This is a genomic window from Pseudomonas tructae (assembly GCF_004214895.1).
GTDB lineage: Bacteria > Pseudomonadota > Gammaproteobacteria > Pseudomonadales > Pseudomonadaceae > Aquipseudomonas > Aquipseudomonas tructae.
This window is the reverse complement of record NZ_CP035952.1, coordinates 5489170-5544499: the sequence shown is the minus strand read 5'-3', so window position 1 is coordinate 5544499 and position 55330 is coordinate 5489170. Positions and strand designations below refer to the sequence as shown.

Annotated in this window: 54 protein-coding genes (2 of these 54 running past the window's edge); 21 read left to right on the top strand and 33 right to left on the bottom strand. The window is 61.5% G+C overall.

Annotated elements, in window-relative coordinates:
• The 3 genes in view from EXN22_RS25515 to EXN22_RS25505 are tightly spaced (each overlapping or abutting the next) and all read left to right on the top strand, a layout consistent with a single transcriptional unit that may run on beyond the window.
• Positions 1 to 574 carry the 3' portion of a lipopolysaccharide kinase InaA family protein gene (locus EXN22_RS25515; RefSeq protein ID WP_130266627.1) on the top strand. Its footprint begins 161 nt before the window's first position, so only the last 574 of its 735 coding nucleotides appear in the window; its start codon lies off the left edge, out of view; its stop codon occupies positions 572 to 574.
• A complete protein-coding gene (locus EXN22_RS25510; RefSeq protein WP_130266626.1) occupies positions 571 to 1323 on the top strand; it encodes a lipopolysaccharide kinase InaA family protein in 753 nt (250 codons plus the stop codon). Before EXN22_RS25515 ends, EXN22_RS25510 begins: the two co-directional genes overlap by 4 nt.
• Positions 1323 to 2765: a lipopolysaccharide kinase InaA family protein gene (locus EXN22_RS25505; RefSeq protein ID WP_130266625.1), complete on the top strand. Its 1443-nt coding sequence runs from the start codon at positions 1323 to 1325 to the stop codon at positions 2763 to 2765. Before EXN22_RS25510 ends, EXN22_RS25505 begins: the two co-directional genes overlap by 1 nt.
• Positions 2766 to 2834: 69 nt before the next feature.
• Here EXN22_RS25505 and EXN22_RS26265 read toward each other — a convergent pair whose 3' ends face one another.
• From EXN22_RS26265 to EXN22_RS25475, 7 genes are all read right to left on the bottom strand, one after another.
• Positions 2835 to 3008: a hypothetical protein gene (locus EXN22_RS26265; RefSeq protein WP_165392263.1), complete on the bottom strand. Its 174-nt coding sequence runs from the start codon at positions 3006 to 3008 to the stop codon at positions 2835 to 2837.
• On the bottom strand, positions 3005 to 4120 hold the full coding sequence (locus tag EXN22_RS25500) for a PepSY-associated TM helix domain-containing protein (protein ID WP_130266624.1): 1116 nt from the start codon (positions 4118 to 4120) through the stop codon (positions 3005 to 3007). Before EXN22_RS25500 ends, EXN22_RS26265 begins: the two co-directional genes overlap by 4 nt.
• Positions 4120 to 6546, bottom strand: a complete 2427-nt coding sequence (locus EXN22_RS25495) for a TonB-dependent siderophore receptor (RefSeq protein ID WP_130266623.1) — start codon at positions 6544 to 6546, stop codon at positions 4120 to 4122. Before EXN22_RS25495 ends, EXN22_RS25500 begins: the two co-directional genes overlap by 1 nt.
• Before the next feature lie 153 nt (positions 6547 to 6699).
• Positions 6700 to 7665, bottom strand: a complete 966-nt coding sequence (locus EXN22_RS25490; RefSeq protein ID WP_130266622.1) for a FecR family protein — start codon at positions 7663 to 7665, stop codon at positions 6700 to 6702.
• Complete coding sequence (locus EXN22_RS25485; RefSeq protein ID WP_130266621.1) at positions 7662 to 8180, bottom strand: RNA polymerase sigma factor; 519 nt, start codon at positions 8178 to 8180, stop codon at positions 7662 to 7664. The genes EXN22_RS25490 and EXN22_RS25485 overlap by 4 nt, the downstream gene beginning before the upstream one ends.
• Positions 8181 to 8275: 95 nt before the next feature.
• Positions 8276 to 8986, bottom strand: coding sequence for a 3'-5' exonuclease (locus EXN22_RS25480; protein ID WP_130266620.1), 711 nt, complete (start codon positions 8984 to 8986; stop codon positions 8276 to 8278).
• Complete coding sequence (locus EXN22_RS25475) at positions 8983 to 10920, bottom strand: DUF294 nucleotidyltransferase-like domain-containing protein (protein ID WP_130266898.1); 1938 nt, start codon at positions 10918 to 10920, stop codon at positions 8983 to 8985. Before EXN22_RS25475 ends, EXN22_RS25480 begins: the two co-directional genes overlap by 4 nt.
• A 236-nt stretch (positions 10921 to 11156) precedes the next feature.
• Between EXN22_RS25475 and EXN22_RS25470 the strand changes: the two genes are divergently transcribed.
• Complete coding sequence (locus EXN22_RS25470; protein WP_130266619.1) at positions 11157 to 11615, top strand: response regulator; 459 nt, start codon at positions 11157 to 11159, stop codon at positions 11613 to 11615.
• Positions 11616 to 11621: 6 nt separating this feature from the next.
• Here the strand turns inward: EXN22_RS25470 and EXN22_RS25465 are convergent, their stop codons facing one another.
• The 4 genes from EXN22_RS25465 to EXN22_RS25450 all read right to left on the bottom strand — a co-directional run bounded on the left by EXN22_RS25465 (position 11622) and on the right by EXN22_RS25450 (position 16881).
• On the bottom strand, positions 11622 to 12536 hold the full coding sequence (locus EXN22_RS25465; RefSeq protein WP_130266618.1) for an EamA family transporter: 915 nt from the start codon (positions 12534 to 12536) through the stop codon (positions 11622 to 11624).
• Between the two features lie 160 nt (positions 12537 to 12696).
• On the bottom strand, positions 12697 to 13293 hold the full coding sequence (locus EXN22_RS25460; RefSeq protein ID WP_130266617.1) for a c-type cytochrome: 597 nt from the start codon (positions 13291 to 13293) through the stop codon (positions 12697 to 12699).
• Between the two features lie 12 nt (positions 13294 to 13305).
• Positions 13306 to 14526, bottom strand: a complete 1221-nt coding sequence (gene sorA / locus EXN22_RS25455) for a SorA family sulfite dehydrogenase catalytic subunit (protein ID WP_130266616.1) — start codon at positions 14524 to 14526, stop codon at positions 13306 to 13308.
• Between the two features lie 177 nt (positions 14527 to 14703).
• A complete protein-coding gene (locus tag EXN22_RS25450; RefSeq protein ID WP_130266615.1) occupies positions 14704 to 16881 on the bottom strand; it encodes a malate synthase G in 2178 nt (725 codons plus the stop codon).
• Positions 16882 to 17315: 434 nt separating this feature from the next.
• On the opposite strand from EXN22_RS25450, the gene EXN22_RS25445 reads away from it, so the two are divergent.
• A complete protein-coding gene (locus tag EXN22_RS25445; protein ID WP_130266614.1) occupies positions 17316 to 17834 on the top strand; it encodes a glycine cleavage system protein R in 519 nt (172 codons plus the stop codon).
• Between the two features lie 98 nt (positions 17835 to 17932).
• On the opposite strand, the gene rarD is transcribed toward EXN22_RS25445, so the two are convergent.
• The 5 genes from rarD to EXN22_RS25420 form a co-directional block, all read right to left on the bottom strand.
• Positions 17933 to 18820 carry an EamA family transporter RarD gene (gene rarD, locus EXN22_RS25440; protein WP_130266613.1) on the bottom strand — a complete coding sequence of 296 codons (888 nt, stop codon included), beginning with the start codon at positions 18818 to 18820 and terminating at the stop codon, positions 17933 to 17935.
• Between the two features lie 64 nt (positions 18821 to 18884).
• Entirely contained in the window at positions 18885 to 19859 is a 975-nt protein-coding gene (locus tag EXN22_RS25435) for a serine/threonine protein kinase (protein ID WP_130266612.1), read from the bottom strand.
• Between the two features lie 186 nt (positions 19860 to 20045).
• A complete protein-coding gene (locus tag EXN22_RS25430; protein WP_130266611.1) occupies positions 20046 to 21947 on the bottom strand; it encodes a PhoX family protein in 1902 nt (633 codons plus the stop codon).
• A 63-nt stretch (positions 21948 to 22010) separates the two neighbouring features.
• Complete coding sequence (locus EXN22_RS25425; protein ID WP_130266610.1) at positions 22011 to 22775, bottom strand: TOBE domain-containing protein; 765 nt, start codon at positions 22773 to 22775, stop codon at positions 22011 to 22013.
• 58 nt (positions 22776 to 22833) lie between these two features.
• On the bottom strand, positions 22834 to 23571 hold the full coding sequence (locus EXN22_RS25420; protein ID WP_130266609.1) for a ComF family protein: 738 nt from the start codon (positions 23569 to 23571) through the stop codon (positions 22834 to 22836).
• A gap of 89 nt (positions 23572 to 23660) precedes the next feature.
• Here EXN22_RS25420 and bioB point away from each other — a divergent pair, with 89 nt between their 5' ends.
• From bioB to EXN22_RS25375, 9 genes are all read left to right on the top strand, one after another.
• Positions 23661 to 24719, top strand: a complete 1059-nt coding sequence (gene bioB / locus EXN22_RS25415; protein ID WP_130266608.1) for a biotin synthase BioB — start codon at positions 23661 to 23663, stop codon at positions 24717 to 24719.
• A 7-nt stretch (positions 24720 to 24726) separates the two neighbouring features.
• Positions 24727 to 25899, top strand: a complete 1173-nt coding sequence (gene bioF / locus EXN22_RS25410; RefSeq protein ID WP_130266607.1) for an 8-amino-7-oxononanoate synthase — start codon at positions 24727 to 24729, stop codon at positions 25897 to 25899.
• Positions 25892 to 26623, top strand: coding sequence for an alpha/beta fold hydrolase (locus tag EXN22_RS25405; protein WP_130266606.1), 732 nt, complete (start codon positions 25892 to 25894; stop codon positions 26621 to 26623). The genes bioF and EXN22_RS25405 overlap by 8 nt, the downstream gene beginning before the upstream one ends.
• Positions 26616 to 27440 carry a malonyl-ACP O-methyltransferase BioC gene (gene bioC / locus EXN22_RS25400; protein ID WP_130266605.1) on the top strand — a complete coding sequence of 275 codons (825 nt, stop codon included), beginning with the start codon at positions 26616 to 26618 and terminating at the stop codon, positions 27438 to 27440. The genes EXN22_RS25405 and bioC overlap by 8 nt, the downstream gene beginning before the upstream one ends.
• 1 nt (position 27441) lies before the next feature.
• Positions 27442 to 28122, top strand: coding sequence for a dethiobiotin synthase (gene bioD / locus EXN22_RS25395; protein ID WP_130266604.1), 681 nt, complete (start codon positions 27442 to 27444; stop codon positions 28120 to 28122).
• Between the two features lie 107 nt (positions 28123 to 28229).
• Positions 28230 to 28526, top strand: coding sequence for a pyrroloquinoline quinone biosynthesis protein PqqE (locus tag EXN22_RS25390; protein ID WP_130266603.1), 297 nt, complete (start codon positions 28230 to 28232; stop codon positions 28524 to 28526).
• A gap of 268 nt (positions 28527 to 28794) precedes the next feature.
• Positions 28795 to 30600: a phenylacyl-CoA dehydrogenase gene (locus tag EXN22_RS25385; protein ID WP_130266602.1), complete on the top strand. Its 1806-nt coding sequence runs from the start codon at positions 28795 to 28797 to the stop codon at positions 30598 to 30600.
• A gap of 283 nt (positions 30601 to 30883) precedes the next feature.
• Entirely contained in the window at positions 30884 to 32167 is a 1284-nt protein-coding gene (locus tag EXN22_RS25380) for a GGDEF domain-containing protein (RefSeq protein ID WP_130266601.1), read from the top strand.
• 122 nt (positions 32168 to 32289) lie between these two features.
• Complete coding sequence (locus tag EXN22_RS25375) at positions 32290 to 34068, top strand: acyl-CoA dehydrogenase C-terminal domain-containing protein (protein WP_130266600.1); 1779 nt, start codon at positions 32290 to 32292, stop codon at positions 34066 to 34068.
• 229 nt (positions 34069 to 34297) lie between these two features.
• On the opposite strand, the gene EXN22_RS25370 is transcribed toward EXN22_RS25375, so the two are convergent.
• Positions 34298 to 35221 carry a LysR family transcriptional regulator gene (locus EXN22_RS25370; RefSeq protein WP_130266599.1) on the bottom strand — a complete coding sequence of 308 codons (924 nt, stop codon included), beginning with the start codon at positions 35219 to 35221 and terminating at the stop codon, positions 34298 to 34300.
• Positions 35222 to 35323: 102 nt separating this feature from the next.
• On the opposite strand from EXN22_RS25370, the gene EXN22_RS25365 reads away from it, so the two are divergent.
• From EXN22_RS25365 to EXN22_RS25355, 3 genes are all read left to right on the top strand, one after another.
• On the top strand, positions 35324 to 36022 hold the full coding sequence (locus EXN22_RS25365) for an MOSC domain-containing protein (protein ID WP_130266598.1): 699 nt from the start codon (positions 35324 to 35326) through the stop codon (positions 36020 to 36022).
• Positions 36019 to 37299, top strand: coding sequence for an aspartate aminotransferase family protein (locus EXN22_RS25360; protein WP_130266597.1), 1281 nt, complete (start codon positions 36019 to 36021; stop codon positions 37297 to 37299). The genes EXN22_RS25365 and EXN22_RS25360 overlap by 4 nt, the downstream gene beginning before the upstream one ends.
• Before the next feature lie 153 nt (positions 37300 to 37452).
• Positions 37453 to 37611, top strand: coding sequence for a YqaE/Pmp3 family membrane protein (locus tag EXN22_RS25355; RefSeq protein ID WP_041022294.1), 159 nt, complete (start codon positions 37453 to 37455; stop codon positions 37609 to 37611).
• A 6-nt stretch (positions 37612 to 37617) separates the two neighbouring features.
• Here EXN22_RS25355 and EXN22_RS25350 read toward each other — a convergent pair whose 3' ends face one another.
• Positions 37618 to 40029, bottom strand: coding sequence for a TonB-dependent siderophore receptor (locus EXN22_RS25350; protein ID WP_130266596.1), 2412 nt, complete (start codon positions 40027 to 40029; stop codon positions 37618 to 37620).
• Positions 40030 to 40104: 75 nt separating this feature from the next.
• Entirely contained in the window at positions 40105 to 40938 is an 834-nt protein-coding gene (locus EXN22_RS25345; RefSeq protein WP_233281749.1) for a FecR family protein, read from the bottom strand.
• Between EXN22_RS25345 and EXN22_RS26465 the strand changes: the two genes are divergently transcribed.
• The gene (locus tag EXN22_RS26465) at positions 40843 to 41046 is read left to right on the top strand and encodes a hypothetical protein (protein ID WP_233281753.1); all 204 of its coding nucleotides are present in this window, start codon (positions 40843 to 40845) and stop codon (positions 41044 to 41046) included. The two genes, EXN22_RS25345 and EXN22_RS26465, sit on opposite strands and share 96 nt — an antisense overlap.
• On the opposite strand, the gene EXN22_RS25340 is transcribed toward EXN22_RS26465, so the two are convergent.
• From EXN22_RS25340 to panB, 14 genes are all read right to left on the bottom strand, one after another.
• Positions 41037 to 41534, bottom strand: a complete 498-nt coding sequence (locus EXN22_RS25340; protein ID WP_233281670.1) for an RNA polymerase sigma factor — start codon at positions 41532 to 41534, stop codon at positions 41037 to 41039. The two genes, EXN22_RS26465 and EXN22_RS25340, sit on opposite strands and share 10 nt — an antisense overlap.
• 69 nt (positions 41535 to 41603) lie before the next feature.
• The gene (locus EXN22_RS25335) at positions 41604 to 43448 is read right to left on the bottom strand and encodes a S9 family peptidase (RefSeq protein WP_130266593.1); all 1845 of its coding nucleotides are present in this window, start codon (positions 43446 to 43448) and stop codon (positions 41604 to 41606) included.
• Positions 43414 to 44574 carry a pyrroloquinoline quinone biosynthesis protein PqqE gene (gene pqqE, locus EXN22_RS25330; RefSeq protein ID WP_130266592.1) on the bottom strand — a complete coding sequence of 387 codons (1161 nt, stop codon included), beginning with the start codon at positions 44572 to 44574 and terminating at the stop codon, positions 43414 to 43416. The genes EXN22_RS25335 and pqqE overlap by 35 nt, the downstream gene beginning before the upstream one ends.
• Positions 44546 to 44821 carry a pyrroloquinoline quinone biosynthesis peptide chaperone PqqD gene (gene pqqD, locus EXN22_RS25325; RefSeq protein ID WP_130266591.1) on the bottom strand — a complete coding sequence of 92 codons (276 nt, stop codon included), beginning with the start codon at positions 44819 to 44821 and terminating at the stop codon, positions 44546 to 44548. The genes pqqE and pqqD overlap by 29 nt, the downstream gene beginning before the upstream one ends.
• On the bottom strand, positions 44818 to 45573 hold the full coding sequence (gene pqqC / locus EXN22_RS25320; RefSeq protein WP_130266590.1) for a pyrroloquinoline-quinone synthase PqqC: 756 nt from the start codon (positions 45571 to 45573) through the stop codon (positions 44818 to 44820). Before pqqC ends, pqqD begins: the two co-directional genes overlap by 4 nt.
• Before the next feature lie 8 nt (positions 45574 to 45581).
• Complete coding sequence (pqqB, locus tag EXN22_RS25315; protein ID WP_130266589.1) at positions 45582 to 46493, bottom strand: pyrroloquinoline quinone biosynthesis protein PqqB; 912 nt, start codon at positions 46491 to 46493, stop codon at positions 45582 to 45584.
• A gap of 67 nt (positions 46494 to 46560) precedes the next feature.
• Positions 46561 to 46632: a pyrroloquinoline quinone precursor peptide PqqA gene (pqqA, locus tag EXN22_RS25310; protein WP_008365141.1), complete on the bottom strand. Its 72-nt coding sequence runs from the start codon at positions 46630 to 46632 to the stop codon at positions 46561 to 46563.
• A gap of 167 nt (positions 46633 to 46799) precedes the next feature.
• Positions 46800 to 49133, bottom strand: a complete 2334-nt coding sequence (pqqF, locus tag EXN22_RS25305; protein WP_130266588.1) for a pyrroloquinoline quinone biosynthesis protein PqqF — start codon at positions 49131 to 49133, stop codon at positions 46800 to 46802.
• A gap of 38 nt (positions 49134 to 49171) precedes the next feature.
• The gene (locus tag EXN22_RS25300) at positions 49172 to 49969 is read right to left on the bottom strand and encodes a carbon-nitrogen hydrolase family protein (RefSeq protein WP_130266587.1); all 798 of its coding nucleotides are present in this window, start codon (positions 49967 to 49969) and stop codon (positions 49172 to 49174) included.
• 13 nt (positions 49970 to 49982) lie between these two features.
• Positions 49983 to 51665, bottom strand: coding sequence for a flavin monoamine oxidase family protein (locus EXN22_RS25295; RefSeq protein WP_130266586.1), 1683 nt, complete (start codon positions 51663 to 51665; stop codon positions 49983 to 49985).
• 158 nt (positions 51666 to 51823) lie between these two features.
• Positions 51824 to 52138, bottom strand: coding sequence for a helix-turn-helix domain-containing protein (locus tag EXN22_RS25290; RefSeq protein WP_130266585.1), 315 nt, complete (start codon positions 52136 to 52138; stop codon positions 51824 to 51826).
• A 1-nt stretch (position 52139) separates the two neighbouring features.
• On the bottom strand, positions 52140 to 52478 hold the full coding sequence (locus tag EXN22_RS25285) for a toxin (protein WP_130266584.1): 339 nt from the start codon (positions 52476 to 52478) through the stop codon (positions 52140 to 52142).
• Between the two features lie 118 nt (positions 52479 to 52596).
• Complete coding sequence (locus EXN22_RS25280) at positions 52597 to 53058, bottom strand: Lrp/AsnC family transcriptional regulator (RefSeq protein ID WP_130266583.1); 462 nt, start codon at positions 53056 to 53058, stop codon at positions 52597 to 52599.
• Positions 53059 to 53150: 92 nt separating this feature from the next.
• Complete coding sequence (panB, locus tag EXN22_RS25275; RefSeq protein WP_130266582.1) at positions 53151 to 53969, bottom strand: 3-methyl-2-oxobutanoate hydroxymethyltransferase; 819 nt, start codon at positions 53967 to 53969, stop codon at positions 53151 to 53153.
• Positions 53970 to 54053: 84 nt separating this feature from the next.
• On the opposite strand from panB, the gene EXN22_RS25270 reads away from it, so the two are divergent.
• The 3 genes from EXN22_RS25270 to EXN22_RS25260 form a co-directional block, all read left to right on the top strand.
• Positions 54054 to 54851, top strand: a complete 798-nt coding sequence (locus EXN22_RS25270; RefSeq protein ID WP_130266581.1) for an AraC family transcriptional regulator — start codon at positions 54054 to 54056, stop codon at positions 54849 to 54851.
• A gap of 134 nt (positions 54852 to 54985) precedes the next feature.
• Positions 54986 to 55168 (top strand): type II toxin-antitoxin system HicA family toxin, encoded by a 183-nt coding sequence (locus EXN22_RS25265; RefSeq protein ID WP_130266580.1) that lies wholly within the window; start codon positions 54986 to 54988, stop codon positions 55166 to 55168.
• Positions 55169 to 55232: 64 nt separating this feature from the next.
• Positions 55233 to 55330, top strand: partial view of a type II toxin-antitoxin system HicB family antitoxin gene (locus tag EXN22_RS25260; RefSeq protein WP_130266579.1) — the start only. It continues 307 nt past the right edge of the window; only the first 98 of its 405 coding nucleotides appear in the window; the start codon lies at positions 55233 to 55235; its stop codon lies beyond the right edge, outside the window.

Here is a 55330-nt window from a genome sequence, read left to right as displayed (position 1 = left end):
TACCGGCGCCGGCAAAGGCCTGCGCCGCTACCTGGGGCGCCCGCGGATCAAGGCTGAATGGCAGAACCTCAAGCAGTTCGCCAAGTGGGACATTCCCACTGCCGAAGTGGTCGCCTTCGGTCTTGAGCGCAATGGTCTGGCTTTTGGCCGCGGAGCGATGATCACCCGCGAGCTGCCGCGCACTGAAGACCTCTCGGCGCTGGCCGAGCGCAACGATGCGCGCCTGGCCGATCGCGCCTGGGTCGACCACATCAGCCGTCAGCTGGCACGGCACACGCGGATCATGCATGACCACCACTTCACCCATAACGACCTGAAGTGGCGCAATTTGTTGGTGGATGACCAGGCCACGCTATTCTTCATCGACTGCCCGACCGGCGATTTCTGGTGGGGCTTCATGCTGCGCTATCGCATCACCAAAGACCTTGCGTGCCTGGATAAAGTCGCCAAGTACCACTTGTCGAGTACCCAGCGTCTGCGCTTCTACCTGCAGTACCGCGGGCGCGAGCGCCTGAATGCGTCGGACAAGCGCCGCATTCGTCATGTGGTGACGTTTTTCGAGGGACGCGAATGACTGATTTTCTCGCCAGTGTCGATATGGCACTGCTTGAGCGCCATGGCCTCAATGGCTTCGACCAGCTCTGGGCCTTGCAGCTCGATGCGGTGGATGAGCCCAATACCGGCCGTGGCGGCTGGAGCAGCGTTTTTCGCCTGGAGCTTGAAGGCAAGGGCTATTACCTCAAGCGCCAGAGCGACTACCTGACCCGCACTTTGCACCGGCCGTTTGGCGAGCCGACCTTCGCCCGTGAGTTTCGCAATATCAGCCGCTACCAGAAGCTGGGTATCCCGGCTTTGCAGGCTGTGTACTACGGCGAGCGCAAAGTCGAAGGCGAGCGCCGGGCGATCCTCATGACCCGCGCCCTGGATGACTGGAGCGACCTCGACAGCCTGCTGGCGCAGTGGTCGCAGCTGGACATCGGCCAACGCCAGGGCATCCTGCGCGCCTGCGGGCAGCTGGCGCGGACCCTGCACGGGGCAAACCAGGTACATGGCTGCTTCTACCCCAAGCACATCTTTCTGCGCACCCGCAGCGATGGCTGGCAGGCACAACTGATCGACCTGGAGAAAACCCGGCCACTGCTGTTGGGCATGCGCGACCGGCTCAAGGACCTTGAACCGCTGTTGCGCCGGGCGCCGATCTGGAGTGAAGCTGAAGTGCGGGTGATGCTCTCGTCCTATCTGGACCAGTCCACCGACAGTGCATTGGTCGATACCTGGTTGCAGCGCCTGATGCGCCGCCGCCGTGAGAAAGAGGCGCGCTGATGCGATTGTCTGAACTCAAGGATGCCGGGCGTAGCCCGGACCTGCCCCTGAACATCGGCCTGGCCGATGCCGCGGGTAGCGCCGAGCTGCAGTTGCTCAGCCTGTTGCGGGTGCTACCGGGCCAGCGCTACGTTGGCGCCGGGATCTGGCGCGGCAAGCCGGTGCTGGCCAAACTGCTGGTCGGCAACAGCGCCGCCCGGCATTTCCAACGCGAGCTGGAAGGTGCACGGCTGCTGGCCGCGCAAGGCCTGACCACACCGTTGCTGCTGGCCGATGGCTTGCGCGAAGGCGAGGGTGGCTGGCTGCTGTTCGAGTTTCTTGAAGGGGCGGTGAGCCTGGCCGATGCCTGGGCTGAAGTCGAAGCCCTGCCACCGTTGGCCGATGAACAGCACCTGGTACTGGGTGACGCACTGACCGCCGTGGCGCAGATGCATGCCAAGGGCCTGTGGCAGGACGACCTGCACCTGGACAATCTGCTGCGCCACAACGGTCAGCTGTATTTGATCGATGGTGCCGGGATCAAGGCCCAGACCCTTGGCCAGCCGCTGTCGCGTCAGCAAGTGTTGCAGAACCTCGGGGTGCTGTTCGCCCAGTTGCCCAAGCGCCTTGAGCCTTTTATCGAAGAGCTGCTGGTGCATTACCTGCTGGCCAACGCCGAACACGCGCTGCCGCTGGAAACCCTGCAGAAGCAGATCGACAAGGTCCGCAGCTGGCGCCTGAAGGATTATCTCGACAAGGCCGGGCGCGAGTGCACGCTGTTCAGCGTCGAGCGCGGCCCCTCGGGCCTGCGTTCGATCCGCCGCACTGAAGTGGCTGCCATGCTGCCAGTGCTGGAGCAAGCCGACACCCTGATCGACCAGGGGCACCTGTACAAGACCGGTGGTGCGGCCAGTGTGGCGCGGGTTGATATCGATGGCCGGCGGTTGGTGCTCAAACGCTACAACATCAAGAACACCGCTCACTGGTTCAAGCGTTTCTGGCGCCCGAGCCGAGCCTGGCATTCGTGGATCGAAGGGCACCGCCTGGAGTTTCTTGGCATCTCCACGCCCAAGCCGCTGGCGGTGCAAGAACTGCGCTTCATGGGCTTGCGCAGCCGCGCTTACCTGGTCACCGAGTACGCCGATGGCCCGGACCTGCTGGCCTGCTTTGCGCCTTATGTCGACTCTGGCGAAGTGCCTGAGCAGCAGTTGCAGGCCCTGCAGCAACTGCTGGGTCAGTTGATCCACGAGCGCATCAGCCATGGCGACATGAAGGGCCACAACCTGTTCTGGCAGGACGGCCAATGGTCGCTGATTGATCTGGATGCCATGTGCCAGCATGCCACCCAGATGAGCTTTGCCCAGGCCTTTGCCCGCGACCGAGCGCGGCTGCTGCGTAACTGGCCGAGCGGTAGTGCCCTGTACAGGCGGCTGGATGAATGCCTGCCGAAATTGGCTGACTGATACGGCGTCATCGCGGGGCAAGCCCGCTCCTACAGAGATATCTGTGGGAGCGGGCTTGCCCCGCGATTGCTATCTCGCCAGACCGCGCAAACTGTAGAGCGCTGGCAAGCCTAATCCCACCCAGGCCAGCACGTCCCACCCGCCATCGCCCAGCAACGCGGCGAACAGGCCCAGCGCACTGATCAAGCCGATCAGGGTGGGCATGGCGAATACTGCCCACAGGCTCGACGACTTGCGCTTCATGGGTTGGCTCCCGGCGCCGAGGCCCGTCGACGCACCACCCACAAATACACACCGCTCCCCAGCACAATGATGGTCAGCACATCCAGCACGGCCCAGAGAATCTGCATCGGCCGGCCGCCGTAGTCACCGAAATGCAATGGCTGCGACAGGCCCATGGCATCCATGTACCAGGGGCGGTCACCGATAGCGGTGACTTGCAGGTTACTGGCGTCGATCAGCACCGGGGTCAGCAGGTGCGAGGTAAGGTGGCTGCCACCTTTCATGAACACCGCATAATGATGCTCACTGGAAAAGCGCGTGCCGGGGAAGGCGATGAAGTCCGGGACCATGCCCGGCGCGGCTTCTTCAGCGATATCCAGTACCCGGCTGACAGGCGCCAGTTGGGTCAGTGGTGGTGCATCGCGGTAGGGTGCAACCATTGCTGTCAGGCTCTCAAAGCGCCAGGCCGCGATGACCAGGTCCGACAGGGCGCTGATCACCCCGGTTACCCCCACGACCAACGCCCAGGTCAGGGTGACGATGCCGATCAGGTTGTGCAGGTCGAGCCAGCGCAGGCGTGTGGATTTGTCGTTGCGTACGGTGGCGAACTTCAGTCGACGCATGAATGGCGCGTAAAGCACCACGCCGGAGATGATCGCCACCACGAACAACAGGCCCATGAACGCCAGCAGCAGCTTGCCGGGCAGCCCTGCGAACAGGTCCACATGCAGGCGCAGCATGGTCATCATGAAACCGCCATTGGCCGAAGGCATTGCCACCGCTTCGCCCGTGCGTGCATCGAGCATGAAGGTGTGCGACGAGTTCGGCTCGGTACCCGCGGTGGCGGCCATGATCGCGATCACGCCGTTGCTGTCGTCCTCATCCCAACCAAAGTACTGCATGACCTCGCCCGGGCGATGGGCCTGGGCCTTGAGCACCAGTTCCTGCAGGTCGAGCCTGGGCGTATCGGCAGGCATTTGCTTGAGCACCGGGGCATCGCCCAGCAGGTGGTCGATTTCGTGATGAAAGATCAACGGCAAGCCGGTGAGCGCCAACATCAGCAGGAACAAGGTGCAGATTAGGCTGGTCCAGGTGTGTACCCAGGACCAGCGGCGTATGGTCTGGCTTTTCATCAGAACTTGTAGTTCACGCTGGCAACCACGTTGCGCTCGTCACCGTAGTAGCACCAGTAGCCGTCGCAGTTGGCCAGGTAGTCCTTGTTGAACAGGTTCTTGGCTTCGACGGCGACGGTCATGCCTTTGAGTGTGCTGACCTTGCGGCCCAGGTCGTAGTGTAGCGACGCGTCGTAGATGGTGTAGGAACCGACATAACCCAGATCGGTGTTAGTGGTGTTGCCGTAGTTGTCACCGACATAGCGCACGCCACCGCCAACACCGAAGCCGTCGAGCAGGCCGTTGTGCCAGGTGTAGTCAGCCCACAGGGTCGCCTGGTTGCGCGGGATCAGCGCCATGCGATTGCCTTGTTCGTCGGCCGCACCCTTGAGGATCTCGGTATCGGTGTAGCTGTAGGAACCGATCAGCTTGAGGTTTTCGGTTACCTGAGTGGTGGCTTCGAGCTCAAGGCCGCGGACCTGCAACTGGCCAACCTGGCGGGTGATGTTGCCCTCGGTGACTTCCACGTTGTCCTGGCGCAGGTCATACACGGCAGCGGTATACAGGTTCTTGCTGCCGACCGGCTGGTATTTGACACCGACTTCGTACTGATGCCCCTCGGTCGGTTTGAACGACTGGGTAGCATTGGCTGCGGCGCCGGAAGTCGGCTGGAACGACTCGGTGTAGGAGACGTACGGGGTCACACCGTTATCGAATACGTAGCTCAGGCCGACGTTGCCGGTGAAGGCCTTGTCACGCTCGGTGCTGGTGGCATCGTTCAGGTTGTGGAAGGTGGTGCCGGTGTGAATCCAGTCTTCACGCCCGCCCAGGGTCAGGCGCCAGTTGTCGAGGGCGATCTGGTCCTGCACGTAGAAGCCGGTCTGGCGGGTCTTCTGACCGTAGTCGTACATGGTGAAGTACGACACCTTGGAAAAGTCCTGGCCGTACGGCGGCTTGATCACATTGCCTGGCGGCACGCTGCCGCTCAGGCCGTAGTCCCAGCGGTAGTTGGTGTTCGAGCGCTGGTGGTCCAGACCAATCAGCAAGGTGTGGCTCAGGTCGCCGGTCTGGAAGTCGGCCTGGAAGTTGTTGTCGACGGCGAACTGGCTGATGTCTTCGTTGACGATGCCGGTTTCTCGCGGGACGGTGCCGTCAGGCTGGATCGTGTCGTTGTTCATGGTCGCAACGTTGATGCCCTGGAACGACAGGTCGCTCTTGGTGTAGCGCAGGTTCTGGCGGAACTGCCAGACATCGTTCAGACGGTGCTCGAAGGCATAGCCCAAGGCGTAGTAGGTGCGATCGTAGAACTCCCAGTCCGGATCACCGAGGTTTTTGTGGTGGGAGATGTCGCCTGCCGGCGAGCCCAGCTTGGTGCCCTGCAGCGGGAGGAACTGGCCGCTGATACCGGTATCGTCGCGGGTGAACTGGGTGATGAAGGTCAGGCTGGTGTCTTCATCCATGTTCCAGGTCAGGCTCGGCGCGAGGTTGTAGCGCTTGTCCGGTACATGATCGGTCGGCGCGCCGCTGTCGCGTACCACGCCGCTCACACGGTACAGGAACTGACCCTCGTCATCGATCTTGCCGGTACTGTCGAAGTTGATCTGGCGGTGGTTGTTGCTGCCCACTTGAGCTTCGATCTGGTGGGCGCTTTGCGCTTGGGGGCGACGGCTGACCATGTCGAGCATGCCACCGGGCGGGGTCTGGCCATACACCGAGGATGCCGGGCCGCGCAGCACGGCGATACGCTCAAGGTTCCACGGCTCGACTTTCGGGTTGGCGAACGAGCCTTTGGGCAATGGCAGGCCGTCGAGGAACTGGGTCGGGTCGAAGCCGCGCACCCGCAGCCAGTCGGCGCGGGTGTCGGAGGCGTAGCCGCTGCTTTGCACGCCGGCGGTGTAACGCAGGGCATCGTTGAGGTTGAGGACTTGGCGATCGTCCAGTTGTTCGCGGGTAATCACGCTCATCGAGCGCGGTGCTTCTACGATCGGCGTGTCGGTTTTGCTGCCAGCGGCAGTGCGGGTCGCGGTGAAGCCGGTAGCCGGGCCCCAGGCACTTTCATAATCGCTGCGCGCGTTGACGCTGGTTTCCGGCAGGGCCAGGGTGCCGTCGGGGGCGGCGATCAGGCTGTAGGTACCGGCACTGCTTTGTTGCAGTTGCAGGCCGGTGCCGCGCAGGGCCGCTTGCAGGGCGCCGACGCCATCGTACTGGCCGCTGACTGGCGCCGAGGTACGACCGCTGGCCAGGCTCGGGTCCAGGGCCAAGGCAATGCCGGCCTGGCTGGCGATCTGGTTCAGTGTGGTCGACAGCGGTGCGGCAGGCAGGTTGTAGCTGCGCAGGCCGCCCGATTGCTCGGCGGCGATCAGCGGGCTGCTCGCCAGAGGTGCTGTCAGGGCAATGGCCATGGCCAGCAAGCTGGGACGCAGGAAGTTCTCAAAAGCGCGGGACATACAGCGGCTCCTCGACGAAAGTAAGTGCTAACTAGCTTCCTTGCCGAGTGAGTTGGGATAAGTGTCAGGGGGGAGTGAAAATAATTTTGATTTGTATTGCACAAGGGGCTGCTGACGTGGCCTATCGCCTGCAAGGCCGGCTCCCATGGGCCCTCAGGGCGTCTTGTGTTTGGCTACTACCGTCACCCACCACGGCGTGCGCTGCTCGATCTGCACCGGTAAGGTCGGCAGCAACGACGTCAGCGCAAGGTCGGTGTCGTTGAGCGGGAAGCTACCGGTGATGCGCAGGTCAGCCACTTCTGCGGCAACGCCCAGGTGGCCGCTGCGATAGCGCCCCAGTTCGTCGACCAGGTCCGCCAGGCGCACGTTGTCGACGACCAGCATGCCACGGGTCCAGGCATCGGCACCGACGTCCAGGCCGTCAGCCCGGCCCAGACGGTCGTGGTTCATCAGCACTTGCTGACCTTCCTTGAAGATCTGTTCGTCGCCGCTGTTTTGTGGCCGGGCGGCCACTGCCGACTGCAGTACGCTCAGGCGTGTGCCCTGGTCTTCAAGCTTGACCAGAAAACGCGTGCCCAGCGCACGCAGGCGGCCATCGGCGGTGCTGACGACAAAGGGACGGTCATCCTTGTGGCCGGTCTCGATGGAGATTTCGCCTTCGTGCAAGACAATCAGGCGCTCTTTGCCATCGAAGCGGATATCTACCGCCGAATGGGTGTTGAGACTGATCAGGGTGCCGTCGGTCAGGCGCAAGGTGCGCTGCTCACCCGTGCCGGTGCGCTGGTCGGCCAGCCAATAGCCCAGCGATTGATGGGCACTGACCCAGCTCAACAGGCCAACCACCAGCACCAGGCTGGCCACGCCGCGGCCCAGCTTGCGTACCCGCTGGCGTAGACCGGCGCGTGATTGCAGCAGGGCTTGGCGCGCCGGGCCGGCCGCAGCGCTAAAGCGCTGGTCAAGCATGCCCAGTTGCATCCAGGCGCGGGCGTGTTCTTCGCTGGCGGCATGCCAGCGGGCGAATTCGGCGCGCTCATCGGCGCTGCCACTGCCCGAATCCAGGCACAATTGCCAGGCGATGGCGGCATCCAGCACCCGGGTTGAAACCGGCTGGTTGTTCATGTCGGCTCACCGTACAGCGCCACGTAACATTGACGCATGCCCTGGGCCAGGTACTGGCGCACCCGCGAGACCGAGACGCCCAGACGCTCGGCGATCTCGGCATGACCCAGGCCGTCCAGGCGGTTGTACAGAAAGGCTGCCCGGGCCTTGCTCGACAGCTTGCCAAGCAGGCGGTCGATGGCCTTGAGGTCTTCGAGGATCAGATGCTGTTGTTCCGGGGAGGGGTGCTCGGCTTCGGGAATCAGCATCAGTTCGGCCAGGTACGCCTGCTCCAGTGCTGCGCGGCGAAAGTGGTCGAACAACAAGCCCTTGGCGATGGCCAGCAGGAACGCCCGGGGTTCGCGTGGTACAGGCAATTGCTCACGCCCGAGCAGGCGCACGAAGGTGTCCTGGTTCAGGTCTTCGGCACGGTCGGCGCAAGCGATGTTGCGCCGTAGCCAGGCGAGCAGCCAACTGCGATGGTCGCGATACAGCGCACCGACCAGCTCAGTGTGTGGGCTTTGCACAGACGACAAGGCGTTCCCCGAAAAGACACGTTAACTAACGAGAATTATTCGCGATTGTCGCAGATGCTCCCGGTCAGATGCAATTCACGCTCATCGGATGATGTTCAAAAGCCATGGCTTTGTTGGCGACGCCTGCGCAGGCGCTGCAGTTGTTGATCGAGCAGTGCCGGGCTGTCCAGTTTTTGGCGCCGGGCCTGGCTTAACAGGATCAGGGCCAGTTCGGCGGTCACCATGGCGTCGGCGCTGGCGTTGTGGCGTTCGGCAACCTCCAGGTTGAAGCAGGCGGTCCAGTCATCCAGCCCGGCTTCGCGCAGGGTGATCTGCGGGTTGAGCAATGGGGCCAACTCGGCGACATCGAAGAACGGATGCTGCAGGCGATAGCCCAGGTGGTCTTTCAAGGCGCGGCCGAGCATTCGCTGGTCGAAAGGCGCATGAAAGGCCAGCAGCGGGCTGTCGCCGATAAAGTCCATGAGATCGAGCAGCGCGTCAGCCGGTTCGCAGCCTGCGGCGATGGCACTGGGGCCCAGGCCGTGGATCAGTACGCTGGAAGTGAGCTTGTGGTCGCGCTGGTGCAGGGTGCGCTCGAACTGCTGGCTGAAGTCGATGGCGCCGTCTTCGATGACCACGGCGCCAATCGATAGCACCTGGTCACGATTGAGGTTCAGGCCACTGGTTTCCAGGTCGAGCACCACCCAGCGCTGCTGGCGCAGGCTGTGTTCAGCCAGCGGCGCCGGTGCCGCCAACTGTTCCAGGCGCTGGCGCAGTTGCTCGTCCAGGCGCGGTTGATTGGGGCGTAGCCAGGCAAACAGACTCATAGCTGGTACCGCAAGGCCAGGCTGCTTTGCAGGCGTTGCGCCTGGCGCAGGGATTCGCGCAGGATGCGCCGGTCCAGATGATTGAGGCTATCGGGATCGACCCGGTTGGAATACGCCAGGTTCTGCCGGCTTTGCAACTGATGCTGCTGCATGCGGGTTTGCTGGATGAAGTGGTAAGCCTCTTCATAGGCAGCGCCGTCGAGCGCCTCGATGACCTTCTTGGCCACCAGTTGGCGCAGGCGTTCCAGGGTGTTGTTGGCGCCGATGCCGTTGGCCAGGGCCAGCAGGCGTGCGCCATCGACAAACGGCGTCAGGCCCTGGACCTTGAGGTCGAGGGTCGCGGCCTTGTCGTTGCCCTGGCGGGTTAATACGAACTCGCGAAAGCGTCCAACCGGCGGGCGCTGGCGCAGGGCATTTTCGGCCATCATGCGCTGGAACAGGCGGTTGTCGGCGACTTGTTCGAGGATGCTCTGGCGCAGCTGTTCACAGGCGAGCTCATTGCCCCAGACCACCCGCAGGTCGAAGTAGATGCTCGAAGCCAGCAGGTTTTCCGGCGTAGCTTCGCGAATGAAAGCGGCAAAGCGTCGTGACCATTCGGCACGAGACAAACACAGCTCGGGGTTGCCGGCCATGATGTTGCCTTTGCACAGGCTGAAGCCACATTGCGCCAGGCCCTGGTTGATGTGTTGGGCCAGCGGCAGCAGGCGCCCGCGTAGCTCGGCGGCATGGGCGGCATCACGGGCTTCGAAGAGGATGCCGTTGTCCTGGTCGGTGTGCAGGGTCTGTTCGCGGCGGCCTTCACTGCCAAAGCACAGCCAACTGAACGGCACGCCCGGGTCGCCCTTGTCTTCGATGGCCAACTCGATGACCCGGCACACGGTATGGTCGTTGAGCAGGGTGATGATCTGGGTGATCTGTGTCGAGGACGCCCCGTGGGCCAGCATGCGCTCGACCAGTTGGCTGATTTCACCGCGCAGCGAAACCAGGCTTTCAACTCGGCTGGCGTGGCGGATGGTGCGGGCCAGATGCACCAGGTCGACGCGTTGCAGGGAGAACAGGTCGCGCTCGGACACCACACCGCACAGGCGCTGCTCGTCAACCAGGCAGACATGGGCGATATGCCGCTCGGTCATGGCGATGGCCGCATCGAAGGCACTGGCTTGCGGGCTCAGGTAGAAGGGCGCGGCGGTCATGTGCCGGTTGATGGGGCTGGCGAAGTCGGCGCTGGCATCGGCCACTACCTGACGCAGGTCGCGCAGGGTGAAGATACCGATAGGGAAGCGTTGTTCGTCGACAATGACAATGCTGCCAACCTGCTGTTCGTGCATCAGGCGCACAGCTTCCCGCAGCGGCGTTGCCGGATCACAGACCACGGGGTGACGCATGGCCAGTTCACCCAGGCGGGTGTTCAGTGAATACTGGTTGCCAAGGGTTTCCACCGCGCGGCGCTGGACCTGCTGGTTGACCTGGTCGAGCAGGCTGCTGACTCCGCGCAGGGCAAAGTCACGGAAGGCTTCGGACAGGGTGAACAAGCGGATGAACGCGGCTTTGTTCAATTGCAGGCAGAAGGTGTCTTCGCCGGCCAGGTGTTCGGTGCGGGTAGCCCGCTCGCCTAGCAGGGCAGCGAGGGGGAAGCATTCGCCGCTGGTGATCTCGAAGGTGGTCTCGGTGCCAGGGCGGGTCACGTGCTGGCGCTCGCCGACCACCCGACCCTGCTTGACGATATAGAAGTGCTCGACCGGGCCGTCGCTGGGCTTGATGATGCTGTCATTGGCTGCATAGAAGCGCAGTTGGCACTGTTCGACGAGAAACGCCAGGTGGGCGTTCTCCATCTGGTTGAACGGTGGGAAGCGTTGCAAAAATTGCATGGTCCCCTGGATGTTCTGCATGACTGCAGTTTTTCCTGCCTGGGTGAAGGCGTCCATTTTGCTCATGAGCATTACCGCGTCGTTGTGCCGACCTGTGACCATCGACCTTGTTGTTGTCGTTGTTCATGGTCGGTCGCGGACTGCCCAGTGCCCATTGGACGTAAGTCTATAAATGGCGTCAGGGTGTTGAAGCGTTGCGTCATGTGTCAATTACCCGACGAAAGGCAGTTTGCATCTAATCTGAATGCGGTCTGAACTTGATTCACAGGACATTTTTGCAGGTTATTGATGATGAGACAGCCATGTCCGACCATGACGACATACTGAGCGAAGCCGAGCGTGAGGCACTGGCATCGGTAACGGCGCCAGCGGCTACGCCGCTGAAAGTATTGATTGTCGATGATGACAAGGCGAGTCGTGAGGCATTGGCTGCCTACCTGTCGAGCCATGGCATTGTTTGTATCACTGAAGGGCGGCCTGAGGCCGCACTGCAGTATCTGGAAAGGCAAGCGGGTATCGGCGTGCTGATCACCGACCTGCGCATGGCTCCGCTGGACGGCCTCGATCTGATCGGCAAGATTCGTGAATCAAAACGCGCGGAGCTACCCATCATCATCGTCTGCGGTGATGCCGAGGTAGAGGATGCCATTGCCGCCATGCACCTGAGTGTCGTTGATTTCCTGCTCAAACCCCTGATCGACGAAAAACTGAAGGGGTTGGTCAGATTGATCAAACGCGAACTGGGCATCCACAGAGGCTGAACCGGGTCAGTGGGGCGTCAGTTGGGTGGTTTTGCCCATGAGCAGCTCAAGGCGCCTGGCACTGATGAACAAGGCCAGGGCGCTCAGGGTCAGACCTATGGCCGCCAGCCTGGCGGCGTTGGTTGACTCTTCGAATACCCACCAGGAAATGACCAGGCCCCAGATCGGTACCAGGATCGAGTAAGGAGCAATCTGGCTGACCGGGTACTTGTGCATTTGCTTGTTCCAGACCCAGTAGCCAAGCAAGGTGGAAATGTAGGCCTGGTACATGATCGAGAAGTAGGCAGATGCCTCATAGCCCTTGAACAATTGCACAAAGGGCGTTGGCCCCTGGACCAGGTAGGTGGCCAGGAACAGCGCAGGAATGGCGAACAGGCACGACCACACCAGAAAGGCGAAGGCATCCTTGAGCCCGCACAACTTGATGATGATGTTGCACAGGCTCCAGCACAGGGCGGCCAGCAGCACGAACAGCACCCCGGTTATCGACAGGTTGTCACCGCTGGTGTGAATGACCAGGCCAAGGCCGACGAGCGCGAGAGCAATGGCGCCGAGCTCTATGCGGTTGAGTTTTTCGCCAAAGAACATTACGCCCCAGCCCACGGTAAAGAAGGCGCTGAACTGCAGAAGCAGCGAGGCGATGCCGGGATTGACGCCCCAGGCGATACCGAGGTTGAGTAGCCAGGCCATGCCGGCGCCGAACAGCAACCCGTAAAGGGCAATGAACTTCAGGCCGACGGCCTGGGGTTTGCGGAGAAAGAAGATCAGCGGGAACACGCAGAAAAAGAACCGCAACGCGGTCAGCATGTACGGGTCGACGGTACCCAGGCTGGTACCGATGAACGAGAAGTTGGCGCCCCACAACAGGGCAACCAACAGAATGACGATTACATCCCTGGTGGCAATCTTGCGAGATGACATCCTTGTCTCCAAAAGCTGGCAAGCGGTAGTGGGCTTGCCATGTTGGGCAAACCAGCCTTGGCGGACTATCAGGTACAGGCATCGATTGAAGGCTTAAATTTCCCCCTGCTGCGTAGGACCTGCAAGCATGAGTAATCTGTGGCCAGGGCGAAGGTCGTGGCTATTGCTCAAGAACGTAACGTGCAAGCTGCTCAAGCTCTTCGCTGGACAGCCCAGTGAACGGCGGCATGGGGATTTGCCCCCAGCGGCCGGAACCACCTTCGCCGATATGCCCGGCCACGGTCCTCAATGCCTCGGGTTGTTCGCGGTATCGCTGAGCGATGTCTTTGAACGACGGGCCGACGATCTTCTGCTCCAGCGCATGACAACCGAGGCAGGCGTTGCGCGAGAGCAGATCATCCAGGTTGCCGGCCTGAGCCACCGGCAGTGGCGCCCGCTCTTCGCTGCCATAGGCCGCACTCAGGTACAGGCCAATGCTCTGTATGTCGCTGTCGCTCAAGGGCGCCTTGTAATTGTCGCGCATCTTGCTGACCAGCCCGGTCCATTGCGCCTGGTCCATGCCAGGGGGCTGGAACTCGACGTAGTCGGCGGAATGACAGATGCCGCACTTCTGGGTAGCCAGGGTGTAGCCGGGCATCTGGGCGCTACGCAATGGGATGGTTTCGGCCGGGAGCTGGATGCTCAGGGTTGAGCTGTGGGCCGCAGGCGTGCTGAGCAGCCCCAGCACAAGCATCCAGGCGGTGATGGGCAGTTTCATATGTGGCAGGTCCTATACGACGATCAGTTCGAGCGTTTCGATGACATTGCGCGAGTAGCCGCTGGGGTTCCAGCTCGCCTCGCTGGGTTGTATCTCACCGCGTTGGCTGCGCGCGCGTACTTGTAGGCTGACCGGACCTGCGCTGCGTGCTGTCCAGGTGCTCGTCCACTGGCGAAAGGCAAACCGCCCCGGATCCGCGGCCAGGGTGGCGGCCTGCCAGCTCTTGCCGCCGTCATCGGAAAGGTCCACGGCGGCGATGCCGCTGCCACCGTCGAAGGCGATGCCGCGCAGTGCGATGGGCTGGCCCAGGGCAACGCTGTCGCCGCTCTTGAGGCTGGTGATGAAGGAGCGGACTTTCATCTCGCCAATCGGCCGGGTACGTTCCGGGCTGGCCCCCGGCGGAGTGCATTCGCAGTCGTTGTCCGGGATGCGGTAACGGGATTTCATGTAGGCCCCGGCAAAGGTGTGATCGAGCACTTCAATCTCGTTCAGGTGCTTGATCCAGTAGGTGGCGAAGTAACCGGGCACGATCAGCTTGAGCGGGTAGCCGTTGAGGAAGGGCAGGTCTTCACCGTTCATGGCCCAGGCCAGCATTGGCTCCGGACTTAGTGCGTGGTCGATGTCCAGTGCCTTGATGTAGGCTGGCGTTGCTTCCAGCACCGGCCGGTCCATGCCCTGGAAGCTTACCTGGCGCGCACCAGCCTTGACCCCGGCATGCTCGAGCAGAGTCCTGAGCGGCAGGCCGGTCCAGCGTGCGTTGCCCATGGAACCATGGCCCAGCTGTGAGCCGAACACCCGTGGTGAAGAGAACCCACGGCTGTTGCCCGAGCACTGCTGGACTGCTGTCAGCTCCACGGCGGGGCCAAGCTGCTTGAGTTGTTCAAGGCTAAGTGACAGTGGGCGTTCAACCTGCCCTTTGAGGGTCAGTCGATACTGCGTCGCGTCGATGCTGGTGGGGATGTTGGCCAGGTTGTAGCGCACGAAGAAGGCGTCGTTGGGGGTCAGCAGGCTTTCGTTGAAGACGCTGAAGGGGGTTTCCAGGTGCGGAGGCCGTGCGGTGATCAGCATCATCGGTCGCTTCTGGGGGTAGTTGACCAGGGGGCGCGTACCGTTGGCGAACAGTTGTGCTTCTTGCCCGGCGAACACCGCCCCGGGGACCAGGGCGAGCCCTGCCGAGGCCAGCCCGAGGCCTTGCAGGAGCTGGCGCCGATTCAAATTGGGAGCATCGTTCATGCAGTGTCCATCCTTTACCGTTTTGGCAGGGTCGGACTGTATTTTTGGCTCTGGTGTAGACGGGTAAAATCGGGCTGCTCTGCAAGTTGGCGAGCATTGTTCGCTGAATCGTGTAGGACTTAAAAACACAAAAGCCCCACACCCGAGGGGATGTGAGGCTTTGTGGTGCCAGCGTTATTACAGGCCGTTGCGTGCCTTGAACTCACGACGGCGGCGATGCAGCACCGGTTCGGTATAACCGTTGGGTTGCTTGCTGCCTTCGACCACCAGTTCGACCGCCGCCTGGAAGGCGATGTTGTTGTCGAAGTCCGGTGCCAGCGGGCGGTACAGCGGATCGTTGGCGTTCTGCTTGTCGACCACCGGCGCCATGCGCTTTAGGCTTTCGAGAACCTGCGCCTGGCTGACAATGCCGTGACGCAGCCAGTTGGCCAGCAACTGCGCGGAAATCCGCAGGGTGGCGCGGTCTTCCATCAGGCCGACATCGTTGATGTCCGGCACTTTCGAACAGCCTACGCCCTGGTCGATCCAGCGCACCACGTAGCCGAGGATGCCCTGGGCGTTGTTGTCCAGCTCGTTGCGCTTTTCTTCGTCCGACCAGTTGGTGTCGGTCGCCAGCGGGATGGTCAGGATGTCATCGACCGACGCCGGGGCGCGCTTGGCCAGTTCCGCCTGACGGGCGAATACGTCGACCTTGTGGTAGTGCAGGGCGTGCAGCGCGGCTGCCGTTGGCGAAGGTACCCAGGCGGTGTTGGCGCCGGCCAGCGGGTGGGCGATCTTCTGTTCGAGCATGTCGGCCATCAGGTCAGGCATGGCCCACATGCCTTTGCCGATCTGGGCACGGCCTTGCAGGCCGGTGGCCAGGCCGATATCGACGTTGGAGTTCTCGTAGGCGCCGATCCACTTCTGGGTCTTCATGGCGCCCTTGCGCACTACGGCGCCGGCTTCCATGGAGGTGTGGATCTCGTCACCGGTACGGTCGAGGAAGCCGGTGTTGATGAATACCACCCGCTCGCTGGCAGCCTTGATGCAGGCCTTGAGGTTGACCGTGGTGCGGCGCTCCTCGTCCATGATGCCGACTTTCAAGGTGTTGCGCTTGAGGCCCAGGGCATCTTCGATACGGCCGAACAGCTCGTTGGTGAACGCGGCTTCTTCGGGGCCATGCATCTTCGGTTTGACGATGTACATGGAGCCGGTGCGGCTGTTCTTGCGGCTGGTGTTGCCGTTGAGGTTGTGGATCGAGGCGAGGCTTGTGACCAGGCCATCGAGAATGCCTTCCGGCACTTCGTTACCGTCCTTGTCGAGGATGGCATCGATGGTCATCAGGTGACCGACATTGCGTACGAACAGCAACGAGCGGCCGTGCAGGCTTACGTTGCCGCCGTTCGGCGCAGTGTATTCACGGTCCGGGTTCATGGTCCGGGTGAAGGTCTGGCCACCTTTGCTGACGCTTTCGGTCAGGTCGCCTTTCATCAGGCCCAGCCAGTTGCGGTAGATCACCACTTTGTCGTCGGCATCGACGGCGGCGACCGAGTCTTCGCAGTCCATGATGGTGGTCAGGGCTGCTTCCATCAGCACGTCCTTGATGCCTGCTGGATCGGTCTGGCCAACCGGGGTGCTGGCGTCGATCTGGATTTCGAAGTGCAGGCCGTTATGCTTGAGCAGGATCGCGGTCGGCGCCGAGGCGTCGCCCTGGTAGCCGATCAGTTGCGCATCGTCACGCAGGCCGCTGTTGCTGCCACCCTTGAGGGCGACGACCAGCTTGCCGCCTTCGATGCGGTAAGCGCTGGAGTCGACATGGGAGCCGGTGGCCAGTGGCACCGATTCGTCGAGGAAGGCGCGGGCGAAGGCAATCACCTTGTCGCCGCGAACCTTGTTGTAGCCTTTGCCTTTTTCCGCGCCGCCGGCTTCGCTGATGACGTCGGTGCCATACAGCGCGTCGTACAACGAGCCCCAACGGGCGTTGGACGCGTTCAGGGCAAACCGCGCATTCATCACCGGCACTACCAACTGCGGGCCGGCCATGCGGGCGATTTCGTCGTCGACGTTCTGGGTCGAGGCCTGGAAGTCTGCAGCTTCTGGCAGCAGGTAACCGATGTCCTGAAGGAAGGCTTTGTAAGCCGCGGCATCGTGAGCCTGGCCTTGGCGCGCCTGGTGCCAGGCGTCGATCTGCGCCTGCAGTGCGTCACGTTTGGCCAGCAGTGCTTTGTTCTTTGGAGCGAGGTCGTTGATGATCTTTTCCGCACCCTCCCAGAATTGCTCGGCGTTGACGCCAGTTCCGGGAATGGCTTCGTTGTTCACGAAGTCGAACAGGACTTTGGCGACCTGAAGGCCACCGACTTGAACGTGTTCAGTCATTGCTTGCCTCACTCTGCTCAGCTATTCAGCTCTTCTATTTAAGCCTTGCGCGCTTCTCTAAACACGGCACCAGAACATGCCCTCATGGGCGGCTGGGTGCGGCCTGCCAGACGGGCTGGCGGGCGTTGACGTATTTTCACAGGCGCCTTGGCAGACATCGATCCAACGTTTTGTAGTCAACGCTGCGGCATACTACATGATGCGCTGCGGTTGTGAAAATTAGACTAAATACGTCGTTCTGCGACCATTTGGTCGCATAGGGTCACGCTGGGAGTCGGTATGTTCTCAAAAAAACGACAGATTGTTCCAGATAAATCTTGAAACAGTACACGATTAGTCGTTCTAGGCTCCTGCGGCAGGTTGCCGCGCCTTGCCTATACTTTCTGCGCGCCCTTTGATTTCGGGGCTGAACGTTAAAAGCAGAGGGTTATCGCGTGGATCATCTCGTACTGACAGTTATCGCCCCCGATAAGTCCGGGCAGGTCGAGCGTATCGCTCAATGCATTGCCGAGCATAACGGTAACTGGTTGGAGAGCCGTATGTCGCGGATGGCCGGGCAGTTTGCCGGCATTCTGCGGGTGGCTGTGCCAGCAGAATCCTACGATGAATTAGTCGAATCGCTACAGGCGTTGGGGAAATATGACATTCGCGTGCTGATCGCCGAAAGCGGCATCGAGCCGTCCTGCACCTGGAAGCCGATCGCCATGGAACTGGTGGGCAATGACCGCCCGGGTATCGTTCGCGACATTACCAGGCTGCTGGCCGAGCAGGGCGTCAATGTCGAGCGCCTGACCACCGAGGTGCGTCCGGCGCCGATGAGCAGCGAGCCTCTGTTCCATGCCGATGCCTTGCTGGCAGTGCCGCTGACGCTGTCGCTGGACGTCTTGCAGGGCAAGCTGGAAGCGCTGGCCGACGACCTGATGGTCGAGCTGGAGCTGCGCTCCGAGGATTAGTTATCCCGGTTTATCGGGGATGCGCCTGTGGATAAGCTTGGGAGATGTTGCTACAGGCCATAGTTGACGTGGCCTGTAGAGTGCTGTGTGTTTTTTGATCAGCGGCGTCGGCGCAGGCTCAGCCAGGCATCCACGCTGTACAGTGCCAGGCCCGCCCAGATGAACATGAACGCTACCAGGGTACTGCTCGACAGGTGCTCGTTGAACAGCCATACCGCCTGCAGCAGCACCAGGGTAGGCGCCAGGTATTGCAGAAAGCCCAGGGTGGTGTAGGGCAGGTGCCGTGCGGCAGCGTTGAAACAGACCAGTGGCACCAGGGTTACCGGGCCTGCGGCGATCAGCCAGAGCGCTTCGCTGCTGGTGTAGAAACTGGCCTGGGTGCTGTGCGCCAGGGGGTTGAGCAGCATCCAGCCGATGGCCAGCGGCACCAGCATCCAGGTTTCCACCACCAATCCAGGCAAAGCGGCTACCGGCGCCTGTTTACGGATCAGGCCATAAAAGCCGAAGCTCAGTGCCAGTACCAAAGACACCCAAGGCAGGCTGCCCACTTGCCAGACTTGTTGCGCTACCCCCAGCGCGGCCAGGCCGACGGCGATCCACTGCAGGCGGCGCAGGCGTTCACCGAGCAACAGCATGCCGAGCAGGACGTTGATCAACGGGTTGATGTAGTAACCCAGGCTGGCTTCTAGCATGCGCCCGTTGTTCACCGACCAGACGTAGGTCAGCCAGTTGCCGGCGATCAGCGAGCCACTCAGGGCCAGAATCGCCAGGCGCTTGGGGTTTTCGCGCAGTTCGCGCAACCAGCCCGGATGCTTCCAGACCAGTAGCAGCAATGAGCCGAACAGCGCCGACCAAAGCACCCGGTGAACGATGATTTCCACTGCGGGAACGCTTTGCAGCGCTTTGAAGTAGATCGGGAACAAACCCCAGATGATGTAGGCGCTCAGGCCCAGGATGTACCCGCGGCGCGGGTTGGCGGCGTGCATGCAGATTCCTTGCTTAGGTAGCTATCTAAAAGCAGGGCCTATTGTAGACAGACTCGCGCGCGCTTCAGAACAATTTCAGCGGTTCTTCATCCAGCGCTGCCATCTGCTCGCGCAGGGCGAGGATCTGGTCGCCCCAGTAACGCTCCTGGCCAAACCAGGGGAAGCTGCGCGGGAACGCCGGGTCGTCCCAGCGCCGAGCCAGCCAGGCACTGTAGTGCAACAGGCGCAGGGCGCGCAGGGGCTCGATCAAGGCCAGCTCGCGCGGATCGAAATCGTGGAACTCGTTGTAGCCATCCATCAACTCGGCCAACTGGCCCAGGCGCTCGTGGCGATCGCCGGCGAGCATCATCCACAAGTCCTGCACTGCCGGGCCGGTGCGGCAGTCATCGAGGTCGACGATGTGGAACACCTCGTCGCGGCACATCATGTTGCCCGGGTGGCAGTCGCCGTGCAGGCGGATGACCTGGTGCGGGGTGCTGGCGTAGATGGCCTCGACGCGCTTGAGCAGGTCGCGGGCCACCGACTCGAAGGCCGGCAACAAGCTTTTGGGGATGAAGTTGCCTTCAAGCAGCGTGGTCAGCGAGGCATGGCCGAAGTTATCCACTGCCAGTGCTTCGCGGTGCTCGAACGAGCGAGTGGCGCCGACCCCATGCAGGCGCCCGAGCAACTGTCCGAGACGATACAGCTGATCGAGATTGCCCGGCTCCGGTGCACGGCCGCCACGGCGCGGGAACAGGGTGAAGCGAAAGCCGCTGTGTTCGAACAGGGTCTTGCCGTTGTGGATAAGTGGCGCCACCACCGGCACTTCGCATTCGGCCAGTTCAGCAGTGAAGCTGTGTTCCTCGTGGATCGCCGCGTCGCTCCAGCGGTCCGGGCGGTAGAACTTGGCGATCAGCGGCTCAGCCCCTTCGATGCCCACTTGATACACCCGGTTCTCGTAGCTGTTGAGTGCCAGCACCCGGGCGTCGCTGAGAAAGCCGATGCTTTCCACGGCGTCCAGGACCAGGTCGGGGGTGAGTGTTTCAAAGGGGTGAGACATGTCTGCTCCTGCTGTGCGGTTCCTTGCATGGTATCGCACATTCAAGAGGTGGAGCGGGCTTGCCCCGCGATTGAGCGCGCAGCGGTCGTAATCTGGTCAGCACCTAATGTATTGCTTGAATTGGCCTCATCGCGGGGCAAGTCGGCCGCCGCACCGCCGCTCCCACCATGAGGCCTTTCCATGGACTCACGCCCCAACGATCCCGCCATCCTCCCGAGTGATCGCCATCACCGACGAGCGTGGCTTGCCATTGGGCAGGTGCTCGGGAAAGGTCGAACCACCGGTCTCGCCCGGATGCTGGATGCCCACGAACAAGGTCCGTTGGTCCGGGGCAAACGCGATCCCGGTAATCTCGCAGGCCACGGGTCCGACCATGAAGCGGCGGATCTCGCCACTCACCGGATCGGCGCAGAGCATCTGGTTGTTGCCCATGCCGGCAAAATCACCGCTGTTGCTGTAGTCGCCGTCAGTCAGGATCCACAAGCGGCCATCGGCATCGAAGCCCAGGCCGTCCGGGCTGTTGAACATGTTCTGTGCGGTGATGTTGGCAGACCCCGCCTTGGCGTCACCGGCATGCACGGATGGATTGCCAGCCACCACAAACAGGTCCCAGTCGAAGCTCATCGCGCCATGGTCATCGGCGTCTTCCCGCCAGCGCAGGATCTGCCCGTAGACATTCTTCGAGCGTGGGTTGGGGCCACCCACGGGTTGACCCTCTTCGCCGCGTTTGACGTTGTTGGTCAGGGTGCAATAGACCTGGCTGTCCTTGGGGTTGACCACGATCCACTCTGGGCGGTCCATGCGTGTGGCCTTGAGGTGGCTGGCAGCCAGGCGCGCATGGATCAGCACCTGGGCCTGGCTGGCAAAGCCGCTGGCGGCGTTGAGGCCGTTTTTGCCATGGCTCAGTTCCAGCCATTGCCCCTTGCCGCGCGGATGACCGAGGTGCTGGTCGCCGTCGTCAAAGCGCGCTACATACAAGGTGCCGTGGTCCAGCAGGTTGCGGTTGGCGTTGCTGTTCTTGTGGTCGATGCGATCACGGCTGATGAACTTGTAGATGAATTCACCGCGTTCGTCGTCGCCCATGTACACCACCGCGCGGCCGTCACGGGTTTCGGCCAGGGCGGCATTCTCGTGCTTGAAGCGACCCAGCGCGGTGCGCTTGATCGGGGTCGAGTGCGGGTCGAAGGGGTCGATCTCCACCACCCAGCCATGGCGGTTCAATTCGTTGGGGTTCTTGGCCAGGTCAAAGCGCGGGTCGTGCTGGTGCCAGTCGACCTCCTTGCCGGTGACCGAGGCGCCGTAGCGCTTCTGCGCGGCATCAAAGGCCTGGGCCGGGTCGCTGCTGCCAAAGCAATCGGTGAAGTTCTCTTCGCAGGTCAGGTAAGTGCCCCATGGCGTTTTTCCGTTGGCGCAGTTCTGGAAGGTGCCGAGTGCCTTGCGTCCGCTGTTATCGGCTGCAGTCCTTAGCAGGGCATCGCCGGCGGCCGGGCCGCTCAGGCTGATGGGGGTGTTGCCATGGATACGCCGGTTGTAGCTCGACTTCTGGACGAAGTGCCACTGGCCATCAGCGCGCTGCACTTCGATCACCGATACTCCCTCGGCGGCCTGAGCCTTGTGTACCTCTTCAGCCGAGGCCGGTTTACCGCCATGGCTGAACAGGTAGCGATAGTTGGTGTACTCGTTGTTGATCGCCATCAGCGCGCGCTGGTCGTCGCCGGGGAAGGGGAACAGACTCATGCCGTCGTTGTGGTCTCCGAACTGCAGTTCCTGGGCCTGTGCGGTCCCGTTGCCGGAGGGGTCGAAGGCTGGGGCGTCGGCATGCAGCGGCTGGCCCCAACTGATCAACACCGAGGCCTTGTAGCCCGGTGGCAGGCTGATGCTGTCGGCGCTGGCGGCAGGGATGCTGGCAAAGCCCAGCAGGCTGCTGTTGCCAGCACTGACGCTGGCTGCCAGGACGCTGCGGCTGAGCAGGTTGCCGCCCAGAAACAGCGCCGCGCCGCACAGGGCGCCGGCGCCAATAAAGCGGCGGCGGCTGAGGCTGGTCAGGTGTTCGAGGTCGGTTGGCTGGTGTTCTTCTAATAGGTGCATGACAGGCTTCCTGCAGGTTTGGCAGTCACCTTAGTCAGGGCGCATGACGGTTTTGTGGCAGTTTTACAGCGGAGTTCCGAGAAGCACGTAGGACGGCTGGAATTGTACTTGCAGGTCACTGCCTACAACGACGTGGTGGTCCTTCAGCCAGAGTGCTTCAGCGAAGGCGCACAGGGTTTGCCCACTGGCCAGCGTCAGGCGTACTTCGGTGGGGCCTTCGGCGTCTTCGATCAGGCTATCGACTCTCACCGGCAAGCAGTTAAAGCCCTCGGCTGGCTGTTGATCGAGCCCCAGCAACTCAAGCCAGCCCGCCTTGATCAGCGCCACCACAGCGGTCCCGACGCTCAGTTCCAGGCGCCCGGTGCTGTCATGGGTAATCTGGGCATCGATGCGCAGGTCGCCAGCGAGGTTCAGGCTGATGCGGTCATAGCGGCCTTGAGCTTCGATCGTGCTGACGCGCCCATGCAATTGGTTGCGTGCGCTGGTGCGTAGCATCAGGCGGCCCAGCAGGTCGAGATCGCTGGCGTCTTCAGCGGCCTCGAGGATCTGTGCCTGCAGCGCTTGCAAGCGTTGATAAAGGCGCAGCACCCGCTGGCCTTCGGCAGACAGTTTTGCCCCGCCGCCGCCACGACCGCCAACACTGCGTTCCACCAGCGGGCTGGCGGCCAGGTTGTTGAGTTCGTCGATGGCATCCCAGGCTGCTTTGTAGCTCATGCCGGCGCTTTTGGCCGCACGGGTGATCGAACCTTGTTCGGCAATATGTTGCAGCAAGGCAATCCGCTGCGGGCGGCGGACGATGTGCTGGGTGAGCAGGGCAGGCAGAGACATAAGCGCTAACGGGCATCTGAAGGGGGCAAGCCGAAAGTGCCCGCACCCTGACGCCAAGTCAAGCACTGCCGGGCTTGGCAGTACGTGCCAGGCAGTAGACATCGACCCGCTGGGCGCCTGCCTTGCGCAGCAGGCTGGCCAAGGCATGGGCAGTGGCGCCAGTGGTCAGCACGTCATCTACCAGTGCCACATGGCGCCCGGCAATCAGGCTACTGTCGTGGATGGCGAAGGCCTGGCGCAGGTTTCGTTTGCGGGCCAGTGCCTTGAGGCCTTGCTGGGCCGGGGTATCGAGGGTGCGGGTGAGCACTTGCTCCCGGCAACTTATACCTAGCTGTTGCGCCAGCCAGTAACCGAGCATGCCTGCCTGGTTATAGCCACGCTGGCGCAAACGTCGCCGTGAAAGCGGAACGGGGAGCAACAAGGCCGGGCGCGGTAGCCCTTCGTCATAACGGTGTAGCAGCCAGCGCCCGAGCAACTGCGCCAACAGGCGGCCCAGCGGCCACTGGCTGTTGTGCTTGAAGCGGGTCACCAGGGCATCGACCGGAAAACCGTAGTACCAAGGCGCCTCGACCCGATAGAAGGCCGGCGGGCGCCGGCTGCACTGGCCGCACACCAGGCCGTGCATGGGCAGTGGCAGGGCACAGACCTGGCAATGGTCATCCAGCCAGGGCAGTTCGCTCTCACAGGCGACACACAATGGGTAGGGTTGCTCGGCTGCTTCATTGCAAAGCAAACATTTATGGTTATTAAATAGCCAGTTGTAAACCTTGAATTTTACTTGTGGTTGACAGTGCATTAGCCTTCCTTAACTATGCGAGCTATCCGTGATGCGCTGGCGGGGTTTGCTGTGCCGGCGCTTGTACAAGCCTAAACAAGGAACCTCTGATGAGCGCCAGCATAACTGCAACAACACGTCACGACTGGTCCCTGGCCGAGGTCAAAGCCCTGTTCCAGCAACCGTTCAATGACTTGCTGTTCCAGGCGCAAACCGTGCACCGCGCGCATTTCGACCCTAACCGCGTGCAAGTCTCGACGCTGCTGTCGATCAAGACCGGCGCCTGCCCGGAAGATTGCAAATATTGTCCGCAGTCCGGCCACTACAACACCGGGCTGGAGAAACAAAAACTGATGGAAGTGCAGAAGGTCCTCGAAGAGGCTGCTCGTGCCAAGGCCATCGGTTCGACCCGCTTCTGCATGGGCGCCGCCTGGAAACACCCGTCGGCCAAGGACATGCCTTACGTGCTGCAGATGGTCAAAGGGGTCAAGGCCATGGGCCTGGAGACCTGCATGACCCTTGGCAAGCTCGACCTTGAGCAAACCCAGGCGCTGGCCGAGGCCGGGCTGGACTACTACAACCACAACCTCGACACTTCGCCGGAGTTCTACGGCAGCATCATCACCACTCGCACCTACAGCGAGCGCCTGCAGACCCTGGCCTATGTGCGCGATGCCGGGATGAAGATCTGCTCGGGCGGCATCCTCGGCATGGGCGAGTCGCTGGACGACCGCGCAGGGTTGCTGATCCAGCTGGCCAACTTGCCGGAGCACCCGGAGTCGGTGCCGATCAACATGTTGGTGAAGGTCGCCGGCACGCCGCTGGAGAACGCCGAGGAAGTAGACCCCTTCGACTTTATCCGTATGCTCGCCGTCGCCCGCATCCTCATGCCCATGTCCCATGTAAGGCTGTCTGCCGGCCGCGAAGCGATGAACGAGCAGATGCAGGCCCTGGCGTTCTTCGCCGGCGCCAACTCGATCTTCTATGGCGAGAAACTGCTGACCACCGCCAACCCGCAAGCCGACAAGGACATGCAATTGTTTGCACGCTTGGGGATTCAGCCCGAAGCCCGCGAAGAGCACGCCGATGAAGTCCATCAGGCGGCTATCGAGCAGGCCCTGGTCGAACAGAAGAGCAGCGAGCTGTTCTACAACGCCGCCTCGGCCTGAGGCGCGTATGGCTTTTGATCTTCGCGCGCGGCTTGAGCAGCGTCGCGCCGCTGACCTGTACCGCCAGCGCCCGTTGCTGCAAAGCCCGCAGGGCCCTGAAGTGGTGGTCGATGGCCAGCCGTTGCTGGCATTCTGCAGCAATGATTACCTGGGCCTGGCCAATCATCCTGAAGTAATCGCCGCCTGGCGCGCTGGTGCCGAGCGCTGGGGTGTCGGTGGCGGTGCTTCGCACCTGGTGATCGGTCATAGCAGCCCCCATCACGCGGTGGAAGAAGCCCTGGCCGAACTCACCGGACGGCCTCGAGCGCTGCTGTTTACCACCGGTTACATGGCCAACCTCGGTGCCTTGACCGCACTGGTCGGGCAGGGCGATACGGTGCTGCAGGACCGGCTCAATCACGCCTCGCTGCTTGATGCCGGGCTGCTTAGCGGCGCACGTTTCAACCGCTACCTGCATAACGATGCCCAGAGCCTGGCCAACCGCCTGGACAAGGCTGTCGGTAACACCCTGGTGGTGACTGATGGTGTATTCAGCATGGACGGCGATCTGGCCGATTTACCTGCCCTGGCCGCAGAGGCCAATGCCCGCGACGCCTGGCTGATGGTCGACGATGCCCATGGCCTAGGCACCCTGGGGCGCAATGGTGGTGGCATCGTCGAGCACTTCGGCCTGAGCCTTGCGCAAGTGCCGGTGCTGATTGGCACCCTGGGCAAGGCCTGTGGCACTGCGGGGGCGTTTGTCGCCGGCAGCGAAGAGCTGATCGAATGCCTGATCCAGTTCGCTCGCCCCTACATCTATACCACCAGCCAGCCACCTGCCCTGGCCTGCGCCACCCTGCGCAGCCTGGAATTGCTGCGCAGCGAACACTGGCGGCGTGAGCACCTGGCGGCGTTGATTGAGCAGTTTCGCCGTGGCGCCGAGCAGATCGGCCTGCAACTGATGGACAGTTTTACGCCGATCCAGCCGATCCTGATCGGCGACAGCGCGCGCGCCTTGCGCCTGTCGCAGATGCTGCGCGAGCGTGGTCTGCTGGTGACCGCGATCCGCCCGCCAACGGTACCCACCGGTAGCGCCCGCTTGCGCGTGACCCTGAGTGCGGCGCACAGCCCGGCGCAGGTGCAGCTATTGTTGAATGCATTGGCTGACTGTTATCCGTTGCTGGAGCCTGCTGATGCGTAACCATCTGATCCTGTTGCCGGGCTGGGGGCTGGGCAGTTCCGCCTTGCAACCCTTGGTTGCCAGCCTGCGGGCCATCGACCCCGGTTTGCGGGTCGAGATCCAGGCCTTGCCCAGCCTGGCGTCGAGCAGCCCCGAAGACTGGCTCGACAAGCTCGATCGGCAACTGCCGCGTAATGCCTGGCTGGGTGGCTGGTCGCTGGGTGGCATGCTCGCTGCCGAACTGGCCGCGCGCCGCAGCGATGACTGCCATGGCGTGATTACCCTGGGTAGCAACCTGAGCTTTGTCAGCCGCCCGGATTGGCCGCACGGCATGGCGATGGATACCTTCCAGACCTTCCTCGAAGGGTGCCGCTATCACACCCAGGTCACCCTCAAGCGCTTCGTTTCGCTGTGCAGCCAGGGGGCGCAAGAGCCACGTAGCCTGGCTCGGTTGCTCAGCGCCTGCATGCCCGTGGTTGCCCCCGAAGTACTGGTGGCCGGGCTGGACGTGCTTGGCCAACTCGATACCCGCACAGCAATGCAGGCCTATGGCGGCCCGCAGTTGCATCTGTTTGCCGAGCGAGACGGCCTGGTGCCGGTCGAGGTTGCTGCCGAGTTGCTGGAAATACTGCCTGACGTGGAGGTCGGGCTGCTCGAAGAGAGTGCTCATGGTTTTGTGATGGAATCACCTCATGAGTTGGCGGCAGCAATCAAGGCCTTTATACATGAGAGTGGTGATGACTGATCTTTCCCAGCCGGGCCTGCCCGGCGCCTTGCCCGATAAACGCCAGGTCGCAGCGTCGTTCTCGCGCGCCGCTGCCAGTTACGACAGCGTGGCCGAGCTGCAGCGAGCGGTAGGCCGTGCGTTGCTTGAGCAATTGCCGGATGCATTGGCGCCACAACGCTGGCTGGACCTGGGTAGCGGCACCGGCTATTTCAGCCGCGCCCTGAATCGGCGTTTTCCTCAGGCTGCCGGGATTGCCGTGGATATTGCCCAAGGCATGCTCCAGCACGCCCGGGAGCAGGGTGGGGCGCACTACCATGTTGTTGGCGATGCCGAGCGCTTGCCCTTGCGCGATGCCAGTGTCGAGCTGATCTTCACCAGCCTGGCGGTGCAATGGTGTGGTGACTTTCGCGCGGTGCTCGCGCAAGCCCTGCGCGCCTTGCAACCGGGCGGCGTTCTGGCCTTCGCCAGTTTATGTGTCGGCACCCTGCATGAGCTGCGCGAAAGCTGGCAGGCGGTCGATGGCCTGGTGCACGTCAACCGCTTCCGGCGCCTGGAAGACTATCAGCGCCTGTGCACCGAGAGTGAGCTGCAAGTGCTGAGCCTCGAGGCCCGCCCCCATGTGCTGTATTACCCGGACGTGCGCAGCCTGACCCACGAACTCAAGGCCCTCGGTGCCCATAACCTCAACCCCGGGCGCCCCGCTGGCCTGACCGGACGGGCGCGAATGCAGGGGCTGTTGCAGGCCTATGAGCGCTTCCGTCAGCCTCATGGACTACCGGCAACCTACCAGGTGGTCTACGGTGTACTGCAAAAGCCGCTGGTAGAAGGGACGTGAGATGAGCCAGGCCTATTTCATTGCCGGGACCGACACCGATGTCGGCAAGACCACTATCGCCGCCGGCTTGCTGCATGCAGCGCGTCAGGCCGGCTTGAGCACCCTGGGTGCCAAACCGGTGGCTTCGGGGTGCGAAGCCAGTAGCAAAGGCCTGCGCAACGCCGATGCCTTGGCGCTGATCGACGAAAGTTCGCTCAAGCTGCCTTACGAGCAGATCAATCCTTTCGCCTTCGCACCGGCCATTGCCCCACACCTGGCTGCGCGTGAAGCCGGTGTCACTTTGAGCGTGCAGTCCTTGTTGGTGCCAATGCGCGAGGTGCTGGCCAAAGGCGCTGATTTCACTCTGATTGAAGGTGCGGGAGGCTGGCGCGTGCCACTGTCCGACGAGGCTAATCTGTCAGAGCTGGCTGTTGCCTTGAAGCTGCCGGTGATTCTGGTGGTCGGTGTACGCCTGGGTTGCATCAATCACGCCTTGCTTACTGCCGAAGCCATCGCCCGCGACGGCCTGCAACTGGCCGGCTGGGTGGCCAACATCATCGACCCGCGTACCTCGCGTCTGGAGGAAAACCTTGCCAGTCTCGCCGAGCGTTTGCCGGCGCCGTGCCTGGGTCGGGTGCCCAAACTCAAGGGGGTAAGTGCCGACGCCGTGGCTGAGTACCTGCAACTGGACCTGCTGGACTGACGCTTGTCTATCATGCGGCACTTTGCCATTAGTGTTTTCAACGGGCCTTTTGCTGACAAGTCTGCTTCAATAGGGGCTGTTCGCCTTCAGCGTCATGGAGCTTCGACATGGAAATCTCGGGCAACTCAGTATTCTACGCAGGGCTCGGCGCCATCCAGGCCGGGCAGACCCGCGTCGATCAGGCCGCCAGCCAGATCGCCAATACCACCGTCGAGCGTGCCGCCACCAGCCAGTCCAGCGACTATCAGGCCGAGCGCCTGCGCGCGGTCGATCGCAGCCAGCAGATGGACCTTGCCACCAGCAGCGTCGAGATGGCGCTGGGCAAACATCAGGTTGAACTGGGTGTCAAAGTGGCCAAAGCAGCGGACGAAATGCTCGGCACACTGATCGATACCTACGCCTGAACCCTTCGGCTCGCCCTCTGCGAGTCTTCAACTAGTCTTTATGTATCAGCGCCTTGGCCGTGTGGTCGGGCGTTTTTCTGCGCGTTCGCCGGGCTTTTTGCCAGGGCAATCACGCAGTCTGGCATGGCCGAACTGCCCTCTGCTTGATGCTTGACAAGTTTTCGGCGTAAACGTATGTTTCAAACAACTGTTTGACCGAAAGCCGCCTAGAGCTGGTCGGTGTATCGCGGTCTCCCTATCCAGGATTCATCAGCAGAGGTTCATCGCTATGCCTGATTACAAAGCCCCCTTGCGTGATATTCGCTTCGTTCGTGACGAGCTGCTCGGCTACGAAGCGCATTATCAGAGCCTGCCGGCTTGCCAGGACGCCACCCCGGACATGGTTGATGCCATCCTCGAGGAAGGCGCCAAGTTTTGTGAACAGGTACTGGCCCCGCTGAACCGTGTCGGCGACCTGGAAGGCTGCACCTGGAGTGAGTCGGGCGTGAAAACCCCGAGCGGCTTCAAGGAAGCCTACAAGCAGTTCGTCGAAGGCGGCTGGCCGAGCCTGGCGCATGACGTCGAGCACGGTGGTCAGGGCCTGCCTGAGTCGCTGGGCCTGGCGGTCAGCGAAATGGTCGGCGAGTCGAACTGGTCCTGGGGTATGTACCCTGGCCTGTCCCACGGCGCGATGAACACCATCTCCGAGCACGGCACCGCCGAGCAGCAAGAGACTTACCTGACCAAGCTGGTATCCGGTGAGTGGACCGGCACCATGTGCCTGACCGAACCACACTGTGGTACCGACCTGGGCATGCTGCGTACCAAGGCCGAACCTCAGGCCGATGGTTCCTACAAAGTTACCGGCACCAAGATCTTCATCTCGGCCGGTGAGCACGACATGGCCGACAACATCGTCCACATCGTTCTGGCCCGCCTGCCTGATGCGCCTGCCGGCACCAAAGGTATTTCGCTGTTCATCGTACCGAAGTTCATGCCGACTGCCGAAGGCACTGTTGGTGAGCGTAATGCCGTGTCCTGTGGCTCTATCGAACACAAGATGGGCATCCACGGCAACGCCACCTGCGTGATGAACTTCGACGCCGCCACCGGCTACCTGATCGGCCCGGCCAACAAAGGCCTGAACTGCATGTTCACCTTCATGAACACTGCTCGCCTGGGTACCGCGCTGCAAGGCTTGGCCCACGCTGAAGTGGCGTTCCAGGGCGGCCTGAAATACGCTCGCGACCGCCTGCAAATGCGCTCGCTGACAGGCCCCAAAGCACCGGACAAAGCCGCTGATCCGATCATCGTCCACCCGGACGTACGTCGCATGCTGCTGACCATGAAGGCCTTCGCCGAAGGCAACCGCGCGATGGTCTACTTCACTGCCCAGCAGGTGGATATCGTCAAGTACAGCCAGGACGAAGAAGAGAAGAAGAAAGCTGACGCACTGTTGGCCTTCATGACGCCGATCGCCAAGGCGTTCATGACCGAAGTCGGCTTCGAAGCGGCCAACCACGGCGTGCAGATCTATGGCGGCCATGGCTTTATCGCTGAGTGGGGCATGGAGCAGAACGTTCGCGACAGCCGTATCTCGATGCTGTACGAAGGCACCACCGGCATCCAGGCACTGGACCTGCTCGGCCGCAAAGTGCTGATGACCCAGGGCGAAGCGCTCAAGGGCTTCACCAAGATCGTGCACAAGTTCTGCCAGGGTAACGAGGGCAACGAAGCGATCAGCGAGTTCGTCGCGCCATTGGCCCAACTGAACAAAGAGTGGGGCGAGCTGACCATGAAGGTCGGTATGGCCGCGATGAAAGACCGCGAAGAAGTCGGTGCCGCTTCGGTGGACTACCTGATGTACTCCGGCTACGCCTGCCTGGCTTACTTCTGGGCCGACATGGCACGCCTGGCTGCCGAGAAACTGGCTGCCGGTACCACTGAAGAAGCCTTCTACACCGCCAAGCTGCAGACTGCGCGTTTCTACTTCCAGCGTATCCTGCCACGCACCCGCACTCACGTAGCAACTATGCTGTCGGGCGCCAGCAACCTGATGGACATGAACGAAGAGCACTTCGGTCTCTCGTACTGATTCAAAGGTTGTAACAAAAAACGCCTGCCCTTACCGGCAGGCGTTTTTTTTGCTTTTGCTTCTGTGGGAGCAACTGTCTTGATGAAAATCTAAAAAGCTTGCGCGATCTTTGTGGGAGCGGGCTTGCCCCGCGCGATAGCTTTCTGTCAGCCATATCGCATCGCGGGGCAAGCCCGCTCCCACCCAGTCCACTGTTCCGACCAAGTGAGTTCATCTATTCACGTGCGCTGCCGATACACTAAGGCACAATGCCATTATTGATCTGCCGGGTCGGAGATTACCCTTGTTTCGTTTATCCGCTGTACGCCTGAGCCATTTCCTGCCATCAGCCTGCTTGCTGGTATCAGGGCTCGCGGCCGCTTATGTGAGAGACCTGAGTGTCTTCTTCACGTCGCTGTTCAATGTCCTGCCTACCTTGGTTTTGTTGCTGGGTGGCGCTTACTGCGCCGTGTACCGCCGCCAGCGTGAGCTGTTTCTGATGCTTACGGTTTACATTGCCTACTTTCTGCTCGATACCCAGACTGACTTCTACCGTGACAATGGCCGCGTGCGTGAAGACGCGGCGGTGGTGTTCCACCTGGTTTGCCTGCTGTTGCCGCTGATGTTTGCCTTGTACGGCGCCTGGCAGGAGCGTACTCACCTGTTCCAGGATATGGTCGCGCGCTTTGCCGTGTTGCTGGCGGTGGGCAGTGTCGCCCTGGGCCTGGAGCAGAGTTTCCCACAGGCCCTGTTGGGCTGGCTGGCGGAAATTCGCTGGCCGTCGTTGCACGGCCAGTGGATGAGCCTGATCCAGCTCGCCTACCCGGTTTTCCTCTGCGCCTTCATCTTGCTGGTGGTGCAGTACCTGCGTCAGCCACGGCCTTTGCACGCGGCGCAGTTGATCGGCCTGGTCGGGATCTTCTGGATGCTGCCCAAGACGTTCATCCTGCCCTTCACCCTGAACATCATGTGCAGCCAGGTGATGCTGATGATTGCTGCTGCGGTCTCCCACGAGGCCTATCAGATGGCCTTTCGTGATGAGCTGACCGGCTTGCCCGGGCGTCGCGCGCTCAACGAGCGCATGCAACGGCTGGGGCGTAATTACGTACTGGCGATGACTGATGTTGACCACTTCAAGAAGTTCAACGACACCCATGGCCATGACGTGGGCGACCAGGTGCTGCGCCTGGTGGCCAGCAAACTGTCGAAGGTTACCGGTGGCGGTCGCGCCTATCGCTATGGCGGTGAGGAATTCGCGGTGGTGTTTGCCGGCAAGAGCATCGAAGAGTGCATGCCGCATCTGGAAGCGGTGCGTGAGGTCATTGCCAACTACAACATCCAGTTGCGCAACCAGGACAACCGTCCCCAGGATGACCAGCAAGGTCGGCAACGCCGTGGCTTGCCGGCGGCGTCCAGTGTGTCGGTGACCATCAGTATCGGCGTCAGCGAGCGCCTTGCCGATCATCGTTCGCCCGACGAGGTGCTCAAGTCCGCTGACCAGGCCCTGTACAGTGCCAAAGGTGCCGGACGTAACTGTGTTGTGGCTTTCGGGGTTCAGGCCAAACGTGGTGCGGTACGCATGGCGTGACCAAAATAAACTATATAGTCGCTAGATGACCCTATGTCTCGCAAAAGTTGTTCGGGTACACTGGTTCCATAACAGTGATGCGGCCGTGCAGGCTGCTCCCGACTCTAGTATGAGAGGTTGCCATGGCTGACTATAAAGCGCCCCTGCGCGATATGCGCTTCGTCCTCAACGAAGTCTTCGAGGTTTCCAAACTCTGGGCGCAGTTGCCGGGCCTGGCCGAGGTAGTGGACCAAGAGACCGCTCTGGCAGTGCTTGAAGAAGCCGGCAAGGTCACCAGCAAGAGCATCGCGCCCCTGAGCCGCAGCGGCGATGAAGAAGGTTGTCGTTGGGACAATGGCGCAGTCAGCACCCCGGTCGGCTTTATCGAGGCCTACCAGACCTATGCCGAAGGCGGCTGGGTTGGCGTAGGTGGCGATTCGGCCTACGGCGGCATGGGCATGCCCAAGGTCATCTCGGCCCAGGTCGAGGAAATGGTCAACTCTTCCAGCCTGGCGTTTGGCCTTTACCCGATGCTGACTGCTGGTGCGTGCCTGTCGATCAACGCCCACGCCAGTGACGAGCTCAAGGAGCAGTACCTGCCGAACATGTATGCCGGTATCTGGGCTGGCTCCATGTGCCTGACCGAACCTCACGCCGGCACTGACCTGGGCATCATCCGCACCAAGGCCGAGCCACAGGCTGATGGCAGCTACAAGGTCAGCGGTACCAAGATCTTCATTACCGGCGGCGAACACGACCTCACCGAAAACATTATCCACCTGGTACTGGCCAAGCTGCCTGACGCGCCTGCCGGGCCGAAAGGCATTTCCCTGTTCCTGGTGCCGAAGTTCCTGGTCAATGCCGATGGCAGCCTGGGCGCACGCAACCCGGCCAATTGCGGTTCGATCGAGCACAAGATGGGCATCCAGGCCTCTGCCACCTGCGTGATGAACTTCGACGAAGCGATCGGCTATCTGGTCGGTGAGCCGAACAAGGGCCTGGCGGCGATGTTCACCATGATGAACTACGAGCGCTTGGGTGTAGGCATTCAAGGCCTGGCTTCGGCCGAACGCTCTTACCAGAACGCCGTCGAATATGCCCGTGACCGTCTGCAGAGCCGCGCGCCGACCGGCCCGCAAGCCAAGGACAAAGTCGCCGACCCGATCATTGTTCACCCCGATGTACGGCGCATGCTGCTGACCATGAAAGCCCTCAATGAGGGTGGTCGTGCCTTCTCCACCTACGTGGCGATGCAGCTTGATACCGCCAAGTTCAGCGAAGACGCCGAGACGCGTAAACGCGGCGAAGACCTGGTGGCCTTGCTGACGCCGGTAGCCAAGGCATTCCTCACTGATTTGGGCCTGGAATCGACGGTCCATGGCCAGCAGGTGTTTGGCGGCCACGGTTACATCCGCGAGTGGGGCCAGGAGCAACTGGTGCGCGATGTGCGCATTACCCAGATCTACGAAGGCACCAATGGCATTCAGGCCCTCGACCTGATGGGGCGCAAGGTAGTGGGTAGCGGCGGCGCGCTGTACAAGCTGTTTGCTGACGAAATTCGCCATTTCACCGCCAGTGCCGACAGCAACCTGGCCGAATTCGTCAAACCACTGAACGCTGCCCTGGACAACCTCGACGACCTGACCGCTTGGGTTCTGGATCGGGTCAAGAACAACCCGAACGAAATCGGCGCGGCGTCGGTGGAGTACCTGCAGGTATTCGGCTACACCGCCTATGCCTACATGTGGGCGCTGATGGCCCGTACAGCCCTGGCCAAGCAAGGCGAAGACGACTTCTATGCCAGCAAGCTGGGCACCGCACGCTTCTATTTCGCCCGTTTGCTGCCGCGTATCCACTCGCTGAGCGCCTCGGTCAAAGCTGGTAGCGAGTCACTGTACCTGCTGGATGCAGCGCAGTTTTGAGCGTGATAGTAGCTTGTAAGCATTCTCTTACATTACGCGGTGACTTTTCGCCTCTATCGGAAGATTGGATCCACAGTTAATCTTCTCACATGGACGTAGCGCAGGAAGCGCAAAGTACAGAACACGGACACGAAGGATTCCTGCCAGGATGGTGGGGCGAAAAGGATGTCAGGGAAACAGTCTGCAAAGCCCCGCTTCGGCGGGGTTTTCTTTTGCCTGCGATTTAACCTCAGCCCAGCACATCCAGTGGTGATACTCCGATCTGGCGCGGGTCAGCTTCCTCTTCGAGCAGGTTGCGCAGCAGCTCCACCGAGGCTTGTTGGCGCTGTGCATCGCGAAACACCAGGCCGATCTTCAGCGGCACCCGTGGTTCGCTCAACGGCTTCCACAGCAGTTCCTGGTCATCCTCGACCACTTCCTTGGCGCGCCCCGGCAGTACGGTGGCCAGCGAGGTATGCGCCAGGCTGTCGAGAATCCCGCCCATATTGTTCATTTCTGCCTGTACCTGTGGCCGCCGTCCCAGGTTGGCCAGCTGTGACTGCCAGATCTGCCGCACCTGGAACTCTTCGCCCAGCAATAGCATGGGCAGTTCCGCCGCCTGCTTGAGTGAGACTTTCTTGAACTCACGCAAGGGGTGGGTGTTGGGAATGACCAGTTGCAGTTCGTCTTCGTACAGCATCAGCCCGTGCAGCCCAGGTTGGCGTGGCGGCAGGTAGCTGATGCCGATGTCCAGGCTGCCATTGAGCAGGCGCCGCTCGATTTCCAGGCCCGACAGCTCATAAATTTGTACCACCAGATGCGGCTGTGCTTTGCGCACCCGATCGAGCAATTGCGGAACCAGGCTCGGGCGCACGGTCTGCAGCACGCCGATGGCCAGGGTGCGCAACGACTGACCCTTGAAGTTGCGCAGGGCCTCGCGGGCCCGCTGCAGGCCATCGAGCAAGGGCAGGGCGTGGTTGTACAGGGTGTGCGCAGCCAGGGTCGGCAGCAGGCGCTTGTTGCCACGCTCGAACAGGCTCACATCGAGGTTCTGCTCGAGTTGGCGGATCTGCTGCGAGAGGGCCGGTTGCGACAGTGACAGGCGCTCGGCAGCACGACCGACATGGCCTTCTTCATACACCGCGACGAAATAACGCAGTTGGCGAAAATCCATAAGTAATACTTATCAAAAGTGCTGGAAAAACCAAATGGCCGTTAGCCTCCAAGAAGCCTAGTCTATCCCGTATTCACAAGGTTTACAGGGCCAGAAGGCGCGATGAACACCGTGTATGTGGATGGCGTTTACATAGGCAAGGCAAAAAACCTCGGGCATGGCTTGTTGACTGATATCGATAAGCAGGAGGTTGCAAGACGGTTGTGGCTATGGCCACAGGGGCTGGGTAGCGACGAACACGGCGACCCGCGCTTTCATACCGGCCCAGAGCGAGCTTTACATCACTACCCGGCAGAGCACTACGCCTGGTGGCGGCAACGTTATCCACAGCTCGACTGGTGTGCCCCGGGGTTTGGCGAGAACCTTTCGACTCGCGGCCTGGACGAGCACCTGGTATGCCTGGGCGATATGTTCCGCTGGGGTGGGGCGCTGTTGCAGATCAGCCAGCCGCGTTCGCCGTGTTATCGCCTGAGCCATCGCTGGGGTTTGCTGAACTTGCCGCAACAAGCGCAAGACAGTGGCCGCTGCGGGTGGTTCTACCGGGTGCTCAAACCTGGTTTTGTCAGCGCCGATGATCCTTTTGAACTGATTCAACGCAGTTACCCTGGCCTGACCGTGGCCTGGGCGTTGCGCACTTTTTACCGTGAACCTCTGGAGCATGCAGGTTTGAAAAAGCTGGTGGATTGTCCGGCCCTCTCGTCTCGCTGGCGCGATATCGCGATCAAGCGTCTGCGTACCGGTCAGGTCGAAGACTGGAGCGCGCGCCTGCTGGGCTTGCCGCTCGAGGGGCTGCGCGCATGAACCTGTTCAACCTGCGCCGCCCGGCACCCGCCGTGGCCGAGCGCAAAGTTGCTGCGGTTGTGCCGCAAGCTGCAGCAGAGTTGTCGCGTGAATGTCTGATGCCAGCGATCGAACGCGCACCGCAAGTGTTCGTGCGTGGCCAGGGCTCATGGCTGTGGGACAGCGAAGGCCATGCTTACCTGGATTTCACCCAGGGCTGTGCAGTCAACAGCCTCGGTCACAGCCCCAGTGTGTTGGTCAAAGCCCTGGGCAGCCAGGCTCAGGCGCTGATCAATCCGGGGGCGGGCTTTCATAACCGTGGCCTGTTGAACCTGGTCAATCGCCTGTGTGAAAGCACTGGCAGCGACCAAGCCTACCTGCTCAACAGCGGTGCCGAAGCCTGCGAAGGGGCTATCAAGCTGGCGCGCAAATGGGGCCATCTGCACCGCAACGGCGCCTACCACATCATCACTGCCAGCCAGAGTTGCCATGGTCGCAGCCTGGGCGCGTTGTCGGCCTCCGACCCGTCGTCGTGCAACCGCTGCGAGCCGGGTTTGCCTGGTTTCAGCAAAGTGCCATTCAACGACCTTGAAGCATTGCACGCAGCGGTCGACTCGCGCACGGTGGCAATCATGCTAGAGCCGATCCAGGGTGAAGCCGGGGTGATTCCCGCGACCCAGGCATACCTCAAGGGGGTCGAGCGTCTGTGCCGCGAGCTGGGAATTCTGCTGATTCTCGATGAGGTACAGACCGGCGTCGGCCGTTGTGGCGCCCTGCTGGCCGAGCAGTTGTATGGCGTGCGCGCTGACATCCTCACCCTCGGCAAGGGGCTGGGAGGCGGTGTGCCGCTGGCCGCCTTGCTGGCCCGAGGCTCTGCCTGCTGCGCCGAAGTTGGCGAGCTCGAAGGCAGCCATCATGGCAACGCGCTGATGAGTGCGGCGGGCTTGGCGGTGCTGCAGACCGTGCTGGAACCGGGCTTCTTTGAGCACGTACAGGATTCGGGGCGGCATCTGCGTGATGGCCTCAGTCGCCTGGCCGGTCGTTATGCCCAGCTTGAAGTGCGTGGTCAGGGTTTGCTCTGGGCCTTGCAACTGAGCGACGACATCGCCAACGACCTGGTCCGGGCCGCCTTGCACGAAGGCTTGCTACTCAATGCCCCGCAAGCCGACGTACTGCGCTTTTCCCCGGCCTTGACGGTGAGCAAGGGCAACATCGACGAAATGCTCCTGCGCCTTGCCCGGGCCTTCGCCCGCGTCCATGCCGCCCAGCAAAGCCAGCGGCGCGAGGCCACGGCCTGATCAGCAAAGCGCTGTAACGAATTTTCCGAACCGTCTCGCGTTCCTGCGCATCGCCCCGGGCCTGTTGTTTTTGGCTTGGGGCGTTTTTTTGCCTGTGGAACCCCGGTGGCGCACTGGAGTCAGTTCTAGTACATCATCCAAAGGAACTGCCTCATGGACCTGATCCGCATCATCATCGCCATTCTCTTGCCGCCGCTCGGCGTGTTCCTGCAGGTTGGCTTCGGCGGCGCCTTCTGGCTGAACATCCTGCTGACGTTGCTGGGCTATATCCCCGGTATCGTGCATGCGGTGTACATCATCGCCAAGCGTTGATCTACCTCACCAGCGGTAACTTAGCTCCGCCACCACCTTGCGCCCTTCGCCCATGTTGCATGCCAGAGCGAAGAAACAGGAGGCGACGTAGTAGCGGTCGCTGATATTGCTGGCGTTGACGCTGATACGCGTGCCTTTGAGCTTAGGGTCGAGTTTGCCCAGGTCATAACGTACAGCAGCATCGAGCAAGGTGTAGGCAGGTACCTTGAAGGTGTTCGCCGCATCGCCATAGGTGTAGCCGGTGTAGCGTGCGCCGAAACCGATGCTCAGACCTTGCAGTGGGTCGAATGGCACACTGTAGTCCAGCCAGGCGCTGGCCAATTGTGCGGGCACCTTGTACAGGCGATTGCCTTCGTTGCCGTCATTGTCCTTGGTGACTTTGACGTCGCTGTAGGAATAGGAGGCGGTCAACTTCAGGTCATTGGCGATAGTGGTGAAGGCTTCAAGTTCGATACCTTTTGAGCGGGTCTCGCCGGTCTGCACGCTGTAGGACCAGTTGTCCGGATCTGTTGTCAGTGCATTCTGTTTGAGCAGGTCGTACAACGACAGGGTGATCTGCGTTTCACTGCCGGGTGGCTGATAGCGAATGCCGATTTCGTACTGCTTGCCGGTCTCCGGATCCATCGGCTTGCTACCGCGCGCCGGTGACGTCGTGCCCGAAACGGGGTTGAATGATTCCGAATAGCTGACGTAAGGCGCAAAGCCGTTGTCGAACAGGTACACCAAACCGGCCCGACCAGTGAATGCCGACCAGTCCTGATCGCTATCCTCGTTACCGGTCCAGCGATCCTTGCTGCGGCTGGAGGCTTCATCCTGACGGCCGCCCAGGGTCATTACCCAATTACCGTATTTGAGTTGGTCCTGTACGTAGAAGCCGGTTTGTACACTGCGCTGCTGGGCATTAACCCAATCCCGATATGCCGAAGTGTCCACCGGTCGCCCGTAGACCGGGTCGAATACATTCAGCTTTGGCCCAGCTCCCCAGCGTTCATTGCGGATCGAGTTACTCCAGCTGTAATCGACGCCGAAAAGAGCGGTGTGTTCAATCGGCCCAGTACCGAAGTTCGCTTGCAACTGGTTGTCCAGTGCCAGCAGATCACCGTAGGCATGTCGCAGTTGATAGTCGCGTCGGATGCTGGTGTTGATGCTGCCGTCATCACCATTGACCAAGCCGCTGACCCGGGCCAGGTAGTTTTCCTGGTTGTCAAAATCGCTGTATCGCACGTTCTGACGAAAGCCCCAGGTGTCATCGAACTGGTGCGAGAACTCGTAGCCCAGAGACCAGGTTTCGACCTCTTCATGATCGAAGCCCGGTTCGCCGAGAAAGCGGTGCATGGGCACCCTACCATAGGGACTATTACCGTTGACTGCAGCCCAGGGAATGTTGGTTGAAGCCAGGGCTTTGTTCTTCTGGTAGCTGAAGAGCAGGGTCAGTTGAGTCTGATCGTCGGGCCGCCAGGTCATGCTGGGAGCAATGTAGACCCGGTCGTCATCGGTGTGATCGAAGTTGCCATCGGCCTCGCGTCCCAGGGCGACAAATCGGTAAAGCAGACTGCCGTCGTCATTGACAGGGCCGCTGGTATCGAACTGAGCCTGCTTGCGATTGCCACTACCGGTGACCAGTGCGATCTCGCCACGCTGGTAGTCGGTCGGGCGCTTGGAGATCGAGTTGATCGTTCCCCCCGGCGCGCTCTGGCCGTAAAGCACCGAGGTCGGCCCTTTGAGTACTTCGATGCGCTCCAGTCCGTAGACTTCTTCGCCGAAAATGCCGAAGAATCCTACCGGCCGCAGGCGCAGGCCATCGCGGTAGGTCAAAGAAATTGCATAGCCCCGCAGGAAGGGATTGTCGGCAGCATTGTCCGAACCACCGGAATCGGTACGCACACCAGCGGTGTAGCGCAGGGCTTGGTCAAGTTTCTGGGCACCAAGATCTTCCATGCGCTCGCGGGTTACCACCGAGATTGCTTGCGGGTTTTCCAGCATCGGTGTGTCGGTTTTTGTGCCGGTAGAGGTACGTTGGGCAATGTAGCCGTCGATGGGACTGTAGGCGTCATCACGATGAGACTGGCTGTTGATGGTGGTTGCCCCAAGCTCCAGCGCATCGCTCAGCTCTGGCAATTGTTCGATGATCACACTGCTGCTGCCAGTGGTCTGCCAACCCAGGCCGCTGCCGCGCAACAGATTCTGCAGGGCGGTCGTCGGCTCCTGACGGCCTTGTACGGCCGGTGCGAATTTGCCATCCACCAGTTCGCCGTTGTAGATCACCTGCAGGCCGCTTTGCTCGGCCAACTCGGCCAATGCCGAGTTCATGCTTTGCGGTCGGATGTTGAAGTCGATCGGCTCTGCCGTGGCCAGAAGTGGTAGCAGGCTCAGAAGCCCGAGTGCGCTCCTGGAGTAACCTTTGATGCGTCGATGCATGTTCTCTCCCCCTGATTAATAAGAAAGCAAATCGTTATCAAGGGGATGACGTATGACCCTGGCGGACCCGTAAATTCAGTTGTTCGCCGGACGCGCTGAAACCAACAGGAAATGATCGGTATAGCGGCTGATGGTGAGCGGAAAAGCTTTTTCCAGACTTTGCAGGCCCTCGTCGAGCTTGTCGAGATAGAAGGTGCCGCTGACTTTGAGGCTGCGCAGGTGATCGTCGGCAATCACTACCAGCCCTGGGCGATAGCGTTGAATCTGGGCAATGACTTCTGGAAGCGGCGTCAGCTTGAAAACCAGGCGGCCGTCGCGCCAGGCCAGGGCGCTGTTGGTATCTACCGCCTGGACTGCGCTCAGTTGCGGCGCCTGCCAGATCACCTGCTGGTTAGCTTGCAACCGTACTTCGTTGAGTGGGCCGCGAACGGCGACTCGCCCCTGGCTCACGATGACCCGGACCTGATCGGAGCCCCGAGAGACGGCATAGACCGTACCCAGAGCCGTAGCGCTAGTTTGGTCGGCATTGACCACGAAGGGCTTGTCGGGATCATGGGCCACTTCGAACAGTGCTTCGCCCTTGCGTAGCACGACAGTACGCTGTTGGCCGCTGAAACTGACATCTATCGCCGAGGCGGAATCGAGCAGTACCCGCGAACCGTCGGCCAGGACAATACGCTTTTGTTCGCCTGTATCTGTACGGTAATCGGCGTCCCAGGCATTGACCCGTACAAGCAGCACGGCAATGCCTACTATCAGGGCAGCGGCACTGGCCCAGAACACTGGGCGTGTGCGCCGAGCGGGTTGTTGAGCATGTATCTGACCACTGAGATGCCAGAGTGCTCTGGCCTGGACAAAAGCCGCTTGATGATCTGGGTGCGTTTCACACCACCGCCGTGCAGCAGCAATGTCTTCACTGGTGGCGCTGCCGGATGTCAGGCGCACCACCCAAGTGTGTGCGGTGTGCTCAAGGGCCTGTTGTCGGTTGTGGGTATCGTGCATGGGATTCAACGCTGAAGCTTTCGGCGTAAAAAGTCCAGCGCAGCGGCCAGATGTTTCTCAACGCTACTGAGCGAGATATCGAGTTGGAGGGCAATATCTTTGTGAGGCAGTCCTTCAAGCCGGGCGAGGGTAAAAATCAGCCGGGCCAGAGGCGGCAGTTGCTCAATGCCCTGGGCCAGTGCTTGCAGGTCCTGTTGGGCTGCCACTTGGTTGAACAGTTCAGGGCTGTCTCCGGTAACTTCGTAGAGATATTCCAGGCCCTGGTCCAGGTGTTCGCGGGTATCACGACTACGGACATGATCGATGGCCAGGTTACGACCGATGCGAAAGATGAATGCACGCAGATTGCTGACCGGTTTCGCTGGCGGTTGGCGCAGCAGGCGAGCGTAGGCTTCCTGAGCAAGATCGGCGGCAGCCTCGGGATTCTGCAACTTGCGTCGCAGAAATTGGCGCAACTCTCCCGAGTGCGCCTTGAAGGCCGCTTCCAGTTCCTTGGAGGTCATGTTCGACATGCACAGAGGGCCATCGGTAGTAGCGCGAAGGCGCGACTGTATAAATAATGATTCTCGATATCAAGTGTGATCGCTTGCCAGCGTGGTGCTGTAGAACTTCCATTCCGCTTCCAGTGCATGCGCCAAGTTGCTTGCAGTACGAAAACCGTGACGCTCTGAAGGGTAGAAATGCCCTTCGGCGCGAACACCGTTGGCCTTCAACGCGTCAAGCATCGAACGGGTCTGCTCAGGTACCACCACTGCATCCAGTTCCCCCTGAAAGAAGATCACCGGCACCTTGATGTTTGCGGCATGCAGCAGAGGGGTGCGTTGCTGGTAACGCTCGGCATCGGCCACGGGGTCGCCAATCAGCCAGTCGAGGTAATCCCCTTCAAACTTGTGCGTGGCTCGGGCCAGCGCCTGCGGGTCACTGACACCATAGAGGCTGGCGCCGGCACGGAATACAGCGTGAAAGGCCAGGGCGCAAAGGGTGGTATAGCCGCCTGCGCTGCCGCCGCGGATGAACGCCCGCTGCGGGTCGATCAGCTTGCGTTCGGCCAGGTGCGCAACCACGGCACAGGCATCTTCGACGTCAACCTCGCCCCAGCGCAGGTGCAGGGCCTGACGATAGTCACGGCCATAGCCGCTGCTGCCGCGGTAATTGAGATCGGCGACGGCAAAGCCGCGCTGGGTCCAGTACTGGATGCGCGGGTCGAGCACCGGAAAGCAGGCCGAGGTCGGGCCGCCATGAATGAACACCAGCAGCGGGGGCTGCGCGTCATCGTTCATGGGCGGGTAGAAGAAGCCATGGGCGATGCCGTCGCCACTGGGGTAGCACAGGGCTTGCGGGCGGCTGATGCGTTCGGCGGGCAACGGCAGGGCTCCGCCCGCCAGTATCTGTACCGCATGGGTGTGGCGATTGATGGTGATCACCGCCGGTGAACAAATGGCCGAGGAGGCAATGGCATAGATGTGCTGCTCGTCCAGGTCGAGGCAACGGAATCGGCTGTAGTCGCCGCTATAGTCCTCTACCGAGCCATCAGCCAGACAAACGCCCAGGCGGCTGAAGCCGTTGTCGAACCAGCTGGCCAGATAGCTGTGCCGATCCAGTGGCAGCCAGGTGCTGGCGGCCAATTGCCAGGGGGCTCCGGCATGGTCGGCAGCGGCGGCAGGCAAGGGGTTCCAGCCTGTTGCCGTTTCCCCCCAGGGTTGCCAGAAACCATTGCGGTCAGACAAACAGTACAGCCGCCCTTGCCCATCAAAACGAGGCTGCTGCAGCGATTGCTGGGGGCCGTCGCTGCCGGCAACACACTGCGGTTCACCCCACTGGCCATCTTCCTGGCGTTGGCGATAAAGCAGCCGGGTCGCCGTCCACGGCTGATCGGGGCGGCTCCACTCAATCCAGGCCAGGCGTGTGCCGTCGGCGCTCACGGTGGGCGAGGCGTAAAAGTCGGCGCCTTCGGCCAGTACTTCACGCAAGCCCTTGGCGATGGCGACCAGGCGATGCTGGACTGCTCCGGGGCCATGGCTTTCCTCCACGGCCAGCACCTGGCCGTTGGCCCAGCGCAGATCGCCGAAACGGCACTGGCCTGTGGATAACAACTGCGGCAATCCGCCATCAAGGTCCTGGGCATAGAGCTGCTGGTCTGCCTCGTTGACGAACACCAGGCCATCGTCGCTCAGGCAGAAGCTGCCGCCGCCGTATTCGTAAACCCGGCTGCGTACGCTGAAGCCATTGGGCGTCAGGCAACGGGCCTGGCCTGCGCGCCAGTGCCAGATCCGGCAGGCGCCGTCGCTGGGGCGGAACTCGTTCCAGAACAGCCCCTGGGCCGCCACCCGAAGTTCGGCAAAATCGGTACCGGCGGCGACCGCCTGTTCAGCGCTGAAACGCTCAGCCGCGGACAATGACACGGGAGTTTCGCTCATTACGGAAGGTCAGCTCGTCGATGGTCTGATGGGCATGCTCGGCGTCTTCGCGGGCCTTGAGGATCATGCCGTGGTCGGCCGACTTGGCGCACACCGGGTCGGCATTGCTGGCATCGCCGGTGAGCATGAAGGCCTGGCAGCGGCAGCCGCCGAAGTCCTTTTCTTTCTCGTCACAGGATCGGCACGGTTCGGGCATCCAGTCATAGCCGCGGAAGCGGTTGAAGCCGAACGAGTCGTACCAGATGTGCTGCATGCTGTGCTCGCGCACATTGGGGAACTGCACCGGTAACTGCCGGGCACCGTGGCAGGGCAGGGCGGTGCCGTCTGGGGTAACGGTGAGGAACACGCTGCCCCAGCCATTCATGCAGGCTTTGGGGCGCTCTTCGTAGTAGTCCGGGGTGACGAAAATCAGCTTGCACGGGCTCCCGGCGGCCTGCAGCTTGGCCCGGTATTCATTGGTGATGCGTTCGGCGCGTTCGAGCTGGGCACGGGTCGGCAGCAGGCCGACACGGTTAAGGTGCGCCCAACCATAGAACTGACAGGTGGCCAGTTCGACGAAGTCGGCTTCCAGGGCCACGCACAGCTCGATGATGCGGTCGATCTTGTCGATGTTGTGCCGATGAGTGACGAAATTCAGCACCATCGGGTAGCCGTGGTCCTTGACCGCCCGGGCCATTTCCAGCTTCTGCGCGAAGGCCTTTTTCGAGCCGGCCAGCAGGTTATTCACCTGCTCGTCGCTGGCCTGGAAGCTGATCTGGATATGGTCCAACCCGGCTTCCTTGAAGGCGGCGATCTTCTGCTCGGTCAGGCCGATGCCGGAGGTGATCAGGTTGGTGTAATAGCCTAGGCGCCGACCTTCGCCGATCAATTCGGCGAGGTCCTGGCGCACCAGCGGCTCACCGCCGGAAAACCCCAGCTGTGCGGCGCCCATTTCCCGCGCCTCGGCCATGACCTTGAACCATTGCTCGGTACTTAGCTCCTGCCCCTGGGCGGCGAAGTCCAGGGGGTTGGAGCAGTACGGGCATTGCAGCGGGCAACGGTAGGTCAGCTCGGCGAGCAGCCACAGCGGCAGGCCGACTTCGGGCTTTGCCGGCAGCTCAGGCAAGGCTGATCCAGTGTTCGGCACGGGCGACCTCCATGAACTGCTCGATGTCACTACCGAGCTCGGGTACACCGGGGAACTGCTGGTCCAGCTCGGCAATGATCGCGGCGACGTCGCGCTGGCCGTTGATCAGCCCGCCGATCAGCGCGGCGCTTTCGTTGAGCTTGATCATCCCTTCCGGATACAGCAGCACATGGCCTTTTTGTGCCGGCTCGTACTGGAAACGATAACCCGGGCGCCATGTCGGGACTTGTGCGCGATCAAAACTCATAAGGCGATTCCTTTGTGCCAGACCCTTTCGCAGGTGACACTGTGATACGGCGGGCGGTTCAGTTCGTAGGCCATGCTCATGGCGTCGAGCATGCTCCAGAGAATGTCCAGCTTGAACTGCAGGATCTCCAGCATGCGTTGCTGGCCTTCAACTGTAGTGTAGTGCTGCAGGGTGATCGCCAGGCCATGCTCGACGTCACGCCGCGCCTGGCCCAAACGGGTGCGGAAGTACTCGTAGCCCGCAGGATCGATCCACGGATAGTGCTGTGGCCAACTGTCCAGCCGCGACTGGTGGATCTGCGGGGCGAACAATTCGGTCAGCGAACTGCTGGCCGCTTCCTGCCAGCTGGCGCGGCGGGCGAAGTTGACATAGGCATCCACGGCAAAGCGCACGCCTGGCAGCACCAATTCCTGGGAGCGCAACTGATCCGGGTCCAGGCCGACGGCCTGGCCCAGGCGCAGCCAGGCTTCGATGCCGCCGTCTTCACCGGGGGCGCCATCATGGTCGAGCAGGCGCTGAATCCACTCGCGACGGATTTCGCGGTCCGGGCAGTTGGCCAGGATCGCCGCGTCCTTCATCGGGATGTTGACCTGGTAGTAGAAACGGTTGGCGACCCAGCCCTGGATCTGCTCGCGGCTGGCGCGACCTTCATACATCGCCACGTGGTAGGGGTGATGGATGTGGTAGTAGGCGCCCTTGGCACGCAGGGCCTGTTCGAACTCGACGGGGGACAGCGGTTTGGCAGCGCTCATGGCGGCTCCTAGAGGGTGATGCTCATACCGTCGAAGGCGACTTCGACGCCGCGGCGTACGCATTCGGCGCGTTCGGCCGAATCCTCATCGAGAATCGGGTTGGTGTTGTTGATGTGGATAAGCACCTTGCGCTGGCGCCTGAAACCGTCCAGCACCTCGAGCATGCCGCCCGGGCCGTTCTGCGCCAGGTGGCCCATCTCGCGGCCAGTGCGGGTGCCGACGCCACGGCGCTGCATTTCATCATCCTCCCACAGGGTGCCGTCGACCAGCAGGCAGTCGGCTTCGGCCATCATCTGCAGCAGATTGGTATCGACCTGGCCCAGGCCAGGGGCATAGAACAGCTTACCGCCGGTGCGCAGGTCCTCGACCATCAGCCCGAGGTTGTCGCCCGGGTGTGGGTCGAAGCGGTGCGGCGAGTAGGGTGGTGCCGCGCTGCGCAGCGGGAAGGGGGTGAAGCGCAGGTTCGGGCAGGCGTCGATGACGAAACTGCCTTCGAGCTCGATGCGGTTCCATTGCAGGCCGCCGTTCCAGTGGCTGAGGATAGTGAACAGCGGAAAGCCGGTGCTCAGATCCTGATGGACCATCTCGGTACACCAGACCTGGTGCGGGCAGCCCTCGCGCAGGCTGAGCAGGCCGGTGGTGTGGTCGATCTGGCTGTCGAGCAAAACGATGGCGTTGATCCCGGTGTCGCGCAGGGCGCGGGCCGGTTGCATTGGGGCGAAGCCTTGCAGTTGCGCGCGGATATCCGGCGAGGCATTGCACAGCACCCAGTGGAGACCGTCGTCAGACAGGGCGATCGATGACTGGGTTCGCGCCGTGGCGCGCAAGCTGCCGTCGCGAAAGCCCTGGCAATTTGCGCAGTTGCAGTTCCACTGTGGAAACCCGCCACCGGCAGCGGAACCTAGAATCTGGATATACATGGCCACTCCTGCCGCGTCCTGAAATAAAAACGCCCCGGCGGACCGAGGCGTTGTACCGCAAGCAGGCTCAGCGGCTTGCGAAATACATGGTCACTTCAAAGCCGATACGCAGGTCAGTGTAAGCAGGTTTGGTCCACATGGGATTACTCCTTCCGGTTGGGGCTGGGTTTGACAGCTACTGACTTGGTCCTCCCTGTAGATCAGAGGTTCCCGTAGCTGAGATTGCGCTATCTTACTAAAAAAATACGTGCTGAAAGGTTAAATCTACGATAAACGCCCTTACCGTTACGGTAAGAATCGTCAGTGTCAGTGCCAGTGTGCGCCAGGTGCCGGGCCGTTGGCCAGGCACAACCAGCCTTGTTCGGCCTGGCTTGCCTGGCGGGCCAGGCGTTGCAGCTGTAGCGTATCCAGTGCCAGGATCGCTGCGTGCAGATCGCTCAGCCGCGCTTGATGATTGCCTGCCAAATGCGCCTGCCAGGCCCATTCGGCCACATCATGGTTGGCCATGGCCGGTTCGTTGAACTGCGCGGCCAGCGCCTGTTTATCCGTGTCAGTGCAGCTTAGCTGATTGGCCAGGTCATCCAGCATTGTCTGGATATGTCCGATGATTTCGGCGTGGCTGGCCGATGGCGATTGCACGCCGAACAGCAGGCCATTGCAGCCCTCGATCTGACGAAAGGCGCTGAAGACTGCGTAGCCCAGATTCAATTCGACCCGCAGCCGTTGATAGAAGGGCCCTTGCAAATGCTGGGCAAGCAACCGCCCTGTGGCTTGATCGGCGACTGGGCAAAACAGCAGCAGTGCCTGTTCGCTGGTGGCTGGCGGCAAGGTTCGCCAGCGCCGCACCGCTGCGATCCTGGCGGGCGGATGCTGTCCTGCGCGCCCAGGCACCTTGCCCAGGGCGCGGTTCAGTGCCGACTGCTCGGTGGCACTGAAGCCGGTCGCGAGCCCGTTCCAGGTTGAGTACTCCCACAGTGAGTCAAGATCGCTCTGGCTGATGGTACAGGCCGGCAACGCTTCGTCGACGCGGCCGAGCAGTTGCTCCGGGAGTTGCCGGAGCAGGGCACGGATCGGCATGGCGTCGGGCTGCTCGGCAGTGCCGGGAGTCCAGCTTTGGCTGCAGGGGTGCCGCAAAATTGCCAGTGCCTGTTCGACAACTGCGACCACCACGGCGCCGTTGCCGGCACAGCGCAATTGCCAGTATCGGTCGCAGCTGCTCAATTGCACCTGCACACCTGCTTGCGCCGCCTGTTCGCGCAGGGCTTGCAGCCCACGATCCAGTACCTGCCAGAGTCGCACGCGCAAGGCCGAGGCCAGTTGCCAACGCAAGTAGATAACACCGTGCTGACGTGTCGACGGTAACAAGGAGGACAGGGTCAGCCCCTCGGGAGCGGCGGTTGCGGGAACGGTCACAGGTGTAACGTTGAGCAACGGATTGGCCGGGGGCAGCCGCCAAGGCTCGCTGGCTGTGTGCAGCTGGCCATCGAGCATTGTCCTGAGTATCAACCCAAGCGCCGCGAGCCCTTGCTCGTCCAGTGCCCGGAAGGGTTGCCCGGCGCTATCCCGGCGCGCCAGTTCCACTGCGCCGGCGCTGAGTTCGCGGCACTGCTGCAAGCGGCCATATTCCTGATTGATGCTGCTCAAGTCAGTCGTTCGCAAGAACGCCAGCCAGTCGCCCAGCAGTGCATACGCCTGCTCGGCATCGGCGGCATCTGTGAGTGTCATGCCTGCATGCAGCAGGGTCTGGCCGGCAAAACTGTAGAGTGAGCAAAATGCGAACTGTGCCAGCCAATCTCGCTCTCGCAGGGTCGCCGGAAAGCCGCCAGGCTGGGTGTTGCTTAGCCAGGTCGTAAGAAAGTCGATAGCGTGTTCAAAGCCTGCGCAAAGCTGCTCGCACGGATACAGCACATCCAGTTGCCGCTCGCTTTGAAGCCGTAGCGGAGCTTGGCTGTTGAAACTCGGCGGTAGTGATTGCTGCACTTGCGTCCCGGCTCTGAACACTTGCGCGTTTTGGTGCGCCAGAGACTCCAGTGCGTCGAGGCTTTGTGGTCCGCTCAGGCTCAAGGTGATTTGCCCGGCGTGATAGAACAACCGGTGAAAATCCCGTAGCGCCGCCTGGAACGCCTGGCTTCGAACCTGCAAGCTGTAACGGTTACCCGCATGAAAAGCGCTCAGCGGATGATCACTGCCTGCGCTCTGAAGCAACGCAAACTGCCGCTGTGCTTGAGGGTTGCGCGACCAGGCAATGAACTCGGCATGGATCACTTCCCGTTCACGCACTTGCCGTTCAAGCTCCAAGCAAGGGTGCGCAAGCATCTCGCACAGGCGCTCGAGGCCACCAGAAAAGGCTGCTGGCGGCACTTCGAAGAAGAACTCGGTGGTGCGTTCACGGGTGCTGGCATTCACTTGGCCGCCGTGATGCTGCACGTAGCGCATCAGGCCGTCTTCCAGGGCGAAGCGTTGATTGCCGAGAAAAAACAGGTGTTCGAGAAAGTGCGCCAGGCCCGGCCATGCCGGTGGTGCGTCATGGCTGCCGGCCCGGACCCGCACCGCCGCAGCGCAGCGCTTGAGCCGCGGGGCGTGGCGCAGGGTGACCTGCAGGCCATTGTCGAGGGTCAGGAGGCGAAGGGCGCTGGGCATGACAGTTCCGCAGATAAGAGAACCGTCATGCTAGCGGATTATTGACCTGCCGTACGGTAGAGCGCGGGGCGCAGGTCATGCAGGTAGGGGGTGTTGGCTCGCCCTTGGTGCACTTGCTGCAGTTCCAGGTCCGCGCTCAGCAATGCGCTGTCGCGGCCGGCCATGGCCAGGATGCTGCCATCCGGGCTGACGATACTGCTCTGTCCGCAATAGTGGATCTCGCCTTCGCTGCCGCAATAGTTGGCATACACCAGATAGCACTGGTTCTCGTACGCGCGGGCGCGCACGGTGATCTGCGCAATGAAGTCGAAGGGCACCATGTTCGCCGTCGGCACCAGGATCAGCTCGGCCCCGGCCAGGGCCAGGCGTCGGGCGTTTTCCGGGAACTCGATGTCGTAGCAAATCAGCAGGCCCAGGCGCCAGCCGTTGAGCTCGACCACCGGAAAGTGGTCTGGCCCGGGGCTGAACATCGCCCGGTCCAGGCCTCCGAACAGATGGGTCTTGCGGTAGTTGCACAGGCTGCTGCCATGGGCGTCGATCAACTGCACGCTGTTGAAGACCTGGCCGTCCTCAGCCAGCTCCGGGTAGCCGTAGGCAATGGCGATGCGATGACTCTGGGCTATTTCCACCACGGCCATGGCCGAGGGGCCGTCTTCGGCCTCGGCCAGACGTGCCACGGCTTCGCTGCCGATGTTGTAACCGCTGAGAAACATCTCCGGACACACCAGCAACTCGGCGCCGCGCGCTGCGGCCAGTTGCGCCTGCTGGTGCAGGCGCTCGAGATTGCCGGGGACGTCCAGTGGTTGCGGTTCGCCTTGGAACAGGGCGATGCGCATGGTGATTCTCCCGTCAGTCGGCCAGGGCGATCGGTCCGATCTCGTGGAACACATCGCCCGGGCCTGGGTTGTCCGGGTGGGTCTGCCCACCGAAGTGATTCATGATACCCCACACCGCATTGAGCGAAGTCTGTACCGCACCTTCGACCCAGGCCGGGGTCCAGGACACATCGTCACCGGCAATGAAGATACCGCGTTGTTCAGCCGGCATGTCTTGCTGCATGAAGTGCGCGTACATGCGCTGGTTGTAGCGGTAATGGCCGGGTAGCGCGCCCTTGAAGGCGCCGAGGAAGTGCGGGTCGGCTTCCCAGGACACGGTGATCGGGTCGCCGATGATGTGCCCGGCGATATCGACTTTGGGGTAGATCTTCTTCAGGGCGTCGAGGGCCAGCTTGACGCGCTTTTCCACCGGATGCGGGAGCATCTTCAACGCATCGCTCATCCACGAGTAGGACAGGCAGATCACCCCGGGCTTGTCGTCGCCGTTGTCGAACAGATAAGTGCCACGGGTCAGGCGGTCGGTCAGGGTCATGCTCATCAGGTCGCGGCCGGTCTGTGGGTCCTTGTCCTTCCAGAATGGCCGGTCGACCATGACGAAGGTCTTCGACGACTGCATGTAGCGGGTACGGTCCAGGGCCATCCACATCTTCTGCGAGAACAGCGATTCTTCGCACTCGATCTGGGTGGTGAGCAGCCAGCTCTGGCAGGTGGTCAGCACGGCGGCGTAATGGCGGGTGTCGCCCCAGTTATCAGTCACCGCCAGGCGCCCGTCGCTGTCACGGGCAATGCTCTTCACTCCAGGGCGTGGCGCGCCGCGGTGCAGCGAGCTCAGGCTGGTGCCGGCCGGCCAGTGGGCGCATCGCTCCGGCACGTGGCGCCAGATGCCCAGTGGCACCTGCTCGACGCCGCCGACCACCAGGTGCTGGTGGTCGTCGCAGTTGGTCATGACCACGCGGAAGATTTCCAGCATCGAGTTGGGAAAATCCGAATCCCAGCCGCCGGTGCCGAAGCCGACCTGGCCGAACACTTCGCGGTGCAGGAAACTGAGCTTGGCGAAGGCTTTGGAAGTGGCGACGAAGTCGTAGAAAGTACGGTCGTCCCACAACGGTACCAGAGTGTTCCACAGCTCTTTCAGGCGCGGCACATCACGGTCACGGATGGCTTGCTGGATATCGCCAAAGCGGGAGCCGTCTTCCAGGGCATCGGCCCAGGCGTCGGCCACTTCCTGGAACAGCTTGGGCAGGTCGGACAGCTTTTCTGCGTAGTGGGTCTGGCCTTCCAGGTCAATGACCGTGCTACCCGAGGCGGGTGTCAGCGGGTTGGGGAAGGGCTTGGTTTGAAGGCCAAGCTTGTCGACATAGTGATAGAACGCCGTAGACGACACTGGAAAGCGCATGCCACCCAGCTCGGCAATGATCCCGTCGGTGCCCTCGAAGGTTTGCGAACGCAGGCGGCCGCCCATTTTCGAGGCTTCGTACACTACAGGCTTGAGGCCCAGTTTCATCAATTCGTAGGCTGCCACCAGCCCGGCAATGCCGGCGCCGACGATCGCCACTTCCTCGCCATGGCGTTCAACCGGGATGCTGCCCAGACCTGCGGGGTGTTCAATCCAGTCGTCAAAAGCGAACGGGAAGTCCGGGCCAAAAATGGTGATGGGTTTCTTGCCGTCGGCGGGGTGGCGATTGTTCTTGTTCATAGGTGACCTTGCCAGGCGCTGCGCGGGGTGCGGAGCTTGAGTATAGAAAACGCTGGCGGTCATTCTAGGGGGTGGGGATTACGTTATTAAGATGCAGAGTGTCGTCGTTTTTGTTTTATTTTTGTCGTTATGACGAAGAAATGCTGCTGAATGACGGGTCAGGTGAGTGCAGCCAAATGCTCGACGGTTTCCGGGTATTTTTCCACCAATCGAATCAAGGTCATTGCCTGGGCATTGGGGCGAGCTCTTCCCTGTTCCCAGTTTTCCAGCGTACGAACGTTGGTGCGCAGGTACATGGCAAATACCGCACGGGACATGTTGAGCCGTTCGCGAATCGCTACGAGCTCTTCGGCGCAAACGTCCATCAGCTCGGTGAGCTGCAGCTTGTGCGAGCGCAGGGTCAATTTGCCTTGACGCTCCTGGGCAAGGGCATCGAAGCCTTCGTTCAGTTCGGAAAAAATATTGCGCGTCATTTTATGTCCTCGCCTCGATTTCCTGATCGAGCATCTGTTTGAGCAACTGGCGTTGAGCCGCGCTCAGGTCGTCTTGCTGATCCTTGCCATACAAGGTGAACAACCAGAACTGCTGACCACTGTTCCACCAGTAGTAGATCACCCGCGTGCCGCCGCGTTTTCCCTTATGCCGCTGTTCATCGGCGAAGCGCATCTTGCGCAGGCCGCCTGTGCCCTGAATGACCGAGTCCGCGTGGGGGTTGAGCAGCAGGATGAACTGCAAGGCCCTGAAAGCCTGGTCATCCAGGTAGTCGCAACGGTAGCGAGCAAAGGCCGGTAGTTCGACAAAAAGGGCTTCCATCTTTTATACGTTACCTGCGTATAGTCTGTGGGCGTTATCCTCCACCGTCAAGCGGTGTGGCTGTCACCAGCCTATACGTGTGACAACGGCTCATCCGGGTGGATGATTGCCTGGTGTTTCAAACCGGCTGGCCGCGATCCACCTTGCTGCTGAGAATGATCGAGGTGGTGGTTTTCTCCACCCCTTCAACGCTGCCGATCTGATCGAGCAACTGGTCCAGTTGCTCGGGTGAATCGCTGCGCAGCCAGGCGACGTAGTCGAACTCGCCACTGACTGCGCATAATTGCTGCACTTGGCCCATGGTGCTCAGGCGCCGGACCACGTCCTTGCCCGAGCGTGGCTGCACCTTGATTCCGACATAGGCTTGCAGACCGCCGTCGATCAAGCGCTGGCCCAGGCGCACGCCGTAACCGCTGATGACCTTGGTCTTTTCCAGGCGGGCCAGGCGCGAGGTCACCGTGGTGCGCGCGATGCCCAGTTGCCGGGCGAGGGTGGCAACACTTTCGCGGGCGTTGATCTGCAGCAGCGAGATCAACTGACGATCGATTTCGTCGAGGGCGACGGGGCGGCTGGCGGACATGGGCACTCTCTGGCGAGAGCCGCGTTGCGCGGCTCATGGAATAAGCGCGATAGCCTATCCATTGCCCTCACCCTTGGGCAAGGCGCCCGTGCTCAACGGGCCTTGAAGCAGTGCTCGGCCTGGGGAAAACTGCCGTCGCGCACTTCCCGGGCATAGCTTGCCAGGGCCTGGGCAATTTGCGGCTGCAGGTCGGCAAAACGTTTGACGAAGCGTGGTTGGTATTCGCCGAACAGGCCAAGTAGGTCTTCAGTAACCAGCACCTGGCCATCACAGGCAGGCGAAGCACCGATACCGATGGTAGGGATTGCCAGTTCCTCGCTCAGACGCCGGGCCAGAGGTTCGGCGATGCCTTCCAGCACCACCGAAAAAGCGCCCGCAGCCTGCATGGCCAGGGCATCCTGGCGCACTTTCGTGGCACTCTGCTCATCGCGGCCCTGGGCCTTGAAACCGCCCAGGCAGTTGACCTGCTGCGGCATCAATCCAACATGGGCCATTACCGGAACCCCACGGCGGGTGAGAAATTCTACGGTCTCGGCCAGTTCTTCGCCGCCTTCAAGCTTGACGCCCTGGGCACCGGTCTCGCGCAGCAGTCGGGCGGCACTGAGGAATGCCTGTTCGGGCGAGGCCTGGTAACTGCCGAATGGCAGGTCGATCACTACACAGGCACGCTGAGAGCCACGCATCACTGCCTGGCCGTGGGCAATCATCATGTCCAGGGTGACCCCCAGGGTGCTGGGCATGCCGTACAGGACCATGCCCACCGAGTCGCCAACGATGATCACGTCAGCCTCGGCATCTACCCAGCGCGCCATTGGCATGCTGTAGGCGGTCAGTACCACCAGGTTGCCAGCGCCTTTGCGCTGCTGGATGGCGGGCACGCTCAAACGGTTTTCACGCACATGGCTGCTCATCGGTCTCTCCAAGGGTTGTTCAACGAAGCCGGGCGCAGGCTATCATCGGCCTTTGTTGGCTCACTTGAGCAAAGGAGACAGGTGGTGCCGTCAACGAGACAAACCAGTGAAGTGCCGCCGCTGCTGGACTGCCAGCAGCTGCCGGGCCCGGTTTACCGGCGCATGTTTGTCATCCCGGCCGGTCATCGGGTGCAGATGCACAGACATCCCTGGGTGCAGTTCACCTACGCCAGCGCCGGAATCATGCAGGTGGTTACCGAGCACCACAGCTACCTGTTGCCGCCGCAATGTGCGTTGTGGATACCTGCGGGGGTCGAGCACACCGCCTATAGCGAGCAGGCCATCGAATTTCGCGGGCTGTACCTGGACGACTCGCTGCTCAATGGCTACCAGCGTCCTTGTGGCGTGCTGCAAGTCACGCCGCTGGTGCGCGAGCTGATCGCCAAGGCCAGCAGCTTTGCGCCTGAATATCCTGCGCAAGGCGCCCAGGCGCGGCTGCTGCAGGTGTTGGTCGATGAGTTACGCGAATTACCCGAAGCGCCGTTCGGCCTGCCGCTGCCCAGTGACCCACGCTTGCGGCGTATCAGTGAAGCCTTACAGGCCAACCCTGCAGACAACCGCAGCATTGAAGACTGGGCGCAGCAGGTCGGCGCTTCGCGGCGCACCCTGGTGCGGCTGTTCCAGGCGCAGACGCAGTTGTCGTTCCGCGAATGGCGCCAACGCCTGCGCCTGCTGGCGGCGTTGCCGTTGCTGGCCCAGGGCATGAGTGTCACGGCGCTGGCCAACGAGCTGGGCTACGACTCGGTGTCGGCATTCATTGCGTTGTTTCAGCGTCACTATGGCAAGACGCCAGGGTTGTGGGCTGCTGAGCTGCGTAGCTGACAGTGTGTCAGGTTGGCAAAGGGCGATTCATCTGCCCCTAATAAATTGACATGATTGTGTATCGTGTGTATAGATTTCTTGTTGTAGTTTATCGCGGTGTGTAATTTACACACGATTGGGCGCGAGGAGACTGCATGCGAAGTAGGGAGATTATCGCGTTACTTGAGGCGGATGGATGGCAAGAGGTCGGGGTGAGAGGTAGTCACCACCACTTCAAGCATCCAACCAGACCCGGCAGGGTGACAGTCCCGCATCCCAAGAGCGATTTACCGAAAGGGACGCTGAACAACATATTGAAAACCGCTGGCCTCAAGTGAGGCTGGCAGCTATCAAACAGCCACCCTTGAGGGGCTGGGGAACACTTCTCCTTCAGGAGCGCTCATGAAATTTCCAGTCGTCATTCATAAAGACCCCGATTCAGACTATGGCGTGATTGTGCCGGATGTTGCGGGCTGCTTCTCTTCAGGTACAACCGTCGA

What these genes read in the sequence shown, in the direction of transcription:
- EXN22_RS25510 (WP_130266626.1), top strand. Translation starts at nt 571, where the DNA reads ATGACTGATTTTCTCGCCAGTGTCGATATGGCACTGCTTGAGCGCCAT.
- EXN22_RS25505 (WP_130266625.1), top strand. Translation starts at nt 1,323, where the DNA reads ATGCGATTGTCTGAACTCAAGGATGCCGGGCGTAGCCCGGACCTGCCC.
- EXN22_RS26265 (WP_165392263.1), bottom strand. Translation starts at nt 3,008, where the DNA reads ATGAAGCGCAAGTCGTCGAGCCTGTGGGCAGTATTCGCCATGCCCACC.
- EXN22_RS25500 (WP_130266624.1), bottom strand. Translation starts at nt 4,120, where the DNA reads ATGAAAAGCCAGACCATACGCCGCTGGTCCTGGGTACACACCTGGACC.
- EXN22_RS25495 (WP_130266623.1), bottom strand. Translation starts at nt 6,546, where the DNA reads ATGTCCCGCGCTTTTGAGAACTTCCTGCGTCCCAGCTTGCTGGCCATG.
- EXN22_RS25490 (WP_130266622.1), bottom strand. Translation starts at nt 7,665, where the DNA reads ATGAACAACCAGCCGGTTTCAACCCGGGTGCTGGATGCCGCCATCGCC.
- EXN22_RS25480 (WP_130266620.1), bottom strand. Translation starts at nt 8,986, where the DNA reads ATGAGTCTGTTTGCCTGGCTACGCCCCAATCAACCGCGCCTGGACGAG.
- EXN22_RS25475 (WP_130266898.1), bottom strand. Translation starts at nt 10,920, where the DNA reads ATGAGCAAAATGGACGCCTTCACCCAGGCAGGAAAAACTGCAGTCATG.
- EXN22_RS25470 (WP_130266619.1), top strand. Translation starts at nt 11,157, where the DNA reads ATGTCCGACCATGACGACATACTGAGCGAAGCCGAGCGTGAGGCACTG.
- EXN22_RS25465 (WP_130266618.1), bottom strand. Translation starts at nt 12,536, where the DNA reads ATGTCATCTCGCAAGATTGCCACCAGGGATGTAATCGTCATTCTGTTG.
- EXN22_RS25460 (WP_130266617.1), bottom strand. Translation starts at nt 13,293, where the DNA reads ATGAAACTGCCCATCACCGCCTGGATGCTTGTGCTGGGGCTGCTCAGC.
- sorA (WP_130266616.1), bottom strand. Translation starts at nt 14,526, where the DNA reads ATGAACGATGCTCCCAATTTGAATCGGCGCCAGCTCCTGCAAGGCCTC.
- EXN22_RS25450 (WP_130266615.1), bottom strand. Translation starts at nt 16,881, where the DNA reads ATGACTGAACACGTTCAAGTCGGTGGCCTTCAGGTCGCCAAAGTCCTG.
- rarD (WP_130266613.1), bottom strand. Translation starts at nt 18,820, where the DNA reads ATGCACGCCGCCAACCCGCGCCGCGGGTACATCCTGGGCCTGAGCGCC.
- EXN22_RS25435 (WP_130266612.1), bottom strand. Translation starts at nt 19,859, where the DNA reads ATGTCTCACCCCTTTGAAACACTCACCCCCGACCTGGTCCTGGACGCC.
- EXN22_RS25430 (WP_130266611.1), bottom strand. Translation starts at nt 21,947, where the DNA reads ATGCACCTATTAGAAGAACACCAGCCAACCGACCTCGAACACCTGACC.
- EXN22_RS25425 (WP_130266610.1), bottom strand. Translation starts at nt 22,775, where the DNA reads ATGTCTCTGCCTGCCCTGCTCACCCAGCACATCGTCCGCCGCCCGCAG.
- EXN22_RS25420 (WP_130266609.1), bottom strand. Translation starts at nt 23,571, where the DNA reads ATGCACTGTCAACCACAAGTAAAATTCAAGGTTTACAACTGGCTATTT.
- bioB (WP_130266608.1), top strand. Translation starts at nt 23,661, where the DNA reads ATGAGCGCCAGCATAACTGCAACAACACGTCACGACTGGTCCCTGGCC.
- bioF (WP_130266607.1), top strand. Translation starts at nt 24,727, where the DNA reads ATGGCTTTTGATCTTCGCGCGCGGCTTGAGCAGCGTCGCGCCGCTGAC.
- EXN22_RS25405 (WP_130266606.1), top strand. Translation starts at nt 25,892, where the DNA reads ATGCGTAACCATCTGATCCTGTTGCCGGGCTGGGGGCTGGGCAGTTCC.
- bioC (WP_130266605.1), top strand. Translation starts at nt 26,616, where the DNA reads ATGACTGATCTTTCCCAGCCGGGCCTGCCCGGCGCCTTGCCCGATAAA.
- bioD (WP_130266604.1), top strand. Translation starts at nt 27,442, where the DNA reads ATGAGCCAGGCCTATTTCATTGCCGGGACCGACACCGATGTCGGCAAG.
- EXN22_RS25390 (WP_130266603.1), top strand. Translation starts at nt 28,230, where the DNA reads ATGGAAATCTCGGGCAACTCAGTATTCTACGCAGGGCTCGGCGCCATC.
- EXN22_RS25385 (WP_130266602.1), top strand. Translation starts at nt 28,795, where the DNA reads ATGCCTGATTACAAAGCCCCCTTGCGTGATATTCGCTTCGTTCGTGAC.
- EXN22_RS25375 (WP_130266600.1), top strand. Translation starts at nt 32,290, where the DNA reads ATGGCTGACTATAAAGCGCCCCTGCGCGATATGCGCTTCGTCCTCAAC.
- EXN22_RS25370 (WP_130266599.1), bottom strand. Translation starts at nt 35,221, where the DNA reads ATGGATTTTCGCCAACTGCGTTATTTCGTCGCGGTGTATGAAGAAGGC.
- EXN22_RS25365 (WP_130266598.1), top strand. Translation starts at nt 35,324, where the DNA reads ATGAACACCGTGTATGTGGATGGCGTTTACATAGGCAAGGCAAAAAAC.
- EXN22_RS25360 (WP_130266597.1), top strand. Translation starts at nt 36,019, where the DNA reads ATGAACCTGTTCAACCTGCGCCGCCCGGCACCCGCCGTGGCCGAGCGC.
- EXN22_RS25355 (WP_041022294.1), top strand. Translation starts at nt 37,453, where the DNA reads ATGGACCTGATCCGCATCATCATCGCCATTCTCTTGCCGCCGCTCGGC.
- EXN22_RS25350 (WP_130266596.1), bottom strand. Translation starts at nt 40,029, where the DNA reads ATGCATCGACGCATCAAAGGTTACTCCAGGAGCGCACTCGGGCTTCTG.
- EXN22_RS26465 (WP_233281753.1), top strand. Translation starts at nt 40,843, where the DNA reads ATGTATCTGACCACTGAGATGCCAGAGTGCTCTGGCCTGGACAAAAGC.
- EXN22_RS25340 (WP_233281670.1), bottom strand. Translation starts at nt 41,534, where the DNA reads ATGACCTCCAAGGAACTGGAAGCGGCCTTCAAGGCGCACTCGGGAGAG.
- EXN22_RS25335 (WP_130266593.1), bottom strand. Translation starts at nt 43,448, where the DNA reads ATGAGCGAAACTCCCGTGTCATTGTCCGCGGCTGAGCGTTTCAGCGCT.
- pqqD (WP_130266591.1), bottom strand. Translation starts at nt 44,821, where the DNA reads ATGAGTTTTGATCGCGCACAAGTCCCGACATGGCGCCCGGGTTATCGT.
- pqqC (WP_130266590.1), bottom strand. Translation starts at nt 45,573, where the DNA reads ATGAGCGCTGCCAAACCGCTGTCCCCCGTCGAGTTCGAACAGGCCCTG.
- pqqB (WP_130266589.1), bottom strand. Translation starts at nt 46,493, where the DNA reads ATGTATATCCAGATTCTAGGTTCCGCTGCCGGTGGCGGGTTTCCACAG.
- pqqF (WP_130266588.1), bottom strand. Translation starts at nt 49,133, where the DNA reads ATGCCCAGCGCCCTTCGCCTCCTGACCCTCGACAATGGCCTGCAGGTC.
- EXN22_RS25300 (WP_130266587.1), bottom strand. Translation starts at nt 49,969, where the DNA reads ATGCGCATCGCCCTGTTCCAAGGCGAACCGCAACCACTGGACGTCCCC.
- EXN22_RS25295 (WP_130266586.1), bottom strand. Translation starts at nt 51,665, where the DNA reads ATGAACAAGAACAATCGCCACCCCGCCGACGGCAAGAAACCCATCACC.
- EXN22_RS25290 (WP_130266585.1), bottom strand. Translation starts at nt 52,138, where the DNA reads ATGACGCGCAATATTTTTTCCGAACTGAACGAAGGCTTCGATGCCCTT.
- EXN22_RS25285 (WP_130266584.1), bottom strand. Translation starts at nt 52,478, where the DNA reads ATGGAAGCCCTTTTTGTCGAACTACCGGCCTTTGCTCGCTACCGTTGC.
- EXN22_RS25280 (WP_130266583.1), bottom strand. Translation starts at nt 53,058, where the DNA reads ATGTCCGCCAGCCGCCCCGTCGCCCTCGACGAAATCGATCGTCAGTTG.
- panB (WP_130266582.1), bottom strand. Translation starts at nt 53,969, where the DNA reads ATGAGCAGCCATGTGCGTGAAAACCGTTTGAGCGTGCCCGCCATCCAG.
- EXN22_RS25265 (WP_130266580.1), top strand. Translation starts at nt 54,986, where the DNA reads ATGCGAAGTAGGGAGATTATCGCGTTACTTGAGGCGGATGGATGGCAA.